A 56,447-nucleotide genomic window follows, 5' to 3' on the forward strand; every position below is an offset into this window, starting at 1 on the left:
GCCGAGGGCGATCGCCCCGAGCGCGACCACGGCGGCGACCAGGCCAGGCTCGAAGGCCACCCGGACCGGCATGCCGCTGGTGAACGCGGACAGGCCGAGCACCGGGTTGAGCAGCAGCGGCAGCACCGCCCCGACCAGCGCGCCGGTCAGCACCGACACCCCGACCAGCGGGGCCAGTTCGACCAGCAGCAGCCCTCGCCACTGCCCGCGGGACAGGCCGAGGGTCCGCAGCCGGGACAGCACCTGGCCCCTGGCCCGCGCGCCGGCCAGCACGATGAACGCGACGGCCAGCAGCCCGAGCACGGTGCCACCGACCGCGCCAGCCACGAACCCGAAGGCCAGCACCCCGTTCGCGCCGCCGTCACCCAACTTCCGTCGGACGTCCGACCGGGTGGAGACCGTCACACCGGTCGGCCGTTCCCGGGCTGTCACCGACCCTGTCTGCTGGTAGCGCAGTTGTCCCTGGTCACCGGCCTGACGCAGCACGTCCGCGTTCAACCGGTCCCCGGCGACCAGCACGCCGGTCGGCACGGGCGTGGTGTTCCGCGCGGGCAGCGCCTGCCAGGGCAGGATGACGAACCGGTTGGTGTCCGTCGGCAGCAGTGGGAAGCTCTCCGCGGTGTCGGCGACCCGGAACTCGTACCGCTGGCCCTGCACCGAAGCGAAGGCCGAGCCGTTCAGCCCGTCGCGGGCCAGGTCGGCGGCGACGGCCGGGGAGACGACCGCGGGCAGCGGCCCCGCTTCGGCCCGGGCGGTACGCAGCGCGGATGACACCGGCAGGTCCACGCCGGACTCCCGCGTCACCGTGACCAACCCCGGCGCGTCGACCACGAGCACGGTCACCTGAGCGACCTGTGCGTCGGTGCCGAACTCGTCGGTGGCCAGCCGATCAGCCGGCTCGTTCAGCAACCGGGTGGCGGCACGGACCCCGGGCAGGCGGCCCACCTCGTCGATCGTGTCCGGGGCCAACCGTTCACCCCGGATCAGGGCGTCGGCCGGGACCGCCTGCTCGGCGGCCCGGTTCCGGCTGGCGTCGACACCGGCGGCGACCACGGCGCAGAACGCCGCGGTACCGATCGCCAGCACCACGACGACCAGCGGGGCCGCGACGGCGGACCGGCCGGCCCGCGCCGTCCCGAGGAAGGTCACGCTGCCGCGGGTCCGCGCCGCCAGGCGACTGACCAGCAACAACGGCCAGGGGTACGCGCGCAGCGCGAGCACCGCCGCGGCGACCGCGAGCAGCACGGGCACCGACACCAGCAGCGGATCCACCTCACCGAGGGTGAGTCCGCGTCGACGGAGCAGCACCGTGGCGAGCCCGGCCAGCAGCAGCAGGAACACCTCCACGGTGAGTCGGCGGGCCGACGGGCGCACCCGGACCAGGTCACGGCGGGCATCCCCGCTGCCCGGCAGGGCCAGTGTGGCCAGCGGCAGCGCCAGGGTGACCAGCACGGTCGCCGCGATGGCGTACGGCGCGGTCGGGTCCGGCGCACCGGGGAACAGGGTGCCCAGCCACCAGCCAAGGACGGCGGCGACGGGTACCACCAGCAGCGACTCGGCGAGACTGCGCCGGGCGCCTGTGGTGGCCGCTCCCCCACGGGCGCGCAGCAGCGCGAACTCAGTGCGGCGCCGTCGGGCGGCGAGGATCGCCGCGAGCACGATCAGCCCGGCCAGGGTGGCCAGCACGCCCGCCGAGATCACCGCCAGCAGGGTCCGGGCCGAGTTCAGCTGGGCGGCGAACGCACGCAGCGGGACGTCGACGCCCTGGGTCAGTGTGAGCGGGGGCGTGACGTCGCGTTGCATCACCTGCAGGCCGTCGATCAGCTGATTCAGCTGGCGCGCATCGATCCGGTCGACGCCCAGCCGGTAACGCCAGTCGGATCGCACCGGCCAACCGGCCGCGGCCCGCTTGTCGATGGTGACGTTGGCGGTCACACCCACGGCAGTGAACGGCTCGCCGTCGCCCAGCGGTGCGACGACCCGCAGCAGTGGTGGCAGTCCGTCCCAGATGCCGTCCTCGCGGTCCACGGGGCGGAACAGCCCGACCACCACGACCGGGGCCGCCCTGGTGATGCCGGTCTGCGTGGCCTCGCCGATCTGCAGTCGGCTGCCGGTCCGCAGGTTGAGCTTGCGGGCCACGTCGGCGTCGAGCGCCACCTCGATCGGCCGGTCCGGGACGTACGTCTCGCTCGGCCACGACCCCTCGACGAGGGTGCTGGCCTCCTGGACGCCCGGCACGGCCCGCAGGCCCAGGTCGACGAGCAGGTTGCGCGCCTTCAGATCGGGGCCGACCAGTCGGGCCGACGGGGCTTCCACGCTGTACCACCGCTGGGCCACCGCCGAGCGCACCTTCGGCGGCATCTGCTCGGCCAAGGCGTCGAACTGCCCTCGGGCGCCGCCCATGGCCGACTTCCTGGACTCGATCACCATCACGCCGGAGGTGTACGAGAGGTCCCGGCGGGCGGCCGGCTCACTGTTGAGCTGCGCCCGCAGGCCCTGTTCGCCGAGCCGGTTGACCAGGCGGGGCACTCCGCTGACCAGCAGCATGACCACCAGTGTCAGCACCGCCAGGAGCAGGAACTGCCCGCCGTACGCCCGGACCCGCCGGACGGCCGCACCGATGCTCATCGGGTACTCCCCCGTCGTGCCCGGTCACCGGGTCGCACATCGCGCCCCCTCATCGTTCTCCCCCGATCCGCAGCTGCACCGCCGCCACCCGCTGCCGGATGCCGGTGGCGATGAACGCGCTGCTGGCGAGCGCCGCCAGCAGCAGACCGACCGCGGTCGCGCCGACCGGCACCCAGGGCAGCTCGAAGGTCGCCGGGGGCACCGGGCGGCCGGCGGCCGGGGTGAGCACGACCAGCGGGGCCATGGTGGCCCCCACCGCGGCCCCGAGCAGCAGCCCGACCCCCACGCCGATGCCCGCGAGGAACGTCTGTTCGGCGAGCAACGCCCGGGCCAGCAGCCGGGGCGTGGCACCGAGGGTGTGCAGCACCGCGAACTCACCCAGCCGGTGCCGGGCGGTGGCCCACACATCCACCAGAAGACCGACCAGGGCGAGCAGCACCGCACCGAGCGCCGCCGCGAGCATCCCGGTGCGGGAACCCTGCCAGTACGGGTCCTCTGCGGCCGACTCGATCACCGTCGCCCGCTCGAGCACGGTGACCCCGGGCAGTGCACTGGCCGACTGGGCTGCGGCCGCCGCGTCGTCGGTGCCGACCCACCACTCCGACACCGAGCGGACGGTGCCGCCGGCCTTGATCAGCGCGTCGACCGCGCCGGGCAGGTCCAGCAGAACGCCCTCCCCGGTGGTGGTCGGCACCGACGTCAGCTCTCCGACCAGCGTGACCGGCACCGACGCTCCCGAGAGTGCCAGCGTGGCGGTGTCGCCCGTACGCATGCTCAGCGCCTCGCGAACCCGAGGGGTCATCAGCACCGGGGCCGGCGCGACCTGCCCGCCCGGCACGATGGCGAACCGGGTCGACGGCTGGTAGGCGTACTGACCGCCTGGAATCAGCTCCATAGGCAGTTGGGCGGTGACCCCGGTGGGGCTCGACTCGGCCGGCCGGGATGGTTGCCCCGCTGTCCTCACCACCCAGTCACCGGTCAGCTCCGCCGGCCGGGCCGAACCGTCCGCGCCGACCACCGCCAGGCGATCCACCTGGAGGCGGTACGACGTGCCGGAGGCCGGCCCACCGTCGGCCTCGAACCCGGCCACCCGCAGCCGCGCCCCGCCCACGTCGGGCAGCTGCACGCTGAACGCCGTGGCCTGACCGTCGCTGGGAGCGTCGACCGCCGGCAGCCGGAAGGCGAGCCCGTCCGCGCTGGTCACCAGCAGTGTCACCGCGACCCGGTGCGGTCGGACGGCCCTGGTCACCGGGGTGCGGACCGTCCCGCTGACCGCACGACTGCCAGCGGGTAGTTCGAGGCCGGCGGGGGTGCCCCGGGCCGCGACCATTCGCCGATACTGGTCCGCCACTCCTCCGTCGCTGAGCCGGTCGGCGAGCCGGACGACACCGGCCGCGTTGGCGGGGTCGAGGCCGATCACCGTCACCGGCAGATCGCCCCGCCCGACCCGGACCTCGTCGCGCCACGCCGGCAACGCCCGGTGCACGCCCGGCAGCGCGGTGATCTGGGCGGCCCTGTTCGGCGGGGCGGAGCCGTTGCGCTCGGTGACCCGCAGGTCGGCGCCGACAGAGTGGTTGGCCTGCTCGACCTGGGACCGCTCCCCCGTGCTGATCAGCGACCAGGCCAGGGTGCTGCCGCCCACGGCGAGGGCGAGCAACAGCACCGGACCCGCGTGTGGACGTCGGCCGGCCTGCCACATCCCGAGCATGGTGGCCGTCCAGGGACGCCGGTCGACGAACCGCTCGGCGAACCGGGTGAGTGGCGGGAGCACCCGCAGTGCCACGACGGCGCCAGCCAGCACGCCGAGCGTCGGGGCGGCGACCAGCAGCGGGTCGATCCCGAGCCGGCCACCGGAGCCGGCCAGCGGAGAGGCGTACCGGCGCAGCTGCACCCAGGCGAGCAGTGCCAGCACCACCAGCACCAGGTCGATGCTGGTCCGCTGGACGCTCGCGGCCCGGTTCGGCCGGGACCGGGCGGCCATGTCGGCCACGTACGTGCCCGCGCCGCGCAGCGTCGGCGCGACCATGGCCACCAGGCAGCCGGCGGCGGTTGCCGCGGCCGCCGCCCAGATGAGCGTGGTGTTGCCACCGGCGGAGAGGTCGTCCGACCCGCCGGGCCGGACGTACCGCAGCGCCTCCGCGGCGATCACCGGGCCGAGCAGGGCGGCGGGGGCGACCACCAGGGTGGCTTCGCGGGCGGCCAGCCCGGCCAACTGTCTGCGGGCTGCGCCGCGGGCGCGCAACAGCGCGGTCTGCGGGCGGCGGTCCTCGTGCAGCAGGGCGGCGACCAGCACCAGCGCGTACCCGCCGAGCACCAGGATGAGCAGCAGCGGGGTGGCCAGCGCGGAGCGGCCCACCAGGTCGGCGCGGCCGATCCGGTCCAGCAGCCGTTCCATCTTCGTCGCCGTCTGCCCCGAGGTGCCCAGTTGGGCGACCTCGGGCACCGCCGCGGCGGCCGTTGTGATGGCCACTCGTACGGCGGGCAGGCGGGCGGCGTCGACGCTGGCGAGGTCCGGTTCGGCCAGCCAGGACGCGGACACCGCGCCGGGGAAGATGGTCGCGAAGTCGGCGGGGTCCAGAGCGAACGGCCCCAACGAGGTGTCGGAGCCGGCGCTGCCCGTGCCCACCCCGGGGGCCAGCAGCCAGTACGCGGCGTCGGGGTCGCGGGGCCGCCAGGTGCCGGAGAGCACCACCTCGCCGGCCCGCTCGGTGGATCGGTCGCGTAGGCGGATCCGTTCCCCGGTGGTCAGACCCAGTGCTGCGGCAACCCGCTCCGGCAGGGTCACCTGGACCGGATTCGCGCCGGAAATCGGCCACGCCCCGCTGGTCAGGTCGGCGTTCCCGGCCAGGTCGTCGAAGGTGGCCAGGTTCGCAAAGATCGGTTCGTCGCGGGTGCGGGGCACCGACCCGAGGTCGTCGGTCAACTCCCGGCCCGTGCCGTACCGGGCTGCGACGACGGTGACCGGAAGGCCGGCGAGGCCGCCGGCGAACTCGGCCCGGACCGCCCTGTCCCGCGTGACGAACTCGGCGGCGTCGCGCCCGCCGGAGCCGCTGACCAGTAGGCCGCGCTCCTCGGCCGGCGAGGCCGCCACCAGCGCCCGCTGCCCGGCGTCCACCGCCCGACGGTTGTAGTCGGACAGACCGGTGACCAGAGCGACGGCGACCAGAGCGGCGATCACCGCGGCTACCAGCAGACCCCGCGCCTCGCGGGCCCGCCTCCACACCAGCTTCATCCGACGCCTCCCCTGGCCCTGACGGGCCGACGACCTTCAAGACAGGTCACCCACCGGGAAAGGTTCGCGTCCGTTACTTGATCGTTACTCCCTCGTCGGCCAGCTCAACCCGGCTCGGTCGATCGCTGCCCGCAGCTGCACCGCGAACCGGGCGACGCTGCCGTCGAGCGCGGCCAACTCCGCCGGCCCCAGCACCGTCACCACGCCCCCGTCGGTCCGCGCCAGCACACACGGGGTACGGCCGTCGCTGGCAGCGCGGATATCGGGACCGCGCTCGTTGAGGTGCACCAGGTCGAACGGCACGTCGAGCTGCCCGGCCAGGGCCCGCCACTCGCGCTTGCGTCCCGCCGCGTGGTGGGTCACGTCGCAGAGGGCACACTCGGCGGTGCCCCGGGCCTTGCCGATGAGATACGCCAGCTCGCCCCGGAGGCCGCCGTCTGCGTGGTAGACACCGACGAGCCCTCGGATCACGGTGGTGGGGTCCATGTGAGCCAGTGTGCGCGACGGCATCTGCCACCGACCCCTCCCGGCCGTGGCCGTCGCACCGCTACCTGCCGCGCCGCACGAGCCGTACGCCGACAGCGACCGCGCCGATGACGAGCGCGGCGCCCAGGAATTGCAGGCCCGGCGAGTCGTCGGCCTCCCCGGCGACGACGCCGGCGACGCCGAGAGCGACGGCGAGGACGGCGACGGCCGCGAGGGCGTACCTCATAGGTTTTCTTCCTCGACCCACTCGAGCAGGTCGCCGGGCTGGCAGTCGAGCACCCGGCACATCGCTTCGAGGGTGCTGAAGCGGACGGCCTTGGCGCGGCCGTTCTTGAGCACCGCCACGTTGGCCGGCGTGAGCCCGACGCGCTCGGCGAACTCACCGACGCTCATCTTGCGTTTGGCCAACTCGACGTCGATGCGGACGACGATGGGCATCAGATCACCGCTTCCATGTCGGCGCGCAGCGTGGTGGCCTGCCGCAGCAGCGCCCGCATCACCACCATGAGGAGCCCCAACACGGTGACGCCCGTCAACATCAGGAACAGCAGGAGCGGTAGCCCCGGGTCGTCGGCGTTGAACCCGACGTAGAGGAAGACGCCCACGAGCACCACCCACGCGGCAGCGATGGCCCAGACGATCGCGTCCACCCACTTCAGTGACACATCGGTGAAGATGCGGTCGGCCTTGACCAGGCTGAGCAGTTTCCAGGTGGCCACGATCACCACCTGCACACACAGCACCCAGAACACCGTCACGATGGTCGCCGGCCACCGGAGGTAGGCGGAGTCCGGGGACCCCTCGGCCATGTGGGCAAACTGCCCGGGCAGCGAGAGAGTCTGGAACAGAACCAGGATCCCGAACAGCAACACGAGGAAGACCTTGAGAGCGGGCACCGCTCGACGTTCGACAGCCATGCATCGAGTCTCATTCACTACCTATCGAAAGTCAATCGGTTCGTCGAAGGCCTCGTACGCACGTTCTCGCGGCTGCCACCGCCCGGCACATCGATCGGAAACTCGACGCCTTCAACCGTGGGCTCACCGCGCCCGCTGGTCACCATCACCAGCGATGCGACGGCCGGCATGAGGTGTTGTTTCCACGAGAAGCTCCCCGTGAGACAGTCGGGTGATGTTGCGGGGACGGCTACTGACCGAGAGCCTGCGCGTTGGTGCCGACGTGCGCCTACCTTCGCTACGCGTCGTGAGGCTCGGCCGACAGGACGTATCGAGGTCAACGTCGGCTGACCAGCCGGATGTCTGGACCTTCCTGGATTTCGAGGCACCCGACGACCTGGCCGACGACCTGGCAGCGGCGCTGGCGGAATCCCTGGCCGGCGATCAAGGCTGGTACGCGGACTTCGAGGTCGGCGATGATCACGTCGTCGTCTTCCCCGGTCGCGTGTTCCGCTACACCAAAGGCGATCGCGCGGGGAGAGACGCCGCCGTGGAGTACGGCCGCACCCTCGGCGTGCCCAGCCACCAACTCGACTGGGGCGAATGAGCATCGCGACTGACTGATAGTCATCGATGGATTGGTAGAGGTACGACAGGCGGACGGAACGCGGCATAGCACTGCCGCCGGCACGACATTCACTGCCGTCAGCACGACATGCACTGCTTCGGCGACCATCCCGTCGCCCCGCCGAACCGTCGTCCCCCGCCATCCCGTCGCCCTCTGTCTGAAGGATCTGACCCGGTCGCCTGGAAATCTGCGTCGCGGAGGCGTCGCTGAGGATCTGCGTCGCGGAGGCGTCGCTGAGGATCTGCGTCGCGGAGGCGTCGCTGAGGATCTGCGTCGCACCGGCGTCGCTGGGGATCTGCGTCGCACCGGCGTCGCTGGGGATCTGCGTCGCACCGGCGTCGCTGGGGATCAGTTCCGCGGATCGTCGGTGACGACAAGGGGTCAGGGCGCCGGTGCCTACGTTCGCCGGTGGTAGTGGTTTCGGCGGGGGATCTGGGCGGGGTCGAGCCAGGCCGGCGGCACGAACTCCGGATGGCCGTCGCCGCCGAGCTGGACGGCCCAGTTCGCCAGGTGGATGTGCCGGTGGTGGTGGCCGCAGAGCAGCACGGCGTTGTCGAGGCTGGTCGAGCCGCCGTCAGCCCAGTGGCGGATGTGGTGGGCGGCGCACCATCGAGGTGGCCGATCGCAACCGGGAAAGGCGCAGCCGCCGTCACGCAGCACGAGGGCGCGACGGAGCGCGCCGGTGACGAGGCGACGTTGCCGACCCACGTCGAGGACCTGGCCGGCGCCGCCGAGCACAACGGGCAGCAGGGCAGCGTCGCAGGCAAGCTTGCGCACCGTTTCGGGAGTGAGCTCAAGACCGATGTCGAGGGCGCCGGCACCGAGCTGCCGCGTCAGCCCTTCGTAGCTGGTGGTGACGACAACCTGGGCGGGATCGCCGCCGTGCTCGGGCAGCTCACCGGCGCGCAGGGCGAGGCGGCACACGTCGCTGAGCGCGTCGTGACGGCGCTGCCCGGGGCTGCGGGTGTCGTCGGGCCCGGAAGGTGCGCTGAGCGGGTCGATGGCAGCGCGCAGCAGGGCGGCGGCTTCGGCGTCGAGGGTGCCGGTGAGCCGTAACCGCCCCTCGGTCTGCTCGGAGATGGTGACGTGTCGATCGCGCTCCGCTCGGGCGGCCTCGGCAGCGAGGGCCGCCGCAGCGGCGGCGTCGGCGAGGTCGGGGGCGACGTGGTCGAGGATCCGGGTGCCCATTCTGCGCAGCAGGGTGGGATCGAACTGCTCGGCCCACTCGACCAGCAGGCCAACGGCCTCGTCGGCGACGTCGGTGCCCGCGGACGCCGACACCGTGGCGGCCGTGTCGGCGATGACCCGTGCCTGCTCCGCGGTGACCGCCCCACTCGCCAGTGCGGCGCGCACCCCAGGCGGGGCCACGTCGAGCGAGGCAGCGAGGCCGAGTAGCCGACGAGCGGCGGCGACGTCGAGACGCAGGCGGTGGCGCAACCACACCGCAGTCGAGGACGCACCCTGCGCGATGGCGGTGCCGCGACCATCCAACTCGCGCACCGCCGCCACCTGCACCGCCGCCAGGCGCTGCTGAAGTCGGTGCGTGGCATCGAGCGCCGCGATCAAATCATGCTCGGAGAGGGCCCACGTGGCGGCGTCGGTGCAGGTCGCCACCGCACTCTCCGCTCGCGCCAACTCATCGATCACGCGTGAATCTTAGAACGCTTGTACGACAGGTTTCGTTGTCGACACTCGCGCCGGCTGGCCGGATACGACATGCACGAACATTTGTGCCTTGCAGCAGCCTCGACGGCATGGGCCGCCAAGGTCAGCCAGTAGCAGACTCCGGCCGATACTCTTTGATCCACGCCGCGACGTCCGACTTCCGCCAGACCTTTCCCATCGCCAGCACGGCGACGGGCTCCGGGAAGTTCCGTTGATTGGCGATCACCGAGGCGCGTTGCCGCGACACGTTTCCGAGCATCACCCGGATCTCCGCTACACCGACCAAGTCCACAAGTTGACGATGACAGCGGCGCTGTCCGCCCACTCCGACAACTGCGGACGTCGTTGACAGAGTCAACAATGAGGCGCACTATCGAGAGATGCCTTCGCCAGACGAGTCGCCGGTCCATCACCGCCAGCGGAGGGCAGTCTGCCCGTACATTCCGATGCGGCCGCTGTGGTTGTGCCGGGTGTGCGCGGCCGCCTGGCCATGCCCGCCGGCCCGGCTGCTACTGACGCTGGAGTACCGGCGGGACCGGGTGGCACTGTCGGTCTACCTGGCCAGCCAACTCTTCGACGCAACCGCTGATCTGATCAAGCTCAACCCGAACCCGGCGCTGACCCCGGTGGAACTCTTCGACAGATTCCTGGCCTGGACGGCTCCCAGGACCCAGTAAGACGCCGGCTCGGCCAGCCCTCAACCGTCATGCTCGGGCTCGAAGGTCAGGCGAGGTCGTCGCCCGGTGCGCGCTTGGCGCGGCTGGGTTGGACGCGCTTGGGTTCGCCGGGCATCTTCGGGTGGTCCGGCGGGTATGGCAGGTCACCCTGACCCGCGGCGGCGTCCCGCTCGGCCCACTCCAGCAGGGGGGTGATGTCCCACGGGGTCTCGTCGATGCCGGCGTGCGGGTCGCCCCGCTCGGCGAGCCGGGCCGGGACGGTACGCAGGTCGAAGTCGTCCGGGTCGACGTCGGGCAGCTCGTCCCAGGTGACCGGGGTGGAGACGGTGGCCCGCCCGTTGGCCCGCAGAGAGTACGCGCAGGCGATCGTCCGGTCACGGGCCATCTGGTTGTAGTCGACGAAGACCCGGCTGCCGCGCTCCTCCTTCCACCAGGCGGTGGTGACCAGGTCGGCGTGGCGGCGCTCGACCTCCCGGGCCAGCGCGATGGTGGCCCGACGCACCTCGGTGAACGTCCAGCGGGGCTGGATCCGCACGTAGACGTGCACGCCACGGCCGCCGGAGGTCTTCGGCCAGCCGGGAACGCCCAGCTCGTCGAGGACCGTGCGGACCTGCGCGGCGGCCCGCGCCGCGTCGGCGAAGTCGGTGCCGGGCTGCGGGTCCAGGTCGATGCGCAGCTCGTCGGGGCGGTCGACGTCGGCGGCGCGTACCGGCCACGGGTGGAACACGATGGTGCCCATCTGCGCAGCCCAGGCCACGTGCGCCAGGTCGACCGGGCAGAGCTCCGCGGCGCTCCGGCCGCTCGGAAAGGTGATCTCGGCGGTGGAGATCCAGGGCGGCACCCCTCGCGTGGGCACCCGCTTCTGGAAGAACATCTCGCCCTCGACACCCTCGGGAAAGCGTTGCAGCGTGGTGGGCCGGTCGCGCAGAGCGCGCACGATGCCGTCGCCGACCGCTAGGTAGTAGTGGAAGACGTCGGCCTTGGTGAAGCCCCGCTGCGGGAAGATCACCCGGTCGGGACTGCTCAGCCGGACGGTGTGCCCGGCCACCTCGACCTCGGCGACTGCTGCCTTGGTGCCACCCATCCCGCGACCTTATGCCACGCCCCTGACGTTGGACGTACCGTTGGGGGGTGAGTCTTGACGACAACGAACTGCCCCAGACCGAGGACGAGTGGCGCGTCCGGTTGACCCCCGAGGAATTCCACGTGCTTCGGGAGGCCGGCACCGAACGCCCGTGGACCGGCGAGTACGTGGACACCAAGACGGCCGGCGTCTACAACTGCCGCGCCTGCGGGCTCGAACTCTTCGCCAGCGACACGAAGTTCGACTCGCACTGCGGATGGCCGAGCTTCGACGACGCCATCCCGGGCCGGGTCAAGGAGATCGAGGACCGCAGCCTCGGCGCCGTCCGTACGGAGATCCGCTGCGCCCGCTGCGACAGCCACCTCGGGCACGTCTTCCACGGCGAGGGCTTCACCCCTAAGGACACCCGGCACTGCGTCAACTCCGTCTCCATCCGACTGGAACCCCGCTGACCTGAGCGGCCGCCACCGCACGACGGCGGGGCAACCCGGCCACCTCACGACGGCGGGGCAAACCGGCCACCGCACGGCGGCGGGGCAAACCGGCCACCGCACGGTGGCGGGGCAAACCGGCCACCGCACGGTGGCGGGGCAAACCGGCCACCGCACGGTGGCGGGGTACGCCAGCGGCGTACCCCGGTCACCTCGCGGTGGCCGGCGACCCGGTCAGCAGACCGACCTCGGCGGTCCGGGACTGCTCGATCCGCCGGGCCAGGTCACGGACCTGCCCGTTGCGGCCGACGTCGAGCTGGGCCCGGGCCAGGTCGGCCGCCGCCCGCTGGTGGTCGGCGAGCACCTCGCGCAGCACCCGGTCGACGTCGGTGTCCGGCGCGGCCCGCAACCGGTCGAGCGCGGCGTCATCCCCGTGCCCGGCATGGTGGTGGGTTGCCGCGCCGGCCCACGGCCCCGCCGTCGGCAGCCATCCGCGCATGGCGGCCAACTCGTCGGTCTCGGTCGCCTCGATGGCGGCGGCCAGGGTGCGCAACGCGTCGTCGCGTAACCGCTGCCGGGCCAGCCGGACGATCTGCAGGGTGCGCTCACTGTGCCCGACCATGGTGCTCAGGAACACCACGTCGATGCCGCTCATCGCGTCCCCGGCCGCCGCCGACCCGGCCGGGGACGCGACAGCCGGTTGCGGCACGGCCGGCGGGGCCGCCGCGGGCGGCCCGGCACAGGCGGCGGTGAGCAGCAACGCGACGAGCAGGGGTGCCATCAGGGTACGGCGGGTCATGCCGGTTGCTCCGTTTCAGCGAGGGTGGCGGCACGGGTGCGGCCGGAGCCGCACCCGTGCGGTCAGACCCGACTCCAGAGCGCCGGTACGTTCGGCGGCTCCCATCCGGGAATCGCCGTGTGCTCCTGCCGGCATCGGTACGACGCACCGCCGTAGGTCACCTGGTCGCCGACCTGGTAGGCCCGGCCGGCCGCCCAACTGCCGCCCGGCGCGGGCGGGGTGGTCGGGGTGGCGGTCGGGGTGGGCCGCGGGGTCGGGGTGGGGCTCGGGGTCGGGGTGGGGCTCGGCCCGGGACCGCCGCCCCCACCGATCTGCACGTCGATGCAGGAGTAGAAGGCGTTCGCGGTGTCGGAGATGTTCCACACCGCGAGGATCTTCTGCCGGCCCGAGAAGCCGCCGAGGCTGACGGTGTGCGAGACGGTGGCGCCCGGCTGCTGGCCGTTGCCGTTGACGACGCCGACCCTGGTGTCGCCGATCCAGTACTCCCAGTTGCTGGTGGCGTGCCGGGCGGTGTTGACCCAGGTGAACGTCAGCGAGCTGCCGACCGAGGTGGCCGGCCAGCCCCGGCTGTCGTCGTTGAGGACGGCGAACTGGGCGATCCCGGCGTTGCAGCTTCGGAGGCCCTTGGGCCCCTCGACGCTCTGCGGCTCGTACTTGATCTGCCCGCAGTCGGGCACCTTGCCCTGGGCGCAGAGTGCCTGGCGGCTCGGTGGGGCGGACACGTAGCCGTGCGCCTGGGCGGGCGCGGCGACGGTGAGGGTGGCGGCGACGGTGCCTGCCGCCACCAGCGGCACGGTGAATCTTCGACGCATGGGGCAGCTCCTTCTCCGATATCCGGTGGATGCCCCACAACTTAATTTAAACTTTGTTAACAGTAAAGACCCCCATCGATAAATACATCGACAGGGGCGAGTTTTTTCGTCAGAGCCGGAGCAGGCTGCCCCGGTCGTCGACCTGGTCGGCCGACTCGTCGTCCAGCCAGATCCCACCGGTGGCGAGGTAGCGGAAGCGGTACTCCCCCGGCCCGAGCCGTACGGTCACCGTCCGGGTGCCGTCGCGGCGGGTCGTCAGCTCGTGCCGGCCGGGCTCCCAACCGTTGAAACAGCCCACCACGCTGACCGGGCCGGGCGGGGTGTCCCGCGGCAGACAGAAGGTGACGCGGGTCTGGTTGCCGAAGAGTCTGTTGCGTTTGATCACTGCGATCCTCCGGGGTTGCGGCAGTTCACCCGGCCTAACGGACGACACACCGGAGCCGACACGCCGCTCCGGGCGGTCGATTGGCGGCATTCCGCCCACCGACATCCTGTGCTGGGGCACTCTGATGACACATGTCCTGATACGGGGGGTTCTTCGTGGCAACGTGCGAGGTCTGCGGCAACGACTACTGGATGGCGTTCGAGGTGCGTACGGTCAGCGGTGACGTCCACACCTTCGACTCGTTCGAGTGTGCGATCCACCGGATGGCACCGATCTGTGAGCACTGCCAAATCAAGATCGTCGGGCACGGCGTGGAGGTCAACGGCCGGTTCTTCTGCTGCGGGCACTGCGCCCGCTCGGTCGAGGGCGCCGAGGGCGCGCAGATCCGCGACGCCGTCGGGGCACGCCCCGTCTGACCGACCCGTCCAACCGGACGCCTACCATCGGTGCGTGCCCCAGCAGACCACCGATGTCCGGACGGCCCCGTTCGCCGACCTGGACGCCCGCACCTTCCACGACCTGCTCAAGCTACGCATCGACGTGTTCGTCGTGGAGCAGCACTGCCCGTACCCGGAACTCGACGGGCGGGACGTCGAGCCCGGCACCCGGCACGTCTGGGTGACCGACGGCGACGCGCCGCTGGCGTACCTGCGGATCCTGGCCGACCCGGACGGCGCCGCCCGGATCGGTCGGGTGGTGGTGGCCCCGACGGCACGCGGCGACGGCCACGCCGGTCGGTTGATGACCACGGCACTGGAGGTGGTGGGCGACCGGCCGAGCGTGCTGGAGGCCCAGTCGCACCTGGTCGCCTTCTACGCCCGGCACGGCTTCGCGGTCAGCGGCCCGGAGTACGTCGAGGACGGCATCCCGCACACCCCCATGCGCCGCGACGTCATTGACGCCTGACGATCGGTCTGGCATCGTGCCGGGGTAGAGCCATCGCGGGAGCCTGCGAGTGGGCACGGGAGCGGGCAACTCCCGGCGGTCCGGGTGTCGTCGTCCGACCTCATCCCCCCGAGGGCTCCATGTCCACTCTCGCCCGCTCATCACGCGTGCCCCGGCTGTCCGCCGTTGTGGCGACCGCCACGCTCCTGTTCACGACCGCACTGACCACCGTGCTGGTCAGCCCCGCCTCGGCGCACGGCTCGGTCGTCGACCCGGCCTCGCGCAACTACGGCTGCTGGCAACGCTGGGGCAGCGACTTCCAGAACCCTCGGATGGCCACCGAGGACCCGATGTGCTGGCAGGCCTGGCAGGCCGACCCCAACGCCATGTGGAACTGGAACGGCCTGTTCCGTGAGGGCGTGGCCGGCAACCACCAGGGTGCCGTTCCCGACGGTCAACAGTGCAGCGGCGGGCGCACGGCCAGCGGTCGCTACAACGCGCTGGACGCCGTCGGCGCCTGGAAGACCACCCCGGTGTCGAGCAACTTCCGGGTCCGCTTCTTCGACCAGGCCAGCCACGGCGCCGACTACATCCGGGTGTACGTGACGCGGCAGGGCTTCGACCCGCTGACCGAGCCGCTCGGCTGGGACGACCTGGAGTTGACCGGCCAGATCGGCAACACCCCGGCGTCACGGTGGAAGCAGGAGACCGGCGGCGTCTCGATCGAGATCCCGGCCAACGCGCCCGGACGCACCGGTCGGCACATCGTGTACACCATCTGGCAGGCCAGCCACCTGGACCAGTCGTACTACCTGTGCAGCGACGTCGACTTCTCCGGCGGACCGGGAACCCCGCCGCCCACGACGCCGCCGCCGACGACACCGCCGCCGCCGACCACCCCACCGCCCACGACACCGCCGCCCACCACCCCGCCGCCCACCACCCCGCCGCCGGCCGGCGGCTGCTCGGCGACGTACCAGGTGACCGGGCAGTGGATCGGGGGCTTCCAGGCCGAGGTGAAGGTGACCGCGGGGCCGAACTCGCCCACCCGGAGCTGGTCGGTGAGCTGGAACTACAGCACGACCGGTGGCCAACAGGTCACCTCGGCGTGGAACGCCACCGTCACCACCACCGGCACGGGAGTGGTCACCGCGCGCAACGTCGGCTACAACGGCACCCTCGCCGCCGGAGCGAGCACCACGTTCGGCTTCCTCGGCTCGTGGACCGGTAGCAATCAGATTCCGCTGGTCTCCTGCACGAAGACCAGTTGACCCCGCGTCCGGCGCCGCACCCGGGCGGGGATGCGGCGCCGGACCGGCGGGAAACCAGGTGCCCGTGCCACGGGCATCACTCCGCCATGATCGAGACACCCTGCCGCGAACAGGTCGTGCTCCGACCGGCACCCGCAAGGGTCAGACCAGGCAGTTGACGATCTCGGCGACCGAGCGGCGGCGGCCGGTGTAGAACGGAATCTCCTCCCGCACGTGCCGGCGCGCACCGGAGGCGCGCAGGTCACGCATGAGGTCGACGATCCGGTGCAGCTCGTCGGCCTCGAAGGCGAGCATCCACTCGTAGTCGCCGAGCGCGAACGAGGCCACCGTGTTGGCCCGTACGTCCGGGTAACCGCGGGCCTGCCGGCCGTGCTCGGCCAACAGCTCGCGCCGCTCGGCGTCGGGCAGCAGGTACCACTCGTAGGAGCGGACGAACGGGTACACGCTGAGATAGGGGCGGGCCTCCTCGCCGGCCAGGAACGCCGGGATGTGGCTCTTGTTGAACTCCGCCGGCCGGTGCAGCGCCATCTGCGACCAGACCGGGGTCAGCGCCCGACCGAGGGTGGTGCGGCGGAACCGCAGGTACGCGTCCTGCAGCGCGTCACTGGATGCCGAGTGCCACCAGATCATCACGTCCGCGTCGGCGCGCAGCCCGGCGACGTCGTACACGCCCCGGACCACCACGTCCTTGCCGGCCAACTCCTCGAAGAGGGACTCGACCTCACCTGTCACGTTGTCCCGCAGTGACGGCAGCGGGGCGCTGGCCCGGAACACCGACCACATCGTGTAGCGGATGCTGGCGTTCAGCTCCCGCAACCGGGCCGCGTTGGTCTGCTCGGTCATTCCGCCGATCCTCCCAGTGCTGTGATGATCTCGTCGGCCGCCGTCGCGCCGGAGCGTACGCAGACCGGGATGCCGACGCCGTCGTAGCCGGCGCCGGCGAGGACAAGGGTGGGGTACGCGGCCCGCAACGCCGTCCGCGCGGCGGCGACCCGGTCGGCGTGCCCCGGGGCGTACTGGGGCAGCGCACCACCCCAGCGCTGCACGTGCCCGTCGACCGGAGCGGGCAGCGGGGCGCCGAGCACCGCCGAGAGCTCCCGGTGCACGGTGGCCGCCAGGTCCGCGTCGGGGCGCTGGAGAGACGCCTCCTCGCCGTAGCGGCCCACCGAGGCCCGCACCAGCGCCAGCCCGTCCTGCCGGCGCAGATGCCCCCACTTCGTGGTGAAGAAGGTCGCCGCCTTGATCAGCAGGCCCTCGGTGCTGGGCACCAGGAAGCCGGACAGCTCGGGCAGCCGCGGCTGCGGCAACGCCAGGGTGACCAACGCGACGCTGGCGTAGTCCAACGTCCCGACGCCCGCGGCGACCGCCGGAGCCGGGCCGGCGAGCAGCCGGGCCGCCGGCCGGGCTGGTACCGCCAGCACCACGGCGTCCACGTCGACGAACTGCGGGTCGCGCGTCGGGCCGACCGTGAGCCGCCAACCCGAGGCGGTCGGGGTCAGCTCACGGACGGCGGCGTCCCGCCGGACCGTCGCGCCGCTGGCCGTCGCCGCCGCCTCGACGAGACTGCCCAGCCCGTTGACCAGGGTGCCGAAGACCGGGGCGCCGGGGGCACGCGGCGCGGCGGCCTGCGCCGCCCGGACCGCGCCCGCCAGGGTGTGCTCCACCCGGGCCGCGCGGGCCAGCGCCGGCATGGTGGTGACCAGGGAGAGATCGTCGGCGCGGCCCGCGTACACGCCGCCCAGCATCGGGTCGACCAGCCGGTCGACCACCTCGTCGCCGAAGCGGGCCCGGACCAGCGCGCCCACCGAGACGTCCGCGTCGGGCGCGACCAGCGGTCGGCCGCCGTCGGTGTCGGCGTCCGCGGTCGGGCGGGCCACCGTCGCCACCCGATCCAGATCCCCGGGTACGCCCACCAGCGTGCCGCCCGGGATCGGGCGCAGCCCGCCGTCGACGACCAGCGCGGCCTGCCCCACCGTCGGGTGCACGATCTCGTCGGCCAGACCGAGCCGACGGATCAGCGCCACCGCCGCGGATTCCGCACCGGTCGGGTCGCGCATCAGGAACGACTCGGCACCGAACTCCACCGACTGACCGGCCACCTCGGCGGTGCGCAGCTTGCCGCCCAGCGCGCCGGACTGCTCGTACACCGTGATCTCGGTGCCCTCCGGAGCACGGTCGCGCAACCGGACCGCGGCGGCCAGCCCGGCGATCCCGCCGCCGACCACCGCCACCCGCCAAGGTTGCCGCATCGCGCGTCTCAGCCCTGGTCGGCCCGGCGGCCGGAGATCTCGTGCACCAGCGCCACCACCCGGGTCAGCACGTCCGGATCGGTCTCCGGCAGCACCCCGTGGCCGAGGTTGAACACGTGCCCGGGAGCAGCCCTGCCCTGGTCCAGGATCCGGCGCACCTCGGCCTCCACCACCGGCCACGGCGCGAACAGCACGGTCGGGTCCAGGTTGCCCTGCACCGCCCGGTCCGGGCCGATCCGGCCGGTGGCCACGTCCAGCGGGGTACGCCAGTCGACGCCGACCACGTCGGCGCCGGCCTCGCCCATCGCGCCGAGCAGCTCGCCGGTGCCCACCCCGAAGTGGATCCGCGGCACCTTTGCCTCAACCAGCCCGCTCAGCACGGCCGTCGAGTGCGGCAGCACGTAGCGCCGGTAGTCGGCCTCGGAGAGCGCACCGGCCCACGAGTCGAACAGCTGCACGGCCGAGACGCCGGCCTCGACCTGCACCCGGAGGAAGGCCAACGTCACGTCGGCCAGCCGGCCGCACAGCGCGTGCCACAGCTCCTCGTCGCCGTACATCAGGGCCTTGGTCTTCGCGTGGGTGCGCGACGGACCGCCCTCGACCAGGTAGCTCGCCAGGGTGAACGGCGCGCCGGCGAAGCCGATCAGCGGGGTGTCGCCCAGCTCGGCCACCAACTGCCGGACGGCCTCATCCACGTACGAGACGTCGTCGCGGGTGATCAGGCGGATCCGCTCCACGTCGGCGGCGGTACGGATCGGCTCGGCGACCACCGGGCCGGTGCCCGGCACGATGTCCAGGTCGACCCCGGCAGCGGCGACCGGCACCACGATGTCGCTGAACAGGATGGCCGCGTCCACCCCGTGCCGGCGTACCGGCTGGAGGGTGATCTCGGTGACCAGATCCGGGCGACGGCAGGACTCCAGCATCGGCACGCTCGCCCGGATCTCCCGGTACTCCGGCAGTGAGCGGCCGGCCTGGCGCATGAACCAGACCGGGGTGTGCGGGCCGGGTCGGCGTCGGCACGCCCGGATGAAGGGCGAGTCGGCCGGTCCGCCGGGGCGCTGTTCTCCGTCTCGGGCGGCAGTGCCCGTGGTGTCCGTGGTCATCGCCGCAATCGTGCCACGACCTCCGACCCCTTCCCGCCGGGGGTGAAAGGAAGGAGAGCTGTTCCGCAGCTCCGGTCGAGCGGACACCCTCGGGCAACGGCTGTCCGAGCCGCCGGACGGGATCGGACGAAGGGCGCACAACCGAGTCCCGGTACGGGAACGGGCCGCCGGACAGGGCGTCGGCGCGCCGTCGAAGCGGGTGGGCGGGCGGCGGCATAGGCTGCCGGCATGGCCCCCCCGATCGCGCTCCCGGAGACCTTCGCCCGCGCGGTCGCCGGGCTGCGGGCGGCGGCGCCCCGGCCGGAGATCACGCTGGAGGAGGTCGGTGCTCCCCAGCGGCTGGCCCCGTACGCGTTCGCGCTCTCCGCGACGGTGCTGCGCGACGGCGACGAGGTGGCCACCGGCCGACTGATCCTGCTGCACGACCCGGTCGGGCACGAGGCGTGGCAGGGCACCCTGCGGCTGGTGACCTACGTGACCGCCGAGCTGGAAGTCGACCTGGCGGCCGACCCACTGCTGCCCGCTGTCGGCTGGACGTGGCTGACCGACGCACTGGACGCCCACGACGCCGACCACCGCGCGATCGGGGGGACGGTCACCCAGACCATGTCGACCCGGTTCGGCGACCTGGCCGGCCCGCCCACCGCCGGCGACATCGAGATCCGCGCCTCGTGGACGCCGGTCGACGACGACCTGGCCCCGCACCTGCTCGGCTGGTGCGCGTTGCTTGCCTCCACGGCGGGGCTCCCGCCGCCCGGGGTGACGGCCCTGTCCGATCGCCGTCCCGCCGGCGCGGCCTGAAGCTCTCCGGGGCGTCCTCAGGCGATCATGAGGTTGTGGTGGGCGGAATGCCAAGGCCCCAGGCATTCGTACGGCACCACAACTCCATGATCCACCAGAGCTGTCAGAGGTAGTTCTCGGCCTCGTCGCAGACCTTGTCCAGGCCCTTCATCGCCGACTCGTAGGCACCCTTGTTGCCGGCCGCCGCCGCCCCGAGCGCGGTGGTCAGTTTGTCCAGGCAGCTGGCGATGACCTTCTTCTGCCGGGCCTGCTCGTCGCGGTCGTTGCGGGTCCCGGTCAGGTCCTGCTCGGTGTTGTCGAGCTTGTCCTGCATGGTCTGCAGGTCGGTCTTGAGCTTCGCGATCTCCGTGGTGTTGGCCGCGATGGTGCCGTCACGCTCGCCGACCTGACCGGTGAGCCGCTTCTCCGTGCGGTTCAGCTCGCCGTTCTTGGTCACGTACAGACCGGTCATCACCCCACTCACCACGAAGAGCAGCGCAGCCACCAGGGCCAGCACCAGCACCGCACGACCCCGACCGCCCACCGGCCCACCGGCCGGCCCGTACGGCGGCACCATCCCCGGCGGCGCGGACATCGGCTGCCCGTACGCCGGACCGGAGACCGGCGGCGCGGACATCGGCTGCCCGTACGCCGGACCGGAGACCGGCGGCGCGGACATCGGCTGCCCGTACGCCGGACCGGAGACCGGCGGCGCGGAGACCTGTCCGGCGTACGGCGGGGCGCTCGCCGGATGACCGGGCGGAGCCGGCGGGGCGGCGTACTGCGGCGGCGTCGGCTGGGCCGCACCGTACTGCGGCGTGGCCTGGCCGGGGGCGTACTGCTGCGGCACGGGCTGGCCCGGCGCGTACTGCTGCTGCGGCGGCGCGGGCTGACCGGCTGGGTACCGCACGGTCTGGTCCGCGTCGGACGGCGACTGATTCGGGCCGGCCGGCGGGGAGTCCGTCGGCCCGGTCGGTGGCTGGGACATCGTTGTTCCTCCTGGTGAACTGGTCCCGCGCCGGTAGGCGCGACGGACCGGATGCGTCGGCAGGGTTCGCCCGGACCGAGGCCGAACGGATCGGGCACGGCCGGCGATGGCCGAGGGGCGGGAGCGGCACGGCGACGCCGTCGTGCCGGCGGTTCAGCAGATCTTGAAACCGTCGCAGGCGACCTTGATGGGTACGGCGAGCCCGATGCCCTCGGCGTCGCGAGCCTTGGCGGTGGCGATACCGACGACCTGCTTGCTGCCGTTGATCACCGGGCCGCCGGAGTTGCCCGGGTTGATCGGCGCATCGAACTGGATGGACGGGCCGGAGCTGCCCTGGGCGTCACGCAGGGCGCTCACCACACCGGTCGTGACGCTGTCCTCCAGACCGAGCGGAGCGCCGACGACGATGATCTGCTGGCCGGACTTCACCGCGGCGGACGCCGTGACCAGGCCGGCGAACTTGCCGGTGGTCCGCAACTGCGCCACGTCGTTGGTCTTGTCGACTTTGACGATGGTGGCCGGAAAGCGCTGGTCGGTGCGCTCCAGGAAGACCTGCCGTCCGCCACCGTCCCAGACCGCCTCGACGACGTGGAAGTTGGTGAACAGGTTCGTGCCGCCACCGGTCGCTGGCTTGCCGACCGCGAACGCGGTGCCGGTGAACTGACCAGCCCGCACCCGGAAGACGCTGGGTAGCACCGCGCTGGCCACCGCCTCCGGGTTGAACGCGGCACCGGCCTGCTTCTCCAGCGCCTCCGCGCGCTCCTCCAGGCCGTCAAGGCGGGTGCCGTCGCCGTCCTGGGCCTGCGCCAGACGCCGGTCGGTGTCGGTGAGCCGGTCGCCGAGCCGGTCGAGCTGGTACGCCTGCAGCCCGGCCACGGCGGCCAGCGCGACGACGGCCAGCGTGGCGAGTACGACCGGCCAGCGGCGGCGGCGGGGCCGGGCGGCCGACGACGCACCCTGCCATCCTGGCTGGGCGGGACCGCCCGGGTAACCCGGGCTGCCGAACGGCACAACACCGGCCGGATAGCTCGGCCCGGACGCCGGCGGATAGCCCGACCCGGACGCCGGCGGATAGCTCGGCCCGGACGCCGGCGGGTAGCCCGACCCGGACGCGGCCGGGTAGCTCGGCCCGGACGCCGGCGGATAGCTCGGCCCGGACGCAGGTGGGTAGCTCACCCCAACCGCCGGTGGGGAGCCGTGGGGCACGGCCGGGGCGGTGCCCTGGGGGGTCGGCGCGGAGCCCCACTGCCCGGTGTTGGGCGGGGCGGACCAGCCGGTACGGGGCGCCGGGACGGTCGAGGACGGATCGGTGCCGCCGGTCGGGGCTACGGAGAAGGCCGACCCGGCGCGGTGCTGCGGGTCGATGCGCGGTGGCAACGGTCCCGGCCGTTCGGTGCCGGGCGCCGTGGCGCCCGCGCCGTCAGGCTCGGCGCCCGCCGCTCGCTCGTCCCCCGGACCGAAGCCAGCAGTCATGATCGTGTTGCCTTTCCCTGGTCTCCCCGTGCCGCACAGACCCGTGTGTCACCCGATCGGGGGCCTTTGGCTCGATGGACCGTACCTGCACGAACGGCCTTTGTCTCCCCCGATGTCCGGCACCCGGAACGACACCTTGCGGACACCTGACCGACACGCACCGGACCGGCTGCACCCGCCGGATCACCGCGCGCACTAGGGTTGGCAGGTGACCGACGAACCACCCCTGCGCCGTCGGCCCGCCGAAGAACTTCCGGGAAACGCACCTGAGCACCCGCCGTCGGCCCAGCCGCAGCTGGCGGGCGAGGGGCCGGACCCGACCGACGGTGGGCCCGTTCCGCTGATCGCCCCGCGTGACGGCACCCCGGATCCGGTGGCCGCGCCGGCTGAGCTCGCCGAGGTCGTGGCCCGCTTCGCCGCGGGGACCGGCCCGGTCGCGCTGGATGCCGAACGTGCGTCCGGATACCGCTACAGCCAGCGTGCCTATCTGGTACAGCTGCGCCGGGCCGGCTCGGGTACGGCGCTGATCGACCCGCTGCCGCTGCCCGACCTCAGCGCGCTGGACGCGGTGATCGGCGAGGCCGAGTGGGTGCTCCACGCGGCCAGCCAGGATCTGCCCTGCCTGGCCGAGGTGGGGCTGCGCCCGCGTCGGCTGTTCGACACGGAACTGGCCGCCCGGCTGGCGGGGTTCGAGCGGGTCGGCCTGGCCGCGCTGACCGAGCAGCTACTCGGGTACACCCTGGAGAAGCACCATTCGGCGGCGGACTGGTCGAGTCGTCCACTGCCCGAGTCGTGGCTGACCTACGCCGCGCTCGACGTGGAACTCCTCACCGATCTGCGCGACGCGCTCGATGCCGAGCTGGCCCGGCAGGGCAAGTCGGGGTGGGCCGCGGAGGAGTTCGCCGCGCTGGTCCGCACGGGGGCGCGTCCACCCAGGGTCCGCGCCGAGCCGTGGCGACGCACCTCCGGCATCCACCGGGTGCGCGGGGCGCGGGCGCAGGCCCGGGTCCGCTCGATGTGGTACGCCCGGGATCAGATCGCGGCCCGGCGGGACGCCGCTCCCGGTCGGGTGCTGCCGGACTCGGCGATCATCGCCGCGGCCGAACTGGACCCGAAGGACGAGCAGACCCTGCTGACGTTGCCCGGTTTCGGCGGTCGATCGGTACGCCGGCTGGCCCGCACCTGGCTGAGCGCTCTGGACGACGCCCGGCACCTGCCGGACGACTCGCTGCCGGTCACCCCGGCGGTGGAGGGTCCGCCACCGCCGCATCGGTGGGCCGAGCGGGACCCGGTTGCCGCCGGCCGGCTGGCGCGTTCCCGTGAGGTCGTGATCCGCATCGCCGGCGAGCACAATCTGCCCGCGGAGAATCTGATCACCCCGGATTCGGTCCGTCGGCTGGCCTGGACCCCGCCGGAGGAGGTCACCGAGGACTCCGTGGCCGAGACCCTGCGGGGTTTCAACGCCCGTGAATGGCAGATCGCCCTGCTCCTTCAGCAGCTGACCGCCGCACTGGACCCGGGATCGCCCTGATCCGGTCGACCGGCTGCGGCTGGTTGGTGTGGGGTGGGCCACAGCGGGGGGTGGCCGCGAGGTTGGTTACTGACGAGTAGCATTCGGGCAACGTGCCCGTGTCGGCGACCGTCATTCGATCCGCAGTGCCGCCTGTCGGCGCGAAGGCCGAGTCATGGTCGAAAAGGAGGCTCCAGTGCCCCGTGAAGTTCGGGATGTCGTCTTCGTCGACGGCGTCCGTACCCCGTTCGGCAAGGCGGGTGGCATGTACGCCAACACCCGCGCCGACGATCTGGTGATCCGTTGCATCCGTGAGCTGCTGCGTCGAAACCCGCAGCTGCCTCCGGAGCGGGTCGAGGAGGTCGCCATCGCGGCCACCACCCAGATCGGTGACCAGGGCCTCACCATCGGCCGTACCGCCGCACTGCTGGCTGGTCTGCCCAAGACCGTTCCCGGGTTCGCCATCGACCGGATGTGCGCCGGCGCGATGACCGCGGTGACCACCGTGGCCAGCGGCATCGCCATGGGCGCGTACGACATCGCCATCGCCGGCGGCGTCGAGCATATGGGCCGCCACCCGATGGGTGAGGGCGTCGACCCCAACCCGCGCATCATCGCGGAGAAGCTGGTCGACCCGTCGGCGCTGGTCATGGGCGCCACCGCCGAGAACCTGCACGACCTGGTTCCGCACATCACCAAGGCGCGCACCGACGCGTTCGCGCTTGCCTCTCAGCAGAAGACCGCGAAGGCGTACGCCAACGGCAAGCTCCAGGACGACCTGGTGTCGGTGGCCACCCGTGACGCCGAGGGCGGCTGGGGTCTGGCCACTGTGGACGAGGCCCCCCGGGACACCTCGCTGGAGAAGCTCGGCACCCTGAAGACCCCGTTCCGTCCGCACGGCAAGGTCACCGCGGGCAACGCCGCCGGCCTGAACGACGGCGCCACCGCGAGTCTGCTCGCCTCCGAGACCGTCGCCCGCGAGCTGGGCCTGCCGGTCGCCATGCGACTGGTGTCGTTCGGTTTCGTCGGGGTGGAGCCCGAGGTGATGGGCGTCGGCCCGATCCCGTCGACCGAGAAGGCCCTGCGCATCGGCGGGCTCAGCATCGACGACATCGGCCTGTTCGAGCTGAACGAGGCCTTCGCCGTGCAGGTGCTGGCCTTCCTCGACCACTTCGGCATCGCCGACGACGACCCGCGGGTCAACCCGTGGGGTGGCGCCATCGCCATCGGTCACCCGCTGGCCTCCTCCGGCGTACGGCTGATGACCCAACTGGCCCGCCAGTTCGCCGAGCACCCCGAGGTCCGCTACGGCCTCACCGCCATGTGCATCGGCATCGGCATGGGCGGCACCGTGATCTGGGAGAACCCGCACTGGACGCAGGGAGCGGACAAGTGAGCGCGAGGAGTGAGCCGGGCCTGCGAGCCCCGCAGTCGCGAACCGAAGGTGGCACTGTGAGCGCACCGAACGAGGTCGTCACCAGGGCGTTGCTGCGCTCGGTGAACGTACCGGGGCTGGACCGACCCGCCGCCCTGATCACGCTGGACAACGGCTTCGACCACACCAAGCCGAACACCTTCGGCCCGGGCGGGTTGACGAGCCTGGACGAGGCCATCACCGCCGCGCTGGCGGCCGACCCGGCGTTTGTCGCGGTCACCGGCAAGCCGTACATCTTCTGCGTGGGCGCGGACATCGTCGGTCTGCCGCAGCTCGCCGACCGCGCGCAGGCGCTGGAGATCGGTCGGCTCGGTCACCGGGTCTTCGCCCGACTCAAGGACAGCACCGTCCCCACCTTCGCGTTCGTGAACGGCGCGGCGATGGGCGGCGGCCTGGAACTGGCGCTGCACTGCCACTACCGGACGCTCTCCGGTGGCGCGGCGGCGCTCGCCCTGCCCGAGGTCTCCCTCGGTCTGGTCCCCGGCTGGGGCGGCACCCAGCTTCTGCCGAACCTGATCGGAATCCCGGCCGCCACTCAGGTGATCATCCAGAACCCTCTCATGCAGAACAAGATGCTCAAGCCCAAGCAGGCTGCCGAGCTGGGCATCGCCGACGTGCTGCTGGAGCCGGCCGACTTCCTCGAGCGGTCGCTGGAGTGGGCCGCCGGCGTGGTGCGGGGCCAGGTCACCGTGACCCGACCCGAGGTCGACAGGGACATGTGGGCGGGCGTGCTCTACTTCGCCCGGGAGACGCTGAACCAGCGGCTGCACGGCGCGGTGCCGGCCGCGTACAAGGCGCTCGACCTGCTGGAGACGGCGAAGGACGCCGACTTCGCGGCCGGCACCGCGGCCGAGGACGAGGCCCTCGCGGACCTGGTGTTCTCCGAGGAGCTCCGCAGCGGTCTGTACGCCTTCGACCTGGTCCAGCGGCGGGCCAAGCGTCCGGCCGGCGCGCCGGACAAGGGGCTTGCCCGACCGGTGACCAAGGTCGGCATCGTGGGTGCCGGCCTGATGGCCAGCCAACTGGCGCTGCTGTTCGCCCGTCGACTCCAGGTGCCGGTCGTGCTGACCGACCTGGACCAGTCCCGTGTCGACAAGGGCGTCGGCTACGTGCACACCCAGATCGAGAAGGCCGTCACCAAGGGCCGGATGGACAAGGGCACCGCCGCCAAGCTGTACGGCCTGGTGAGCGGCACGGTCGACAAGAGTGCCTTCAGCGATGCCGACTTCGTCATCGAGGCGGTCTTCGAGGATCTGGGCGTCAAGAAGCAGGTCTGGGCCGAGCTCGAGAAGATCGTCTCCCCGGAGGCGGTGCTCGCCACCAACACCAGCTCGCTCTCGATCACCGAGATGGCCGCGGAGTTGGAGCACCCCGAGCGGCTGGTCGGGTTCCACTTCTTCAACCCGGTGGCGGTGCTGCCGCTGCTGGAGATCGTCCGTGGTGAGCGCACCGACGACGCCACCCTGGCCACCGCGTTCGCGGTGAGCAAGCAGCTGAAGAAGTCTTCGGTGCTGGTCAAGGACGCCCCCGCGTTCGTGGTGAACCGGCTGCTCACCCGTTTCCTGGGCACCGTATTCGCCGCCGTCGACGCGGGCACGCCGCTGGACGTGGCGAACAGCGCCCTGGACCCGCTGGGTCTGCCGATGCGCCCGCTCGCCCTGCTCCAGTTGGTCGGGCCGGCCGTGGCGTACCACGTGGGCGGCACCCTGCACACGGCGTACCCGGACCGGTTCGGCGTCAGCGAGAACCTCAAGCGGATCGCCGACTCGGGCCAGCCGATCGTGGTCGACGACCAGATCAACGCCGACGTCGCCGCGCTGCTCGTGGTCGGTGACCAGCCGTTGACCGCCGAGCAGGTACGGCAGAACGCGCTCGACGCGTTGGCGCAGGAGATCCGGCTCATGCTGGACGAGGGCGTGGTCGCCGAGGCGCAGGACATCGACCTGTGCATGATCCTCGGCGCCGGCTGGCCGTTCCACCTGGGCGGCGTCACGCCGTACCTGGATCGGACCGGCACCTCCGAGCGGGTCACCGGCCGTCGGTTCCTGCGGCGCGGGGTGGCGAGCCTGCCCGCCTGAGGAGATCTCAGCACCACCGTCGCGGTGGTCGGACCGCCCTTCGTGGGCGGCCGGCCACCGCGATCGTGTCCGAGCGAACGGACCAGCGCGCGACCCAGGAACGGACAGCGCCGGACCCGCCACCGGGTTAAGATCACCCGTTTTCCAACCCGATCTTGGAGCTGACTGATGTCCCAGCCGCCGGCCGACCCCTACGGCCCTGCGTCCGACTCCCACCCCCCGCAGCAGCAGCCCGGCCAGCCTGGGACACCGCAGCAGCCGGGCGGCCCCGCCCCACAACCGCCCGGTGGCTGGCCGCAGCAGCAGGGCTTCCCGCCCCCGCCGCCGGGTCAGTCGTACGGCGACCCGAGCCTGCCCGCCGGACCGCCGGCGCCCAAGAAGTCGAAGGTCGGCAAGATCGTGCTGATCGTGCTGTCCGTGGTGCTGGTGCTCTGCCTCGGCGGCGTGGCGATCACCTGGTTCCTGGTCAAGGACGAGGTGGGCGACGTCGTCGACGCCACCACCACCCGGCTGGTCGCGCCGACCACCCTCGCCGGTCGTCCGAAGATCAGCGACCCGAAGCTGCAGGCGATCTCCGACCAGTTGGTCACCGAGATGAAGGCTTCGGTGCAGAACGAGACGAGCACTGTCGGCGCCTTCTACGGCGACCCGGCCAAGCAGGATCTCATCATGATCGCCGGCGCGTCCGGGCTGATGACGGACCCGAAGAAGGAGTTGGACGACGCCGTTTCCGGGCTCTCCGGTCAACTGGGCGTGGCCACCATGGCGGCGGTCGAGCCCGGCCCGCTCGGTGGTGAGGCGCGCTGCGGCGACGGGAAGGCCGAGGAAATCCCGCTCGCCGTCTGCGTATGGGCCGACCGGGGCAGCCTGGGCATGATCGTGGTCTACTTCAAGACCTCCGCCGAGGTCAAGGCGGAGTTCGTCACCATCCGCGGGCAGATCGAGCAGCGTTCCTGAGCCGTACCGGCCAGGGCTCCGGCCACCCTCGGGTGGCCGGAGCCCGTGCCGATCATGGTTCAGATGCCACGTCGAGCGGCGTTCCGGATCGGGGTGCGAAGCCGCGAGATCTGCGCGACGTCGGGGAACCTGCTGCCTCGACCCGCTTTGAGGCGACAACATCCCCGTAGTTACGCAGAGCCAGGCTTCTCGTGACGACGACACGCGCCCCGGCCACCCGATGGGTGGCCGGGGCGCATGTCGTACCGACGGTCAGGCCGTTTGATCCTCTCCCGCGGCGGCCCGCGCAGCTGCCGCCGCCGCCCGCTCGGCCGCGTTGCCGAGCACGCAGAACTCGTTGCCCTCCGGGTCGGCGAGCACCACCCAACCCCCGCCGGTCGGCCCGACGTGATCGGCGACGTGCACCGCACCGATGCCGAGCAACCGCTCGACCTCCTCGGCGCGGCTGCGGTCAGTGGGCTGCAGATCCAGGTGCAGTCGGTTCTTCACCGTCTTGCCCTCGGGCACCGCTATGAACAGCACCTCCGGGCCACCCGGCGGCAGGAGCATCGCCTCCGGGTCGCCGGGGAAGTCGTCCGGCTGCCGGGGGCAGTCCAAGACCTGCGACCAGAAGCCGGCCAGCGCGTACGTGTCGGAACAGTCGATGCTGATGTTGTGGATCGTCGAACTCACGGTTGGCCCTCCACAGAGGTGGTGACACGCTCCCCGGCGCTGCGGACCACGCAGAACTCGTTGCCCTCCGGGTCCGCGAGCACCGCCCAGCCCGTACCGTCGGCGCGCCGACGGTCGGCGACCACGGTGGCTCCGAGGCCGAGCACCCGCTCGATCTCCTCGTCCCTGCTCCGGTCGACCGGTTCCAGGCAGATGTGCAGCCTGTTCTTGGTCACCTTGTCCTCCGGCACCGCCTGGAAGAACAGATTCGGGGTTGCCTCGTCCGATGGCAGCAGCACCGCCTCTGGATCACCCGGGAAGTCCTCAGGATGCCGGGCGTACCCGAGCACGGTCGACCAGAAGCCGGCCAGGGCGTACGTGTCATGACAGTCAAAGCTGATGTTGCGGATCCGTGGATACACGGGTGTTCCCTCCGTAAGGGATGGGACGCTCCGCCTCCGGGAGTCAGCCGAGAGAGACCCGGGGTGCGGAGCCAGGAATGACGGACATCGACGCACCCCCCTTCGATCTCGAGCTGACAACCGGATCTTGCCATCGGCCGGGCATCGCCCGCAACCCCGGTCAGCCGGCGGAGGGCACCGGACCGGTCACCGCCGGGGCGTCCGCCGAAGGCAGGGTGACCGTCACCTCCAGGCCACCGCCGGGCTGCGCGATCACCCGCACCGTGCCGCCGTGCGCGTTGCAGACCGCCCGGACGATGGACAGCCCCAGGCCGGAGCCCCGGGCTCCGGTCCGTTCCCGGCCGCCGCGCCGGAACGGCTCGAACAGCCCGGGCACGTCGGCCTGCTCCACCTCGAAACCGGTGTTGCCCACCACGAGCCAGGAGCGCTCACCATCGGTGCCGGTACGCACCCAGAGCCGGCCGTTCAGATGGTTGTAGCGGACCGCGTTCTCGATCAGGTTGCCGGCCAGCCGGTCGAGCAGCCCCGGGTCACCGACGACCGGCGCGGACTCCATCGAGGTCTGCACCCGCAGGCCGATCCGCTCCATCTCACGGCGCATCGCCGACAACGCGTTGACGGTGCCCGCGACGAGGTCACACTCCGTACGCCGGCCCAACCGCCCGCCGGCCTGCGCCTCACTGCGGGCCAGCACCAGCAGTGCGTCCACCAGACCGTTCGCCCGCTCCGAGGCGTCCCGGACCACGGTCGCCATCCGGCGGTACTCGCCGGCGTCCGCGTCATCGTCGCTGAGGGTCACGTCGATCTCGGTCCGCATCACCGCGAGCGGAGTACGCAGCTCGTGTGAGGCGTTCGCCACGAAACGCCTCTGCGCCTCGAACGCGGACGCGATCCGGTCCAGCATGGCGTCGAAGGTCTTGGCCAGCTCGGCCACCTCGTCGTCGGCACCGGAGTAGCCGATCCGCTGGTCCAGGGTCGCCTCGCCGAGCCGCTGCGCCGTCGCTGTGACCTGGTGCAGTGGGCGCAGCGCCCGACCGGCCACCGCGTACGCACCGGCCACGCCGACCACGCTGATCGCCAGCAGCGCGACAAAGCCCTTGGCCAGCAGCTCTGCCGAGGCGGCGTCGACGAGTTGGCGCTGCCACTGGCCGGCGTCCAGCGACCGGCCGTCGGCCAGCACCACCGTGGTGCCGGGCAGCAGCTCGTCGGTGGGCCGCAGCGCGTCGCGGACGAGCAGCCAGGCCAGCAGCACCAGGATCGCTCCCGCGCCGACCAGCAGCACACCGTTGAGCAGGGTCAGCCGCAGACGTAGGGTCGGCCGCAGCCGGCGACTCATGCCCCCGCCTCGGCGGTGCGGTAGCCCGCACCGACCACCGTCTCGATCAGCGCGGGATCGCCGAGCTTCTTGCGCAGCGTCATCACGGTGACCCGGACGATCGTGGTGAACGGGTCGGTGTTGGCGTCCCACACCCGTTCCAGCAGCTCCTCGCTGGACACCACCGCGCCGCGCGCCTTGAGCAGCTCGCTGAGCACCCCGAACTCCTTGTTGGTGAGGTCCACCGGCACGCCGGCGCGGGTGGCGACCCTGCGCGCCGGGTCGAGCACCAGGTCCGCCAGTTCGAGCACCGGTGGCGCGGCAGGGGTGGCCCGCCGGCCCAGCGCCTGCACCCGGGCGACCAACTCGTCGAAGGCGAACGGTTTGGGCAGGTAGTCGTCCGCCCCGAGTTGCAACCCCTCCACCCGGTCGGCCACCGTGCCGCTCGCGGTCAACATCAGCACCCGGGTCAGCGCGCCGGAGGCGGCCAGGTCGGCGCAGATCTGGTCGCCGTGCACGCCGGGCAGATCACGGTCCAGCACCACCACGTCGTACCGGGTGACGAACGCCGCCTCGTGGCCGGCGTCGCCGTCGTAGGCCACGTCGACCGCCATGCCACGTTTGCGCAACCCGCGCGCTATCGCGTCGGCGAGGTTGCGCTCGTCCTCCACCACCAGCACCCGCATCCCGGCCTCCTCGCAGCTGACCACCGACAACCTAGTGCCGGCGGGCAACCCATCGTCCCTCGCCGCCCGCGCCGGCCGGCGTTGCGACCCATCCCGGCGTACGCGATGCTTCCGGCACGCACAGCGACGGACGGACCTGTCATGACCACCGCGGCACCACCCAGCGGGCGCGACATCGCCTACCGGGGCTTCCACCTGCCATCCGACCAGGCGGACAGCACCGCCGACGGCCTGCGCACCACCGACCGGGGGCTGACCCTGGGCAGCGCCGACCCTACGGCGACGCGGGGCAGCTGGACGTCACCGCCGGTGCGGGTCGGCTTCGCGGTCGCCGAGGTCGTGCCGTCCTGGACCGCCGACACCCCGGACGGCTGCTGGATCGAGGTCGAGCTGCGCGGCTGGCACGGCGACGAGCCCAGCACCGGCTGGTACGTGCTGGCCCGCTGGGCGGCCGACGACCGGGCGGTGCAGCGCACGTCCGTGCCCGGGCAGCGCGACGGCGACGCCCGGGTGGACACCGACACGCTGATCGTGACCGGGGCGACGGTCACCGGCTGGCAGGCCCGGCTGACCCTGTTCCGGCCGGCCGGCAGCCCGACGGCGCCGGTGCTGCGCAGCATCGGTGCGGTCGCCACCGGCGCCGTGCCGCTGGGCGAGCCGGCGCTGGACGTCGACCGGGCGGCGGCCGCCGGCAGAGGACGGGTGCTGGACGTTCCCCGCTACTCGCAGCGGCTGCACGCCGGCCAGCATCCGCAGTGGGGTGGCGGTGGCGACTCGTGGTGCAGCCCCACCTGCACCTCCATGGTGCTCGCCTACTGGGGGGCCGAGCCGACGCCGGAGCACTACGCCTGGGTGGAGCCGCCCGGCCCGCGACCGGTGGTGGTGCACGCCGCCCGACACTGCTACGACCACGCGTACGACGGGGCCGGCAACTGGCCGTTCAACACCGCGTACGCGGGTCTGCACGGGGTGGACGCGTTCGTCACCCGGCTGCGGTCGCTGGCCGAGGCGGAGACGTTTCTCGCGGCAGGTATCCCCCTGATCGTCTCGGCCGCCTTCCGGGCCGGCGAGGTGCCCGGCCTGGCCTACGACACCGGGGGGCACCTGATGGTGCTGGTCGGCTTCACCGTCGACGGCGATCCGGTGCTCAACGACCCGTACGCGCCGGACGACGACGCGGTCCGTCGTACCGTGCCCCGGCAGCGGTTCGAGGCGGCCTGGCAGCGGGGCAGCGGCGGGGTGGCGTACGTGCTCCGGCCGCCGTCGGTGCCGCTGCCCCCGCCGCCCGCCCAGGCCAACTGGTGATTCAGTCGGGCAACCGCCACAGACCGTACGAGCCGTCCACCCGCCGGCACACCAGCCGGCCGACGTCTGCCTGGCACTCGCCGGTCGCGTCCCGCAGCACGTCGAGCATCCGCACCGTCCCGGCGCGGGCGTCCAGCTCGGCGACGAGCAGCCCGCCGTCGGGATGCCGGTGCACCCCGACCATCAGGCCGTCGGGGCCGAGCCCCACCAGCTCCCAACGGCCCAGGTCGGCCAGCGCCCGGCCGGTCAGCGGATCGACAACGGCGAGCGGCTCCATGGTGGAACCGGTGCTGCTCGACACGCTGGCCATCAGCCGGCCGCCGTACGGCCAGACCCACTTCCAGCGGTCGCTGCGCCACCGCACCTGACCGGTGGCGGGGTCGACCGCGCGCAGCTCGGCGGTGGGACCCTGGAAACAGATGACGGGGCCGCAGTCCAGGGCGAAGTCGAGCCGTTCGGCGCTGACCTGCCACCGCCGGTCCAGCCGGTCCAGCCCGTACGCCGTGACGGTGCCGAGATCCACGGCGAAGACCAGCAACACGTCGTTCACGACCTGCACGGTCAGGGGCACGTCGTCGCCGGGTGGGCTCAGGTCGGCGCGGGCCAGCACCCTGCCGGTGATCGCGTCCCGTACCTCGATCGGCCCGTCCACGTGGTTGAGCACCACCCGGTCCACCCCGTGCCCGGTGTCGCGCACAGTGGATTCGGCGGCAACGTTCATCAGCTGCCACCGCACGGACCCACAGCACAGGTCCACCGCGCGCTGCGAGGTCCGCTGGTCGCGGTCGGTTGATTCCAGCAGCAGGCTGCCGTCGGCCAGTGCCGCGGCGCTGCCCGGCTGCTGCCACCGGTACGCCCCGGTCTCCCGGTCGAGTGCCACGGTCAGTCGGTCCGGACCGGGCCGGTCGGTCTCGAGAGCGGTGACCAGCACCGTCTGGGCCAGCGGCGTGACCTCCCACCCGAGGCCCTCCACCGGCAACGGTGCCTGCCAGACCTCCGCACCCCCGGGCAGCCGGTAGGCGGTCAACCGCCGCTGTGTCCCCCGAGGGCCGATCGGGTCGATGAGGAGGAAGAGGTCGCCGGCGAGCACTGCTTCGCTGCTGGGCCGCCCCGGCAGCGTCAGCACGGATCGCCGGGGCAGGGGCGTGGCGGCGGCGAGAGTGGCCAGCACGAGCAGCACGACCAGCGCGCAGCGCGCCGGCCGACCGCTTGCCCGGGGCGGTCGGGGTGAGCGGGGCGGCGGGTCCGTGTCCGGCCCGTGCCGCAGCTCGCCGAGATCGATGACCGGGCCCGTCACGAGCGCAACCACCACAGCGCGGTCGAGCCGTCGACGCGCCGGCAGAGCAGGACCGGCAGGGCCGCCTGACAGCCGCCGAGCACGTCCGGCAGGACGTCCAGGATCCGCGGCCGACCAGCCACCAGGTCCAGCTCGGCGACGACCAGCCGGTCGTCGTCGGAGGACCGCACACCGATGAGGGGACGGCCCCTGCCCGGTGTCGGCACCAGGTCCCACTGGCCCAGCTCCGTCCGCGTCCGCCCGGTCGCCGCGTCCCGCACCGCGTACCGCTGCTCGGGCCCGGCCACCAGCAACCGGCCCTGCCGGACGTCGATCAGCCTGTCACGGCCCGGGTCCGACCAGCGCACCGCACCGGTCGCGGGGTCCAGGGTCTGGATGCCACCGGTCTGCTGCAGCGCACAGAGCAGGGCGCCGCAGCCGACCACATAGGACACCAACGGCACGTCGGCCGTCCACCGGTCCTCCAGCCGGGGCAGCCCGTAGCCGACCAGTCCGGTACTGCCGGGTGGAACGAGCAGCAGCAGGTCGCCTACGACCTGCACCCGCTGGAACGCCGCCCGGTCACCGGACAGTGTGTCGACACTGCGCAACAGACTGCCGGTGGCGCCGTCGTGCACCTGCAGCTCACCGGTCGGCTGGACCAGCACGAACTGGTCGACCCGGCCGTCGCTCACCCGGTACCCAGGGTTACCGGGCGGCGGGACGGGCACCGACCAGAGCACCCGGCCGGCGTCGGGAGTCACCCGGCTTATCGCGCCCGGCCCACCGGTCATCGTGTCCATCAGCAGCAGACCGCCGTCGACCGCCCACTCGGCGATCCCGGGATGCTGCCAACGCCGCTGGCCCGTCCCGGCGTCGAAGGCGGTGGTCTGGAACACGCCGTTCGCGGCGCTGGTCCCCATCATCAGCACCAGGCCCCGCTCGGCCCGGACGCCGAGGACGTCACCGGTGCGGGTCAGTGGCGCCTGCCACCGGCGTCGCACGCCGGCCCCCGGAACGGGCGACGGCTGGGCGTACGCGGTCAGGAACCGGTCCCCGACGGACGTGGACGGGTCGACGACGAAGACGCCGTCCTCGGCAAGGTACGCCGTCGCGCCCGGTGACGTCGGCACCAGGCTCACCTGGCGTACCGGTGCCGGCGTCGCGCCGGCCAGCACCACCAGGGCCAGCAGCAGCACCGCCGCGCAGCGCAGCGGGCGGCCGGCGGCACGCGGTCGGCGGACCGGCGGCGCCGAGGCCGGCTCGTCCCGCACCTCGCCCAGCTCGATGATCGACACCGACCGTCCTCCCATTTCCGGTACGACGAGCCAACGGTCGCGCCCGGCACACCGACCGCGGGCGCACCGGCCCGGCAAAAGCGACGCATGGTCGCCTGTACGATGGCCCGTCGTGGCTGTGCCGGTGGTAGACCCTTCGCTGAATCCCGTGACCGTCGTCGACCCGGCCGAGGCCGAACCGACACGACCGCCCCGACGCCGTCCGCGCCGCGCCGATTTCATGGCCCTCGGAGCCTATGTGCTGCTGGGCGTGTTCGTCTGCCTCAACTACTGGGGGGACGTGCAGGGCCGGGTCTCCTCCCACCTGCCCACCGACCACAGCTGGTTCGAGTGGCTGTTCGCGCACGGCGCGTACTCGGTGCGCCACCTGGAGAACCCGCTGTTCACGGCCCGTCAGAACGCCCCGGACGGGGTGAACATGATGGCCAACACCTCACTGCTCGGGGTGACCCTGCCGCTGGCTCCACTGACCATGCTGCTCGGCCCCCAGGTGATGTACGCGCTCTACCTGGGCGGGGCGTTGGCGGCCACCGCCGGCACCGGGTACTGGATGCTCTCCCGTCACCTGGTGCGCTCCCGCGCGGCGGCGTTCGTCGGCGGCGCCTTCCTCGGCTTCGCGCCGGGCATCGTCCACCACGCCAACGGCCAGCCCAACTTCGTGTCGAACTTCCTGTTGCCGCTGATCGTGGTGCGGGTGCTGCGGCTGGGCGAGCCGGGTCGGTGGCTGCGCAACGGGGTGGCGCTCGGCGTGCTGGTGACGTACCAGATCTTTCTCAACGAGGAGATGCTGCTGCTCACCGCGCTGGCCTGCCTGGTCGTCGTGCTGGCGTACGTCGTGCAGCGTCCGGCGGCGGCGCGGGCCGCGGCCGGGCCGTTCCTGGCCGCGCTCGGCGTCGGCGGAGGGCTTGCCCTGCTGCTCGCGGCGTACCCGATCTGGTTCCAGTTCAACGGTCCGCAGTCGTACCGGGGGCTACAGGGCGGTGTCTTCCACAACTGGGGCGAGGACCTGGTCGCCTTCGTCACCTTCGCCCGGGACACCTGGGCCGGGGACCCGGCCGTGGAGAAGACGATCGGGATGACCGAGCAGAACACCTGGTTCGGTTGGCCGCTGGTGCTCCTGTCGGTGGTGGCCCTGGTGCTGCTCGTACGCCGGTCGCTGGCCGCCCGGATCGTCGCGGTGCTGATCGTGGTCTTCACCGTGGCCGCGATCGGGCCGGTGGTGCGCTTCAACGGGGTCGAGACCGGTGTGCGCGGCCCGTGGTCGTACGTGTCGGACGACCTGCCGCTGGTCGAGATGATGATGCCGACCCGCCTGACCCTGGTGGTCGCCGCCGCGGTGGGTGTGCTGCTCGCGCTGACCTGGGACGCCGCGTCCCGCCAGGGCCGCCCGCTGGCCGGCCTGCCCCGGGTGCCGGCACCGCGCGCCGGTGAGCCGGGGCCGGCGGCGTCCGGCGGAGCGGACGTGCCCGCACCGGTCACGTCCCGCCGGCGGTGGCTGCGCCCGGTGGGGTACGCGGCCGTCGCCCTCGCCGTGCTGCCGCTCCTCCCCCGTCCGCTGCCGGCCCAGGCGGTGGAGCCGCCGCCGCACTTCATCACCGCCGGCGGGTGGCGGCCGTACGTGCCGGCGGGCCGGACCCTGGTGCCGGTGCCGATCCCCAGCAACGTGCACGGCCTGCCGACGCTGCGCTGGAGCGCGCTGACCGGGCAGGAGTTTCCCATCCCCGGCGGCTACTTCATCGGGCCGAACGAGGTCGGTGAGGGGGTGTTCGGGGCGCCGAACCGGCCGACCAGCAGCCTCGTCTACTCCACCATGGACGCTGGAGTGGTGCCGGTGCTCACCGATGAGAACCGCCGCCAGGCCGTCGAGGACCTGCGGTTCTGGCGGGCGTCGGTGGTGGTCCTCGGGGCGCACCCGCGTGAGGCGGTGCTGCGCGAGCTGGTCACCGGCCTGATCGGGCCACCGCAACGGGTCGACGACGTCTGGGTCTGGGACGTCCGCACGCTGGTGGGTTAGTCAGCAGCTGGTCAGCCGACCTGGCTCCGCACGTCCCACACCCAGCCACCGTCGACCGGTCGGCCCGGGCCGAGCAGATCGTCGACGGTCCGGCGGACCGGATCGCCGTGCGGCAGCCGACCGAGCACCACCAGCGCGGCCCGCCAGTGCCGCAGATCCTCCACGGCCTGCCGTCGATCGGCGTCGGTGAGCACCGGCGCCCTGCCGGTCTCGGCCACCCGACGCAGCAGCACGGCGGTGGGCCGGTCCGGCGCCCCCCACCGGGCCGCCGGATCGTCCGGGCCGCTCGGGCCGATGAAGTAGCCGCCGGGCGCGCGGAACGCCAGACCACTGCGGGCGGACCAGAGCATCACCGGGCTGAGCGCCGCACCGGTGACCGGGGGTACCGCGACGATGGTCCGCCCCTGCGGCACCAGCGGACGCCATCCGCCGTCGGCCACGAACGCCGGCACCGGCGCGACGGGCACCGCCCGGATCGGCGTCGGAACCAGGGGCAGCAGCGCGGCGGCCACGGCGCCGGTCCAGAGCAGCCGCACCGGCAGCCCCGGTGCGGCCGGTGGCCGGCGGGCCGCCCGGATCCGATCCAGGGACAGCGCCACCAGCACGCCCAGCACCGGTACGCAGACCAGCGCGAACCGGGCCGGCACCGCGAGGTCGAACAGCGGCAGTCCGGCGACCAGCCGGTACGGCAGGGGTATGCCGGTGGCCCTGCCGTCCACCCGCAGCTCGGTGCCGAGCGAGAGCAGGGCGAAGACCAGGCCGCAACCGGCCAGCCCACGGACCAGCGGTCGTCGCCACAGCCAGATCACGATGACCACGGCGAGCACCAGCAGACCGGGCCCGAAGAAGGAGTTCTCCTCGGTGGGATTCGGCGAGAGCAGGCCGGGCAGCAGGTCGTCGCCGAGCACGGTCTGCCGGGCCGACGCGGGAAACGACGCCGCGTCCAACTGGAAGCTGTGCGCCGCGAAGGCCATCCCCGAGTAGTGCTGCGGGCCGCGGAACTGGAACCACAGCGGGTACGCCAGCAGCACCGCCGCCACCACGGCCGCCACCGCGAGTCGGCCCAGCAGGGCCGGCGCGAGTCGCCGCGCCGCGGCCCGGTCGGCGAGGGCGTAGCCCAGCGCGAACACCCCGGCGGCGAGCGTCAGGAAGACCAGCAGTTCCTCACCGACAAAGACCTGCCAGGCGAGCAGCAGCCCGAGGCCGACGCCGGGCCGCCACACCCCGCCGGGACCGGGCCCGGGGCGGAACACCAGGGCGAGGATCGCCGGCACCAGGAACTGGGCGGCCATGTGCAGGTGCGCCCCGGCCTGGGCGATCATGCCCGGGGCGAAGCCGCAGACCAGCCCGCCGACCGCCGCCGCCGACCGGGCGCCGACCAGCCGACGGCGCAGCAGCGCGTACCACGCGGTGGCGGTGCCGGCCAGGCAGCAGACGACCGCCACACAGAACGCCGCCTGCGAGCCGAGCAGCAGGGTGACCGGGGTCAGCGGCACACCCAGGCCGAGCACCGAGGTGTTCGCCATCAGGTTGACCCCGTCCGGCGCGTTCAACGCGGTGCTGTAGAGCGGATTCTCCCCCTCGGTCACGGCGTGGGCCGCGTGGGCCAGCATCCACTCGAAGAGAACCTGGTCGCCCGCCTGGTGGAACAGCCGCCGCGGGTGGCTCCACTGCCCGCTGGTCAGCCCCACGGCCAGGGCCAGATAGCCGGCCACCACCAGCGCGTCCGGCAGCCACGCCGGTCGCGGTCGGTGTGGGGTCGCCGGGATCGTCGTCGCCGGGGACGCCGTCCCGGTCGTCATCACACCGAGCGGTCGGTCAGCGGTCGGACGTCCCACACCCAGACGTCCAGCTCCTGGCGGCCGGGACCGACCAGCTCCTCGACGGTACGCCGCAGCGGTTCGGCGTTCTGCTGCCGGACCGGCAGCACCAGGATCGCCGCCCGCCAGTGCCGCAGCTCGTCGGTGAAGCGGCGGCGCTGCCGGTCGTCCAGCGCGGGCGTACGGCCGGTGGTCGCCACCTCCTCCAGCACCTGACCCACCCCGCTGGGTCGGCCGCCGAACCGGCCCGGGTCACCGGTGTTGCCGTTGCGCGGGGCGAGGAAGTAACCGCCGGGGATCTTGAAGTCGAGGTTGGTGGCCGCCGCCCAGCGCATGCCGTTGGTGTTGCCCATGCTGGGCACCGGGATCGGCACCAGCGTCTGGTCCGGCGCGACGTACGCCCGCCAGCGGTCGGCGGTGATGAATGTCGGCACCGGCGGGCGGGAGACCATCGGCAGCGGCATCGGGGCGATCGGCAGCAGCGCGAACGCCAGACCGGCCACGGTCAGCTTCCGTACGGTGCGTCGATCGGCGGGGCGCAACGCCCAGGCCCGCTCGACGGCGAGCGCGAGCAGCAGACCGATCACCACGCTGGTGATCAGACCGAACCGGGTCGGCACCACGGCGTCCAGCAGTGGCAGGTGGACAAGCCACTGCCAGGGCCCGGTCACGAGTTCCCGGTCCCACCAGGAGACCCGTTCGCCGAGCGAGAGCACGGCGAAGAGAACGCCCGTCGCCGCGAGAGCGCGGACGATCCGGTTCCGTCGCAGCCAGACCACCACGCCGATGGCGAGCAGCGACAGGGTCCACCCGAAGAAGGCGTTCTCCTCCGAATAGTTCGGCGCCAGGTTGATGTTGGCCCGCTGGTTGCCGCCGAGGGTGGGTGAGCCGGGGGCGAAGAAGGCGGCGATGTCGTTGCCGTAGTCCTGGACCGCGTCGCTGAGCCCGTGGTACGCCATCGGCCCGGCGAACTGCACGTGCAGCGGGTACGCCAGCAGCGCCCCGGCCAGCAGCGCACAGGTCGCCAGACCGGCGGCCAGCGGTCGCCACGCCGCCCACCAGCGGGCCGGCTCCTGGGCGAGCACCGCCAGCAGGAACACCCCGCAGGCCATCGCCGTGAAGAGCAGGATCTCCTCGTTGATGAACGCCTGCGCGGTGACCAGCAGCGCCAGCAGCGCGCCGTCGCGTACCGGCCGGCGGGACCGGGTGAGCACCAGCACCCGCCACACGACGAACGGCAGCAGGAACTGACTGATGATGTTCGGGTGCCAACTGGCGTGCGAGAGCATGGCCGGGGAGAACCCGCAGAACCATCCGCCGACGGCCGCCGCGAGCGGGGTGCGCACCAGGTGCCGGGACAGCATGGCGTACCAGGCCAGCGCGGTGCCGGCGAGGCCGAGCGTCACCAGCACCACGAAGGACACCGCCGGCCCGAAGAGCACGGTCACCGGCACCATCGGGATGCCCAGCGCCAGCACCGCCGTGTTGGCCATCAGGTTGACGCCGTCGGGATAGTTGAACTGTTCGGTGTAGAACGGGTACTCGCCGTGCAGCACGACGCGTACCGAGTGCGCGAGGAAGAACTGCACCTGTGCGGGGTCGCCGGTGTAGAGCGACGCCGCCCGCCCGGCCGGGTCCAGCCAGATCCGGCTCGTCACCCACACGGCGGCGAGCAGGAACATCGCGCCGACGGCGAGGTCCTGCCGCCACCGGATCCACCGGCGCCGCCGTGTCCCGGCCGATGCCTCCACCGCGTCGTCCGTACCGGCCTGGTCCGTCCGGGCCTCGGCGGGCGCGGCGTCCGCGGGCGCGGCCTCGGCGGGCGCGGCGGTCGACGGGGTGGTTGGCGCGGCGGGGCCCGCGAGCGCGTGCTCGACGGTGGCGACGGAGCCCCTGGCCGACGTGGCGGAATCGGTGGGCCGCCCGGCCGGAGCGTGCTGGCCCGCTGCCAGGTCGGGGCCGGTCGCCGCCTCCGGGCGCGGCGCGGACAGGGCGCGGGACTCGGCAGGCGTCACAGTCGGCGGAGTCTACCCGAGCGCCGAAAAGGCACTTAAGCCCCGGTCGCGTCCATTGTGGTGGGTGTAGCGGCGGCCACTCGAGGCGTAGCGTCGGACATCTCGTACTATGGCGCTTTCCGACAGCGACTGCGAGGCGATCGGGGTGCGGATCAGGTGATGCCAGGCCGCCGGTTCGGCAGGACGTTCGCCGTCCTGTGTACTGCGCTGCTGGCCGGCACCGCGTGCGGTCCGGTCGCCGACCGCACGCCGCGGGACCTGCGGGTCGGCTACGACAGCCTGGACGGCTCGCTGGCGGTCTGGCCGCCCCGGGGCGACCTGGCCGCCGACACCACGGCGACGGCGGCGGTCAGCACCGCGGTACGCGACTGGCGGTCACCGGACGACGACCGGGCGCACCTGCCCTCGTCCGGCATCCTCTTCTCCGGCCTGATCGACGGCGCCCCGGTCGCCCTGGTCGCCGCCGACGTGCCCGGCGAGAGCGCCTCCTGGCTGCTGCAACTCACCCGCGACGGCGACCGGTACGCGGTCACCCGCGCCACCGAGTACACCGACCCCGGCTACCTGGTCTACTCCGACGTGCTGCCGGTGCAGACCCGCGGCGGCCGGCGCTACCTGGTCTCCGCCCGGGTGCAGACGCTGCTCGGGCCGCAGGGCCGGGCGCTGACCGTCGCCGACGGCCTCAGCGCGCCGGTCGCCGTGCCGTCCTGCACGGCGGTTCCGGTGACCGTCACCCTGCGGGCCACCGAGTCGCTGCCCCGGGGCCGGGCCGCCGACCGGCTGCTCGACCTGGGCACCGGCACCACCGATCCGCGCTATCCGCTGGTACGCGACGAGGCCGGCACCGGCCGCCGGGCGCTCACCGGCCTGGACACCTGCGTGCTGGCCGGTGATCGGGGCCCGTTCGGCAGCATTCCGCGCCGGATCGGCGATCGGGACGCGCCACGCTCGGTACCGACCTCCTGGCCGATGGCGAAGCTCTCGGTCCGCTCGCTCGGCGAGGTCGCCCTCGGCGGCGGCGAGGCTGCCGAGTTGCAGCAGCTCAGCTGGGACACCGACGCCGGTACGATGACCGCGGTGGTCTACCGCCCGGCGGACGGCGGCCCACCGGTGGTCTCTCCGGCCGACCGGGCGACGCCGTTGCAGACGTACCAACTGCCGGTGCCCGGCCAACCGCTGGTGGTGTTCAGTTGGCGGGCCACCCGGGACAGCTCACTGTCCGTTCCGCCGGGCACTCCGATGCTCGTCGAACGACCCGGCCTGGCGGTCGTTCCCGAACCGTCGCGCAGCCAGACCTTCAGCCTCACCGCCACCGACAAGACCCACTACCGCTCGGTCTCCCCGCGCTGATCGGGGGGTGGGCTGACGGGACGACGGGCGACCCCCCGAGAGGGAGCCGCCCGTCATCGGCGTACGAGTCTCGTCAGTTCTGTGCGGCCGCGTCGCTCGCGGTGAGGCGGTCCGGGGTGGCGTCCAGGCCGGAGATCCAGCCGGTGACGTCGCGGGCCACGTCCTGCGCGGTCAGGCGCAGGTCGGCGAGGATCTGGGCGCGGGTGCCGTGCGGGTGCCAGTCGGCCGGTACGCCCAGGTCCTTGAGCGGCACGCGGACGTCGGCGTCGCGCATCGCCTGGCCCAGCGCGTCGCCCACACCACCGACGCGGACGCCGTCCTCGACGCTGACCACGAGCCGGTGGCCGGCGGCCAGCTCGACCAGCTCGGCCGGGACCGGGCGGACCCACCGGGGGTCGACGACGGTGACCCCGTAGCCCTGCTCGGCGACCCGGGCGGCCACCTCCATGCCCAGCTGGCCGAACGAGCCGACCGCGACCAGCAGCACGTCGGTACGGGCCGACTCGGCCAGCACGTCGACCGGGCCGACCCGGCGCAGCGCCGGCAGGTCCGCGGCGACCGCACCGGTGGGGAAGCGCACCACGGTCGGGCCGTTGTCGACGGCCACCGCCTCGCGCAGCTCCTCACGCAGCGTGGCGGCGTCCCGGGGAGCGGCGATCCGCAGCCCGGGCACCACGCCAAAGACCGACATGTCCCAGATGCCGTAGTGGCTGGGGCCGTCCGGGCCGGTGATGCCGGCCCGGTCCAGCACGAAGGTCACCGGCAGCTTGTGCATCGCCACGTCCAGCAGAACCTGGTCGAAGGCACGGTTGAGGAAGGTGGCGTAGACCGCCACCACCGGGTGCAGGCCGCCCAGCGCCAGCCCGGCCGCCGAGGTGGCGGCGTGCTGCTCGGCGATGCCCACGTCGTACACCCGCTCGGGGTACTTGCGGGCGAGCTTGGCGATGCCGGTCGGCTCGGCCATCGCGGCGGTGATGCCCACCACGTCCGGCCGCTCGTCGGCGACGGCCAGCAGCTCGTCGGCGAAGACGTGGGTCCACTTCACCGAGGGGGCGGCCAGCAGCGCGCCGGTCTCCACGTCGAAGGCGCTGCTGGGACCGTGCAGGCAGTCCGCCTCGTCCTCCTCGGCCGGGCGGTAGCCGTAGCCCTTGCGGGTGACGGCGTGCACGATCACCGGGCCGCCGAAGTTCTTCGCCGACCGCAACGCCGACTCGACCGCCGCCACGTCGTGCCCGTCCACCGGGCCGACGTACTTGATGCCGAGGTCCTCGAACATGGCCTGCGGGGCGACCGCGTCCTTGATGCCCTTCTTGACGGCGTGCAGCACCTCGTACATCGGTCGGCCGACCAGCGGCGTGGAGCCGAGGGCGTCCTTCACCGTGTCGAGGACCCTCTCGTAGCCGGGGTTGAGTCGCAGCGAGGAGAGGTGGTCGGCCAGTCCGCCGATGGTCGGGGCGTACGAGCGACCGTTGTCGTTGACCACGATGACCAGCGGGTTGCCTGCGGTGGCGATGTTGTTCAGCGCCTCCCAGCACATGCCGCCGGTGAGCGCGCCGTCGCCGACCACGGCCACCACGCTGCGCGCCTCGCCCCGCAGGGCGTACGCCTTGGCCAGCCCGTCGGCGTAGGAGAGCGCGGTGGAGGCGTGCGAGTTCTCGATCAGGTCGTGTTCGCTCTCCGCCTGGCTGGGGTAGCCGGACAGGCCACCGCGCTGGCGCAGCTTGTCGAAGCCGGCCTGCCGACCGGTCACGATCTTGTGCACGTACGCCTGGTGGCCGGTGTCGAACAGGAGCCGGTCCCGGGGGGAGTCGAAGACGCGGTGCATGGCCAGCGTCAACTCGACCACACCGAGGTTGGGCCCGACGTGCCCGCCGGTGCGGGAGACCTTGGCGATCAGGAAGTCCCGGATCTCGGCGGCGAGGACGTCCAGTTCCTCGACGGACATCCGCTTGACGTCCTGCGGACCGCGCACCGTCCCCAGCAGCCGACCGTGGTTGGCCGTGTCCTCTTCAACGCTCATGACCGCAGAGTCTATCGGCCCTCCGGTACTCCGCAGCCTGGCCCGAGCCGGCGCGCCCGGCCCCGGCCACCGGCAGCCGGCTGAGCGCCTGGTCAGACCCCCGGTGAACCAGGTGTCACGACCGGCGACCGCACCGTGGTCGGGCCTGCTCAGGCCCGGATGCGCAGCCGGCGTGGCGGGGCGGCCGGGCTGCCGGGGTACGCCGGACCCGCGGGGGTCCACGAGCCGAGCACGGCGCCCCGGGTGGCGCCGGTCACCGACGAGATCGACCCGGGCAGGCCGTGCCAGGACAGCCAACCCAGCAGCGCGAAGGCGTACGCCTCCTTGGCCTGCGCGGGCACACCCAGCTCGTCGGAGCCCCGCAGCCGCCACCGGCCGGCACCCAGGGCGGCGAGCCGACCCAGCAGGGTGGGGTTGCGCACACCGCCACCGGCGGCGACCACCTCGGCCACCCGGTGCCGGTCGCACTCGGCGGCCACCACCCGAGCGGTCAGCTCCGTCAGCGTGGCCAGCAGGTCGTCCACCGGCACCGGCTCGCCGAGCGCGGCCAGCTGCCGATCGAGGTAGCCGGCTCCGAACAGCTCCTTGCCCGTAGACTTGGGCGGCGGCGCCGCGTAGTACGGCTCGGCCAGCAGCTCGGCGAGCAGGCCCGGGTGCACACGGCCGGCCGCCGCCCGTGCGCCGTCGAGGTCACACGGGCGGTCCAGGAAGCGCCGGGCCGCCGCGTCCAGCAGGGCGTTGGCCGGGCCCACGTCGTACCCGAGCACCGGCACCCCCGGCGCGACCACGGTGAGGTTGGCGATGCCGCCGAGGTTCAGCGCCGCGCGGGGCGCGGCGGCGCCGTCGGCCTCCCCCAGCAGCAACGCGTCGAACGCCGGCACCAGCGGCGCGCCCTGCCCGCCGGCGGCGATGTCCGCCGAGCGCAGGTCGCTGAGCACCGGTACGCCGACCCGGGCCGCCACCCGGGCGACCCCGCCCAGTTGCAGTGTGCCCCAAGCCACCCCGTCGGCGACCCAGTGGAAGACCGTCTGTCCGGGCGAGACCACCGCGTCGGCCCGCCCGCCGGCCAGCTGCACGCCAACGGCCGCCGCCTCGGCGAAGACCGCACCGAGGCGGTTGTCGAGCCGACAGACCGCCTCGATGGTGGTGGCCGCCGGCGGCAGCAGCGCGGCGATCTCGGCGCGTAGCCCCTCGTCGTAGTCCAGCCCCCGGTGGCCCAGCGGGCGCAGCCACAGGGTGTCGCCCTCGACGGTGAACTCCGCCGCCACCACGTCCACGCCGTCGTACGACGTCCCCGACATCAACCCGACGACAGTCATCGGGTCGAGGCAGCTAGCTCGCGTCGTGAGGTCGCTCATTGCGGCGGGAGCAGCAGCCCGACCAGCTCGACGTGCTGCGTCATCGGGAAGAGGTCGAAGCCGCGCAGTGCGCTCAGCCGCCAGCCGAGCTCGGTGAAGGTGCGCACGTCCCGGGCGAAGGCGGCCGGGTCGCAGGCCACGTACGCGATCGCGCGCGGACCGGCGGCGACCAGCGCACGGACCACCGGCGCGCCCGCCCCGGCGCGCGGGGGGTCGAGCACCACCACGTCGACCGGGCCGGTGATCCGTCGGCGGGCCAGCGCGGTCTCGACGCGGGCCGACACCACCTCGACCCGCGGCAGATCGGCCAGGTTCTCCCGGGCGGCGGCGACGCCCTGCGCCGCGGCCTCCACCAGGGTCACCCGTCCGGTCGCACCGACCCGGGCAGCCAACCCGGCGGCGAACAGCCCGGCACCGCCGTAGAGGTCCCACGCCACCTCACCGTCGCGCGGGTCGAGCAGCTCCAGCACGGCCGCGGACAGGGTGTCGGCCGCAGCCGGGTGCACCTGCCAGAAGGCGGACGCGGGCAGCGTCCAGTCCCGCCCGGCGGCCACCTCACGCACCACGGCCGGCCCGCTCACCGGGGCGGTCACCCCGTCACGGACCTCCGCGACGGTCACGTCCCCGCCGGTGCTGGCGACGGTCTCCACCGTCTCGGCCGCCGGCCAGGTCGCGCCGGTCGGGGTGAGCACCGGCAGCTGCTGGATGGCGGGGTGGGCGATGCGGCAGCGGTCGATCGGCACCACCTCGTGCGAGCGGTGCTTCAGCAGGCCGGCACGGTCTGCGGCGTCCACCGCGTAACGGACCCGGGAACGCCAGCCCAGCAGCCCGCCGGGCAGCGCCTCGACCCGCACGCCGAGCTGGTCCAGCTCGGCGTCGGTCAGCCCGCCGAGGCGGACCAACTGCTCCCGCACCACGGCGAGCTTCCAGGCGAGCTGCGCGTCCGGGGCGACGTGTTGCAGGTCACAGCCGCCGCAGGCACCCGGCTTGGCGTACGGGCAGGGCGGCTCGACCCGGTCCGCGGAGGCGTCCAGCACGGTCACCGCGTCGGCCCGGACGAACCCCCGGTGCACCTCGGTGACCTCGGCGATCACCCGCTCGCCGGGCAGCGCGTGCCGGACGAAGACCACCTGCCCGTCCACCCGGGCCACGCAGTGCCCGCCGGGGGCGACCGCGTCCACGGTCAGCTCGACCCGCTCCGCCTCGGCCAGCCCACGCTCCGGCGGCGGTGTCACGGCCCGTACGTCCGGCTCAGTCACGGCCGCTCCCGACCGGCCCGCTGTCGACCGGCCCGCTGTCGACCGGCGGCGCGGGGACCACCGCCGGTGGGGTGCCGCGCACAGCCGGTCGGGGCCCGCGCGCCGGCGTCCGGGACAGTGTGGCGTCCAACCGGTCCAGGTTCTTGTTGGCGGTCGAGGCGAGCTGCCACGGAACGCTGACCACCATCACCCCCGGCTCGAAGAGCAGACGACCCTTGAGGCGCAGCGCGCTCTGGTTGTGCAGCAGGTTCTCCCACCAGCGCCCCACCACGTACTCCGGAATGAAGACGGTGACCACGTCCCGGGGCGACTTGCGGCGGGTGGAGGCGACGAAGTCCAGGATCGGCCGGGTGATCTCCCGGTACGGCGAGTCGATCACGGTGAGCGGAATGGCCATGTCCCGCCGCTCCCAGCCGGCCTGCAGGTCCCGGGTGTCCTTGTCGTCCACGTTGACGGTCACCGCGGTCAGCGTGTCCGGGCGGGTGGCCCGGGCGTACGCGATGGCCCGCAGGGTCGGCTGGTGCAGCTTGCTGACCAGCACGATCGCGTGGTTGCGGGCGGGCAGCACGGCCCGACCCTCGTCCGGCGGGATCAACTCGGCGGCGACCCGGTCGTAGTGCCGGCGGATGGCCAGCATCAGCACGTAGATCACCGCCATCGCGGCGATCGCGATCCAGGCGCCGAGCAGGAACTTGGTGATCAGCACGATCACCAGCACCGTTCCGGTCAGGCCCATGCCGAACGTGTTGATGACCCGGGACCGGTGCATCCGGCGGCGGGCCTCCGGGTCCCGCTCGGTGCGCAGGTGCCGGTTCCAGTGCCGGATCATGCCGGCCTGGGAGACGGTGAACGAGACGAAGACCCCGACGATGTAGAGCTGGATGAGCCGGGTCACCTCGGCCTGGAAGCCGACGATCAGCACGATCGCGAAGACGGCGAGGGAGACGATGCCGTTGGAGAACGCCAGCCGGTCGCCCCGGGTGTGGAACTGCCGGGGCAGGTAGCGGTCCTGCGCGAGGATCGAGCCGAGCACCGGGAAGCCGTTGAAGGCGGTGTTCGCGGCCAGGAAGAGGATCAGGGCGGTCACCCCGGCCAGCACGTAGAGCAGGATCGACCCGGAGCCGAAGACCGTCTCGCCGAGCTGGGTCGTGACGGTCTTCTGCACGTACCCCTCGGGGCCGGAGACGATCTGGAGCGCCGGATCCTCGACGAACTGCAGGTGGGTCAGCCGGGCCAGCCAGATGATCCCCACCAGCATGCTCACCGAGATGGTGCCGAGCAGCAGCAGGGTGGTGGCGGCGTTGCGACTCTTCGGCGCCTTGAACGCCGGCACCCCGTTGGAGATCGCCTCGACGCCGGTGAGCGCCGCGGCGCCCGAGCTGAACGTTCGCAGCAGCAGGAAGACCAACGCGAAACCGGTCACGCTGTGCTCGGCCTGGATCACCAGGTCGGCGCTCGGCGCGCGGAGGTCGTCGCCCAGTACGAAGACTCGGAACAGCCCGGTGAGCAGCATCCCGAGCATCACGATCACGAAGCCGTAGGTGGGGATGGCGAACGCCGTGCCCGACTCGCGCAGCCCGCGCAGGTTGACCGCGGTCAGCAGCACCACCGCGAACACCGCGATCAGGACCTTGTGGGTGGCCACGAACGGCACCACCGAGCCGAGGTTGGCCACGCCGGAGGAGACCGACACCGCCACCGTGAGCACGTAGTCGACCAGCAGGGCACTTGCCACGCCCACGCCGAACTTCGGGCCCAGGTTGACCGTGGCGACCTCGTAGTCGCCGCCACCGGAGGGGTAGGCGTGCACGTTCTGCCGGTAGCTGGCCACCACCGTCAACATCACCACGACCACGGCCAGCGCGATCCACGGGGAGAACAGGAACGCCGAGGCTCCGGCGATGGAGAGGGTCAGGAGGATCTCGTCGGGCGCGTACGCGACGCTGGACAGCGCGTCGGAGGCGAACACGGGCAGCGCGATGCGCTTCGGCAACAGGGTGTGCTGCAGCCGGTCGGACCGGAACGGTCGACCGAGGAGGAGTCGCTTCAGCAGCGAGGTGGGACTGGCCACGAACGCCAAGGGTACGACCACCACGGCGCGGGTGCGGGGGTGGGCGATCACTGCCGGCCGGGGCGACGGGGTACGGTCGGTCCCCGCTGTCGACCCGGACGTGGCAGGCTCGCACTCGGAAGGCCACCGCGGGCGAAGCGGTACGCACCTTGGGAGGGACAGCGTGCACGTCGTGATCATGGGGTGTGGCCGGGTCGGGTCGACCCTCGCCCACAGCCTGGAGTCCCGGGGGCACTCGGTGGCGGTGATCGACCAGGACGCCGACGCGTTCCGCCGGCTCGGCCCCGACTTCGCCGGCATCACGGTGACCGGGGCCGGTTTTGACGGCGATGTGCTGCGGCAGGCCGGGATCGAGCGGGCGGACGCCTTCGCGGCCGTCTCCAGCGGCGACAACTCCAACATCATCTCCGCCCGACTCGCCCGGGAGACGTTCGGTGTGTCCCGGGTCGCGGCACGCATCTACGACCAGCGCCGCGCGCAGGTCTACGAGCGGCTGGGCATTCCCACCGTCGCGACGGTGCGCTGGACGGCCGACCGGATGATGCGACACCTGGTGCCGGAGGGCAACGTGGAGATCTTCCGCGACCCCACGAGCACCGTGTCGATCGTCGAGGTCCCGGTGCACAAGGACTGGATCGGCCGACCGGTGCGCGCGCTGGAGGATTCGACCGGGGCGCGGGTGGCCTACCTGATCCGCTTCGGCATCGGCACCCTGCCCACCGCCTCCAGCGTCGTACAGGAGGGTGACCAGGTGTTCATGCTGGTCAGCGACGACATCGTGGCGACGGTCACGTCGGTGGCGGCGACGCCGCCGGAAGGGGGGCACTGAGCCATGCGGATCGCCATCGCGGGCGCCGGCAACGTGGGCCGCTCGATCGCCCAGGAGCTGATCGAGAACGGCCACCAGGTGATGCTCATCGAGCGCCAGCCGAAGATGCTGCGCCCGGAGCGGGTGCCGGCCGCCGAGTGGGTGCTCGCCGACGCCTGCGAGCTGGCCAGCCTGGAGGAGGCCAACGTCGCCGGCTGCGACGTGGTCGTCGCGGCGACCGGCGACGACAAGGTCAACCTGGTGGTGTCACTGCTGGCCAAGACCGAGTTCGCGGTGCCCCGCGTGGTCGCCCGGGTCAACCGGGCCGAGAACGAGTGGCTGTTCACCGAGCAGTGGGGCGTGGACGTCGCGGTGAGCAAGCCGCGGGTGATGGCCGCGCTGGTCGAGGAGGCGGTCACCGTCGGCGACCTGGTCCGGTTGATGACCTTCCGGCAGGGTGAGGCGAACCTGGTCGAGATCACGCTGCCGCCGACCGCGCCGTACGTCGGCCAACCGATCCACGCCGTGCCGCTGCCCCGCGACTCGGCTCTCGTGGCGATCCTGCGTGGCAAGCGGGTTCTGGTGCCCAGCCCGGACGACCCGATCGAGGCCGGCGACGAACTGATCTTCGTCTGCACCGCCGAGGTGGAGGACCAGGTACGCGCGGTGATCCTCGGCCCGGACAGCGTCGAACGGACCCGCGGCTCGCGCTGAGACCCGGCGGGGCGCTCAGGCGCCGGGCAGCGGGGTGGGTTGCGACTCCCGGGTGACCCGGCGCACCGTCCAGACCGTGATCAGCAGCAGCAGCGCGTACGGCGGGTAGCCCAGCGCCAGCCGGGCCACGCCCAGCGCGGTGTCCTGGTGGGCCAGGTACAGCCCGGCCTGCACGCCCACCTTGGCCAACCAGACCACGCCCCAGAGCACGGTCAGCTGGGTGAAGGTGCGCACCAGCTTCGGGTCGTCCCGCCACTGGGCGCGGCCCTTGGCCACCAACACCGACCAGATCCAGCCGACCAGCGGCTGCCGGATGGCCGCCGAGATCAGCAGGGCGATGCCGTAGCCGATGCCGTAGAGGATGCCGGGTAGGTAGAAGTCCCGCTCGTCGCCGGTACGCCACGCGATGGCGGCACCGATGCCGACGCCGAAGAGCCCGTTCATGGCGTGCCGGATCGGCCGGCGCTGGGCCAACCGCAGCCCGGCGATCAGCAGTGCGACGGCCACCGAGGCGATCACCGCCGGCCGCAGCTCACCGATGACGTTGGCGATCACGAAGACCACCACCGGGATGCTGGACTCCACCAGCCCCCGCCAACCGCCGAGCTGGTCGGCCATCTGCTCGGCGATCGTCGGCAGTTGCTCGTCGTCTCCGGAGCCGGTCTCCGGCTGCGCCGCCCGGTCCTGTCCCGTCGTCATCGCCGGCCTTTCGTCCGCAGCGCCGTCACTTCGGCGAGTCCAGCTCGTAGTACGGGTTGTAGATGACCTTGCGGTCGTCGCGCATCGCCACCCGGCCGCGCGCCGTCAGGTGCCGCCCCGGCTCGATCCCGGCGATGTGCCGCCGACCCAGCCAGACCAGGGTGACCACGTCCGTGCCGTCGTACAGGTCGGCCTCGAGGGTGGGCAGGTTGGTCCGCGGCGTGTAGACCACCGTGCGCAGCCGCCCGGCGACCGAGACCACCTGGCCCCGCGAGCACTGCTGGGCCGGGACACCGCCGCACTCGGCGCTCTCCCGACGTAGCTCCTGCGCGTCGATCTCGGCCTCGCTGGCGGTGAACCGCTCCAGGAACCGCCGCAGCGACACCCGGCTCTCGTCGGTCGTCATGACCTCCGCGTCACCCTCTCCACGCCCACCGGCCTCGGCCACCCCGGCGACGCCGGAACCGTGCCGCCAGCGTACGCCGACGGGGCCGATTCCGGCGCGCCGGTGCGCCCGGGTCAGACCTGGCGCGGTTGGGCGGCGGACGCGTCCCCGGCCTCGGCAGCGGCCTGGTCGGCGACCTCCTTGGGCAGCCTCAGCGGCAGCGGCTCCCGGACCGGCTTGGCCTCCTGACCCCGGTCGACCACCAGACCGTCCAGGCACTCGGCCAGCGGCCCGGCGCTGGTCGGGTCGGTGGCCACCGGCCCCTGGAACACGCCGCGAACCATCCAGCGCGGCCCGTCGACGCCGACGAACCGCAGATTCGTCGGGCCGTCCTGGGTACGCACCTGGGCGTGCAGCTCGGGGCCGTACTCGCCGTCGACCTCCTGCGCGGTGGCACCGTCGCTGAGCAGCGACTGGCGGATCTCGTCGCGCACCTCGTCCCAGATGCCCTCGGAGCGGGGGGCGGCGAAGACGCCGAGCTGCAGCGCGTTCTCGCCGTGCACCAGCACCACCTGCTGGACAACGCCCTGCGGGTCGGCCTGCACCCGCACCTCCACCTCGGCGATCGCCGGGATGTGCAGGCTGCCCAGGTCGAGCCGCTGCACGTCGTCGTTGACCTCGGAGATGTCGTACGGGCCGCGTTCCAGCGCGGGCGTCGACTCCTCGACGCTGGTGCCGCCGACCTCGGTGGGCCGCTCGTCACGGGCCTGCCGTCCGGCGTCGGCCCGCTTCCGGGAGAAGATCACTGCGCCCACCCTCCGCTGTTCACACTCACCCTGCCACCTCTTCCGTCCACCCTCGGCCCGACTCGCCCCGCCGCTGCTCGACCCGGTCCTGGCCCGTCGGCGACGGCACCAGTCCGGCGTGTCCGCCGGTGGAGCCGTGCCCGCCGGTTCCACGGTGGGACCCGGGCAGCTCGACCACCGGTTCGAACCGGGCCCGTGCGACCCGCTGGACGACGAGCTGCGCGATCCGGTCGCCACGGGAGATCATCGCCGGCTTCTCCCGATCATGGTTGATCAGGTTGACCAGAATCTCACCCCGGTAGCCGGCGTCGACCGTACCGGGCGCGTTGAGCACCGTCACGCCGAGCCTGGCCGCCAGACCGGAGCGGGGATGGACCAGTCCCACGTACCCCTCCGGCAGCGCGATGGCCACGCCGGTGGGCACCAGGGCCCGGCCGCCGGGCGGCAGCTCCACGTCCGCGGCCGCCACCAGGTCGGCCCCGGCGTCGCCGGGATGGGAGTACGCGGGCAGCGGCAGCTCGGCATCGAGCAGGCGTACGGGCACGGGTACGACGTCCGTCACAGGTCCCCTCTTCCGTCCGGTTGCATCGGGGTGACCCTGCCATCCTGCCGGTTGCCCGGGCCGCCGTGCGCCGTACCCTCGCAGGAGTGAGCATGTCGCCCTCCCCGTCCGCCGGTCAGCCGCCGGTCGCGGCGCGCCCGGCGTACGCCGAACGGCTGAATCTGCCCTGGTGGTTGTGGCTGGCCGGGTTGGTGGCCGCCGCGCTGCTGGCCGTCGAGATCTGGATGGGCGCCTCCGGCGTCCGCGCCTGGCTGCCGTTCGCGGTGCTGCTGCCGCTCACCGCGGCCGGGTTGTGGTGGCTCGGCCGGATCCGTGTCGCGGTCGCCGAGGTCGAGTTGCGGGTGGACGACGCCCGGGTGCCGGCGCGGTTCGTGGCCGACGTGGTGCCACTGGACGCGGCCGGCCGCCGCGAGGTGCTCGGGGTGGGCGCGCACCCGCTCGCCTTCGTGGTGCAGCGGCCGTGGATCGGCGGCGCCGTGCAGGTGGTGCTCGACGACCCGGCCGATCCGACTCCGTTCTGGGTGGTGAGCACCAGGCATCCGGTCGAGCTGGCCGAGGCGCTACTGGCCGCCCGGGACGCCCCACCGCTCGCCGACCGTACGGCCGGCGAGCGAGGCTGAACCGCGGCCGCCTCAGGTGCCGGTCGGTGGGCCGGGTAGGGCCGGCGGGGGCGCCGGCCGGGCGATTCCGCGCCGGCGCAGGTCCACCTGGAGCTGGTCGGCCATCGACCGGGTGGCCCGGCGGTTGAGGAAGCTGGCCACCGCCGCGCCGGTGAGGAACGGCCCGAGCGTGGTGAGGTTGCGCCCGAAGCGCCGCAGGAGGGTGTCCCGCAGCTCCTTGCGGGCGGCCGTGCCGAGCACCGCGCCCACCCCCACACCGGGCACCATCGGGTTGATTCCGCGCTGGGTGGCCCAGGAGTGCATCAGGGCGACAGCTCGTTGGCTGCCCCCGGGCGGCAGCTCCACGCCGTGCACCTCGTGCAACTCGCCGATCAGCTTGAGCTCCACGGCCACCACGGCGACCGTCTCGGCGGCGAGCAGCACCGGTGCCGAGAGCAGGGTGGGTGCGACCGTCCATTCGACGGCGGCGACTCCCCCGCCGGCCGCGCCGATCCCGGCGGTGGTCCGGGCCGCATTGCGGATCAACCGCTCGGCCAGGGCGTCGTCGTCCAGCCCGGGGAAGTGTCCGCGCAGGGTGGCGAGGTCCCGTACCGGCACGTGCGGAGCGATCTCGGCGACGGTGTCGACCATCCAGCGGACGGCGGCGCGCGGCTTGAACAGGTCGGCGAGCCCACGGACGCGGGCCTGCCCGACCAGACGGGTGAGCAGTTGACGACGGCGGGCCGGCTCGATGTCGTCCGCGGTCAACGCCGCGACGGTGGCACCGAGCTCGTCCGCGCCGCCGCCGGTGGTGTCGCCTCGTTCGCTCATGGATCGGACCTCCCGGTGCTGTGGCTACCCGCTACGAGTCAAGCAGGTACCCACCCGTGCCGCATGGCTACACCGGCAGCGGCGGCCCCGATCAGGAGGCCGCCGCTGGTGTCGCGAGTGTCAGACGCACTCGCGGCAGATCAGCTCGCCGTTACGCTCGACCGCCAGCTGGCTGCGGTGGTGCACCAGGAAGCAGCGGGCGCACCGGAACTCGTCCTGCTGCATCGGTAGTACCTTGACCGTGAGCTCCTCGTCGGCCAGATCGGCACCGGGCAGCTCAAAGCTCTCGGCCACCTCGGCCTCGTCGACATCCACCGCGGCCGACTGTGAGTCGACGCGCCGGGCCTTGAGCTCTTCCAGGCTGTCCTCGCCGAGGTCGACCTCGTCGCGACGCGGGGCGTCGTAGTCGGTGGCCATCGGTTTTCACTCTCCCATATCGATGTTGTCGCTTCCGGTTGTAACGCCGGACGACGCTGTTTCGGTTCCGTTGGCCGGCCACCACTTGTGTCGGGCACCCGACCCGGGGACCGAACGGGTCGAGACCGCTGGGGCGACTCCCCTGCGAGCGCGGAACCTTACCCCCAGTTGGGCGAGGCATGTATACCGCCCTCGCGGCTGAGATGTACGCCCCCGCACGCGAAGTTGTTCCCAATGTGACTCAGGCGACACGAAGATAGGGGTAGTAGTACCCGGTTCGCGGTCGGCGCGCCGGCATGTCGGGCTGTTTCCACGCGACGGCCGGACAACCGTTAACCTCAGCGGCGTATTCGACGGCCGGCGGTCCGCGCGACCGCTGCCACCAACCTCTGGTCCGGGAGCGCAGATGAGTTTTGCGCGAGTGCGAGCACTCGTCGTCGTCGGCCTGCTGGCGGTGCTGGCCCTGACCTTCGTCGTCCTCGCGATGGTCCGCGACACCCAGGGCGACACGGGCACCGCCAAGGGCTGCCCGGACGGCTGGCCGTTGGCCGACGTCACCCTGCACGAGACCAAGGACGTCAAGATCAACGTCCTGAACGCGACCGACGAGGCCGGCCGGGCCGGCAGCGTCGCCGACGACTTCCGTAACCGGAAGTTCCAGGTCGTGAAGGTCGGCAACGCCAAGGCGATCGACGACGTGGCCGTGCTGCGGTACGGGCCCAAGGGCGTCGGCTCGGCCCACCTGCTGCGCGCGTACTTCCTCAACGAGGCCAAACCCGACTACGACCCCAAGCGCACCGACGACACCGTGGACGTCGTGCTGGGCAGCGCCTTCCAACAGCTGGCCACCACGACCGAGGTCAACCAGTCCCTCGGCGACCTGGGCGCGCCGCAGGCACCCAAGGGCACCTGCCCGGCCCCGGTCAAGAAGTGACCGGCGCGAGCTGACTCATCCCGCCTCCTCGTCGGAGCGCCGGTCAGGGGCCACCGGCCGCGTCCAGGGCGGCCAGCCGGTCATGCAGCGGCGCGAAGAGCGCGGGCGGGGCCGCGATCACCAGGTCCGGGCCGGCCGCGTCGCCGCCCAGGCCGGCGACCCGCGCGCCCGCCTCGGCCGCCACCAGCCCTCCGGCGGCCAGGTCCCAGGCGGCCAGACCCTTCTCGAAGTACGCGTCCAACCGCCCCTCCGCGACCAGGCAGAGGTCCAGCGCGGCGGCACCGAGCCGCCGGATGTCCCGCACGTGTGCGATCAGCCCGGCGACCACCCGCGCCTGGTGCGCCCGGCGGCGGGCGTCGTAGCCGAAGCCGGTGCCG

General features: G+C 72.8%; 54 protein-coding genes (2 of these 54 cut by a window edge). 18 read left to right on the forward strand and 36 right to left on the reverse strand.

Annotated elements, in window-relative coordinates; genetic code table 11:
• The 6 genes from ACLJN9_RS17190 to ACLJN9_RS17215 all read right to left on the reverse strand — a co-directional run.
• Window positions 1-2,628: the 5' portion of a hypothetical protein gene (locus ACLJN9_RS17190; protein ID WP_410812357.1), read on the reverse strand. Its footprint begins 78 nt before the window's first position; the window shows 2,628 of its 2,706 coding nt (coding positions 1-2,628); the start codon lies at window positions 2,626-2,628; its stop codon lies off the left edge, out of view.
• A 49-nt stretch (window positions 2,629-2,677) separates the two neighbouring features.
• Entirely contained in the window at window positions 2,678-5,860 is a 3,183-nt protein-coding gene (locus ACLJN9_RS17195; RefSeq protein ID WP_410812358.1) for an FtsX-like permease family protein, read from the reverse strand.
• An 84-nt stretch (window positions 5,861-5,944) separates the two neighbouring features.
• Entirely contained in the window at window positions 5,945-6,346 is a 402-nt protein-coding gene (locus tag ACLJN9_RS17200) for a hypothetical protein (RefSeq protein ID WP_410812359.1), read from the reverse strand.
• 61 nt (window positions 6,347-6,407) lie between these two features.
• The gene (locus ACLJN9_RS17205) at window positions 6,408-6,572 is read right to left on the reverse strand and encodes a hypothetical protein (protein WP_410812360.1); all 165 of its coding nucleotides are present in this window, start codon (window positions 6,570-6,572) and stop codon (window positions 6,408-6,410) included.
• The gene (locus ACLJN9_RS17210; protein WP_410812361.1) at window positions 6,569-6,784 is read right to left on the reverse strand and encodes a helix-turn-helix domain-containing protein; all 216 of its coding nucleotides are present in this window, start codon (window positions 6,782-6,784) and stop codon (window positions 6,569-6,571) included. Before ACLJN9_RS17210 ends, ACLJN9_RS17205 begins: the two co-directional genes overlap by 4 nt.
• Window positions 6,784-7,263, reverse strand: coding sequence for a DUF2975 domain-containing protein (locus ACLJN9_RS17215; RefSeq protein ID WP_410812363.1), 480 nt, complete (start codon window positions 7,261-7,263; stop codon window positions 6,784-6,786). Before ACLJN9_RS17215 ends, ACLJN9_RS17210 begins: the two co-directional genes overlap by 1 nt.
• A gap of 214 nt (window positions 7,264-7,477) precedes the next feature.
• Here ACLJN9_RS17215 and ACLJN9_RS17220 point away from each other — a divergent pair, with 214 nt between their 5' ends.
• On the forward strand, window positions 7,478-7,849 hold the full coding sequence (locus ACLJN9_RS17220; RefSeq protein ID WP_410812364.1) for a hypothetical protein: 372 nt from the start codon (window positions 7,478-7,480) through the stop codon (window positions 7,847-7,849).
• Between the two features lie 417 nt (window positions 7,850-8,266).
• On the opposite strand, the gene ACLJN9_RS17225 is transcribed toward ACLJN9_RS17220, so the two are convergent.
• On the reverse strand, window positions 8,267-9,517 hold the full coding sequence (locus ACLJN9_RS17225; protein ID WP_410812366.1) for a DUF222 domain-containing protein: 1,251 nt from the start codon (window positions 9,515-9,517) through the stop codon (window positions 8,267-8,269).
• Window positions 9,518-9,638: 121 nt separating this feature from the next.
• Complete coding sequence (locus tag ACLJN9_RS17230) at window positions 9,639-9,827, reverse strand: hypothetical protein (protein WP_410812368.1); 189 nt, start codon at window positions 9,825-9,827, stop codon at window positions 9,639-9,641.
• Between the two features lie 88 nt (window positions 9,828-9,915).
• On the opposite strand from ACLJN9_RS17230, the gene ACLJN9_RS17235 reads away from it, so the two are divergent.
• Window positions 9,916-10,212, forward strand: coding sequence for a hypothetical protein (locus tag ACLJN9_RS17235; RefSeq protein WP_410812370.1), 297 nt, complete (start codon window positions 9,916-9,918; stop codon window positions 10,210-10,212).
• Window positions 10,213-10,258: 46 nt separating this feature from the next.
• On the opposite strand, the gene ligD is transcribed toward ACLJN9_RS17235, so the two are convergent.
• Entirely contained in the window at window positions 10,259-11,296 is a 1,038-nt protein-coding gene (ligD, locus tag ACLJN9_RS17240) for a non-homologous end-joining DNA ligase (protein WP_410812372.1), read from the reverse strand.
• Window positions 11,297-11,343: 47 nt separating this feature from the next.
• Here ligD and msrB point away from each other — a divergent pair, with 47 nt between their 5' ends.
• Window positions 11,344-11,748 (forward strand): peptide-methionine (R)-S-oxide reductase MsrB, encoded by a 405-nt coding sequence (gene msrB / locus ACLJN9_RS17245; RefSeq protein WP_410812374.1) that lies wholly within the window; start codon window positions 11,344-11,346, stop codon window positions 11,746-11,748.
• Between the two features lie 187 nt (window positions 11,749-11,935).
• Here the strand turns inward: msrB and ACLJN9_RS17250 are convergent, their stop codons facing one another.
• The 3 genes from ACLJN9_RS17250 to ACLJN9_RS17260 form a co-directional block, all read right to left on the reverse strand.
• Window positions 11,936-12,526, reverse strand: a complete 591-nt coding sequence (locus ACLJN9_RS17250; RefSeq protein WP_410812375.1) for a DUF305 domain-containing protein — start codon at window positions 12,524-12,526, stop codon at window positions 11,936-11,938.
• Between the two features lie 62 nt (window positions 12,527-12,588).
• Window positions 12,589-13,338 (reverse strand): lytic polysaccharide monooxygenase, encoded by a 750-nt coding sequence (locus tag ACLJN9_RS17255; RefSeq protein WP_410812376.1) that lies wholly within the window; start codon window positions 13,336-13,338, stop codon window positions 12,589-12,591.
• 109 nt (window positions 13,339-13,447) lie between these two features.
• Complete coding sequence (locus ACLJN9_RS17260; protein ID WP_410812378.1) at window positions 13,448-13,723, reverse strand: isoamylase early set domain-containing protein; 276 nt, start codon at window positions 13,721-13,723, stop codon at window positions 13,448-13,450.
• Window positions 13,724-13,878: 155 nt separating this feature from the next.
• Here ACLJN9_RS17260 and ACLJN9_RS17265 point away from each other — a divergent pair, with 155 nt between their 5' ends.
• The 3 genes from ACLJN9_RS17265 (at window position 13,879) to ACLJN9_RS17275 (ending at window position 15,879) form a co-directional block, all read left to right on the forward strand.
• Window positions 13,879-14,139 carry a Prokaryotic metallothionein gene (locus ACLJN9_RS17265; protein WP_410812380.1) on the forward strand — a complete coding sequence of 87 codons (261 nt, stop codon included), beginning with the start codon at window positions 13,879-13,881 and terminating at the stop codon, window positions 14,137-14,139.
• Between the two features lie 34 nt (window positions 14,140-14,173).
• Entirely contained in the window at window positions 14,174-14,629 is a 456-nt protein-coding gene (locus ACLJN9_RS17270; protein ID WP_410812382.1) for a GNAT family N-acetyltransferase, read from the forward strand.
• Window positions 14,630-14,748: 119 nt separating this feature from the next.
• Window positions 14,749-15,879 carry a lytic polysaccharide monooxygenase gene (locus ACLJN9_RS17275; protein WP_410812384.1) on the forward strand — a complete coding sequence of 377 codons (1,131 nt, stop codon included), beginning with the start codon at window positions 14,749-14,751 and terminating at the stop codon, window positions 15,877-15,879.
• A gap of 141 nt (window positions 15,880-16,020) precedes the next feature.
• Here the strand turns inward: ACLJN9_RS17275 and hemQ are convergent, their stop codons facing one another.
• Genes hemQ through hemE form a run of 3 tightly spaced genes read right to left on the reverse strand, consistent with a single transcriptional unit; the run spans window position 16,021 to window position 19,234 of the window.
• A complete protein-coding gene (gene hemQ, locus ACLJN9_RS17280; protein ID WP_410812386.1) occupies window positions 16,021-16,722 on the reverse strand; it encodes a hydrogen peroxide-dependent heme synthase in 702 nt (233 codons plus the stop codon).
• A complete protein-coding gene (gene hemG, locus ACLJN9_RS17285) occupies window positions 16,719-18,128 on the reverse strand; it encodes a protoporphyrinogen oxidase (RefSeq protein WP_410812388.1) in 1,410 nt (469 codons plus the stop codon). Before hemG ends, hemQ begins: the two co-directional genes overlap by 4 nt.
• Window positions 18,129-18,136: 8 nt before the next feature.
• Window positions 18,137-19,234: a uroporphyrinogen decarboxylase gene (hemE, locus tag ACLJN9_RS17290; protein WP_410812389.1), complete on the reverse strand. Its 1,098-nt coding sequence runs from the start codon at window positions 19,232-19,234 to the stop codon at window positions 18,137-18,139.
• Between the two features lie 228 nt (window positions 19,235-19,462).
• Here hemE and ACLJN9_RS17295 point away from each other — a divergent pair, with 228 nt between their 5' ends.
• Entirely contained in the window at window positions 19,463-20,035 is a 573-nt protein-coding gene (locus tag ACLJN9_RS17295; protein ID WP_410812390.1) for a DUF3000 domain-containing protein, read from the forward strand.
• Between the two features lie 103 nt (window positions 20,036-20,138).
• Here ACLJN9_RS17295 and ACLJN9_RS17300 read toward each other — a convergent pair whose 3' ends face one another.
• On the reverse strand, window positions 20,139-21,002 hold the full coding sequence (locus tag ACLJN9_RS17300; RefSeq protein ID WP_410812391.1) for a hypothetical protein: 864 nt from the start codon (window positions 21,000-21,002) through the stop codon (window positions 20,139-20,141).
• A gap of 153 nt (window positions 21,003-21,155) precedes the next feature.
• The gene (locus ACLJN9_RS17305; RefSeq protein ID WP_410812392.1) at window positions 21,156-22,475 is read right to left on the reverse strand and encodes a trypsin-like peptidase domain-containing protein; all 1,320 of its coding nucleotides are present in this window, start codon (window positions 22,473-22,475) and stop codon (window positions 21,156-21,158) included.
• A gap of 208 nt (window positions 22,476-22,683) precedes the next feature.
• Here ACLJN9_RS17305 and ACLJN9_RS17310 point away from each other — a divergent pair, with 208 nt between their 5' ends.
• The 4 genes from ACLJN9_RS17310 to ACLJN9_RS17325 all read left to right on the forward strand — a co-directional run bounded on the left by ACLJN9_RS17310 (window position 22,684) and on the right by ACLJN9_RS17325 (window position 28,455).
• A complete protein-coding gene (locus ACLJN9_RS17310; protein WP_410812393.1) occupies window positions 22,684-24,006 on the forward strand; it encodes a ribonuclease D in 1,323 nt (440 codons plus the stop codon).
• 175 nt (window positions 24,007-24,181) lie between these two features.
• Window positions 24,182-25,381: a thiolase family protein gene (locus ACLJN9_RS17315; protein WP_410812394.1), complete on the forward strand. Its 1,200-nt coding sequence runs from the start codon at window positions 24,182-24,184 to the stop codon at window positions 25,379-25,381.
• A 20-nt stretch (window positions 25,382-25,401) separates the two neighbouring features.
• On the forward strand, window positions 25,402-27,498 hold the full coding sequence (locus ACLJN9_RS17320) for a 3-hydroxyacyl-CoA dehydrogenase NAD-binding domain-containing protein (protein WP_410812488.1): 2,097 nt from the start codon (window positions 25,402-25,404) through the stop codon (window positions 27,496-27,498).
• A 168-nt stretch (window positions 27,499-27,666) separates the two neighbouring features.
• Window positions 27,667-28,455 carry a hypothetical protein gene (locus ACLJN9_RS17325; protein WP_410812395.1) on the forward strand — a complete coding sequence of 263 codons (789 nt, stop codon included), beginning with the start codon at window positions 27,667-27,669 and terminating at the stop codon, window positions 28,453-28,455.
• Between the two features lie 252 nt (window positions 28,456-28,707).
• On the opposite strand, the gene ACLJN9_RS17330 is transcribed toward ACLJN9_RS17325, so the two are convergent.
• From ACLJN9_RS17330 to ACLJN9_RS17345, 4 genes are all read right to left on the reverse strand, one after another.
• Entirely contained in the window at window positions 28,708-29,127 is a 420-nt protein-coding gene (locus ACLJN9_RS17330; RefSeq protein ID WP_410812396.1) for a VOC family protein, read from the reverse strand.
• Window positions 29,124-29,528 carry a VOC family protein gene (locus ACLJN9_RS17335; RefSeq protein WP_410812397.1) on the reverse strand — a complete coding sequence of 135 codons (405 nt, stop codon included), beginning with the start codon at window positions 29,526-29,528 and terminating at the stop codon, window positions 29,124-29,126. The genes ACLJN9_RS17330 and ACLJN9_RS17335 overlap by 4 nt, the downstream gene beginning before the upstream one ends.
• 160 nt (window positions 29,529-29,688) lie before the next feature.
• Window positions 29,689-30,864: a sensor histidine kinase gene (locus tag ACLJN9_RS17340; RefSeq protein WP_410812398.1), complete on the reverse strand. Its 1,176-nt coding sequence runs from the start codon at window positions 30,862-30,864 to the stop codon at window positions 29,689-29,691.
• Window positions 30,861-31,529, reverse strand: coding sequence for a response regulator transcription factor (locus ACLJN9_RS17345; protein WP_410812400.1), 669 nt, complete (start codon window positions 31,527-31,529; stop codon window positions 30,861-30,863). Before ACLJN9_RS17345 ends, ACLJN9_RS17340 begins: the two co-directional genes overlap by 4 nt.
• 141 nt (window positions 31,530-31,670) lie before the next feature.
• On the opposite strand from ACLJN9_RS17345, the gene ACLJN9_RS17350 reads away from it, so the two are divergent.
• Entirely contained in the window at window positions 31,671-32,834 is a 1,164-nt protein-coding gene (locus ACLJN9_RS17350; RefSeq protein ID WP_410812401.1) for a peptidase C39 family protein, read from the forward strand.
• A gap of 1 nt (window position 32,835) precedes the next feature.
• Here the strand turns inward: ACLJN9_RS17350 and ACLJN9_RS17355 are convergent, their stop codons facing one another.
• A complete protein-coding gene (locus ACLJN9_RS17355) occupies window positions 32,836-34,131 on the reverse strand; it encodes a PQQ-binding-like beta-propeller repeat protein (protein WP_410812402.1) in 1,296 nt (431 codons plus the stop codon).
• Complete coding sequence (locus tag ACLJN9_RS17360; RefSeq protein WP_410812403.1) at window positions 34,128-35,408, reverse strand: PQQ-binding-like beta-propeller repeat protein; 1,281 nt, start codon at window positions 35,406-35,408, stop codon at window positions 34,128-34,130. Before ACLJN9_RS17360 ends, ACLJN9_RS17355 begins: the two co-directional genes overlap by 4 nt.
• 124 nt (window positions 35,409-35,532) lie before the next feature.
• Between ACLJN9_RS17360 and ACLJN9_RS17365 the strand changes: the two genes are divergently transcribed.
• Window positions 35,533-37,422: a hypothetical protein gene (locus ACLJN9_RS17365; RefSeq protein WP_410812489.1), complete on the forward strand. Its 1,890-nt coding sequence runs from the start codon at window positions 35,533-35,535 to the stop codon at window positions 37,420-37,422.
• Between the two features lie 11 nt (window positions 37,423-37,433).
• Here the strand turns inward: ACLJN9_RS17365 and ACLJN9_RS17370 are convergent, their stop codons facing one another.
• Both ACLJN9_RS17370 and ACLJN9_RS17375 read right to left on the reverse strand, forming a co-directional pair.
• Complete coding sequence (locus tag ACLJN9_RS17370) at window positions 37,434-39,224, reverse strand: hypothetical protein (RefSeq protein ID WP_410812404.1); 1,791 nt, start codon at window positions 39,222-39,224, stop codon at window positions 37,434-37,436.
• A complete protein-coding gene (locus ACLJN9_RS17375; RefSeq protein ID WP_410812490.1) occupies window positions 39,224-40,993 on the reverse strand; it encodes a hypothetical protein in 1,770 nt (589 codons plus the stop codon). Before ACLJN9_RS17375 ends, ACLJN9_RS17370 begins: the two co-directional genes overlap by 1 nt.
• A 420-nt stretch (window positions 40,994-41,413) precedes the next feature.
• On the opposite strand from ACLJN9_RS17375, the gene ACLJN9_RS17380 reads away from it, so the two are divergent.
• Window positions 41,414-42,607, forward strand: a complete 1,194-nt coding sequence (locus ACLJN9_RS17380) for a hypothetical protein (RefSeq protein WP_410812405.1) — start codon at window positions 41,414-41,416, stop codon at window positions 42,605-42,607.
• Between the two features lie 73 nt (window positions 42,608-42,680).
• Here ACLJN9_RS17380 and dxs read toward each other — a convergent pair whose 3' ends face one another.
• The 4 genes from dxs to ACLJN9_RS17400 all read right to left on the reverse strand — a co-directional run bounded on the left by dxs (window position 42,681) and on the right by ACLJN9_RS17400 (window position 49,315).
• Window positions 42,681-44,627 carry a 1-deoxy-D-xylulose-5-phosphate synthase gene (gene dxs / locus ACLJN9_RS17385; RefSeq protein ID WP_410812406.1) on the reverse strand — a complete coding sequence of 649 codons (1,947 nt, stop codon included), beginning with the start codon at window positions 44,625-44,627 and terminating at the stop codon, window positions 42,681-42,683.
• A gap of 149 nt (window positions 44,628-44,776) precedes the next feature.
• Window positions 44,777-45,946 carry an anhydro-N-acetylmuramic acid kinase gene (locus ACLJN9_RS17390; protein WP_410812407.1) on the reverse strand — a complete coding sequence of 390 codons (1,170 nt, stop codon included), beginning with the start codon at window positions 45,944-45,946 and terminating at the stop codon, window positions 44,777-44,779.
• Window positions 45,947-45,981: 35 nt separating this feature from the next.
• Entirely contained in the window at window positions 45,982-47,244 is a 1,263-nt protein-coding gene (locus ACLJN9_RS17395) for a class I SAM-dependent RNA methyltransferase (protein WP_410812408.1), read from the reverse strand.
• Complete coding sequence (locus tag ACLJN9_RS17400; RefSeq protein WP_410812409.1) at window positions 47,237-49,315, reverse strand: APC family permease; 2,079 nt, start codon at window positions 49,313-49,315, stop codon at window positions 47,237-47,239. The genes ACLJN9_RS17395 and ACLJN9_RS17400 overlap by 8 nt, the downstream gene beginning before the upstream one ends.
• A 163-nt stretch (window positions 49,316-49,478) precedes the next feature.
• Here ACLJN9_RS17400 and ACLJN9_RS17405 point away from each other — a divergent pair, with 163 nt between their 5' ends.
• Together ACLJN9_RS17405 and ACLJN9_RS17410 are read left to right on the forward strand one after the other, a co-directional pair.
• Window positions 49,479-50,144, forward strand: a complete 666-nt coding sequence (locus ACLJN9_RS17405; protein ID WP_410812410.1) for a potassium channel family protein — start codon at window positions 49,479-49,481, stop codon at window positions 50,142-50,144.
• A gap of 3 nt (window positions 50,145-50,147) precedes the next feature.
• Window positions 50,148-50,837, forward strand: a complete 690-nt coding sequence (locus ACLJN9_RS17410) for a potassium channel family protein (RefSeq protein WP_410812411.1) — start codon at window positions 50,148-50,150, stop codon at window positions 50,835-50,837.
• A gap of 15 nt (window positions 50,838-50,852) precedes the next feature.
• On the opposite strand, the gene ACLJN9_RS17415 is transcribed toward ACLJN9_RS17410, so the two are convergent.
• The 4 genes from ACLJN9_RS17415 to dut form a co-directional block, all read right to left on the reverse strand.
• A complete protein-coding gene (locus tag ACLJN9_RS17415) occupies window positions 50,853-51,536 on the reverse strand; it encodes a DUF3159 domain-containing protein (protein WP_410812412.1) in 684 nt (227 codons plus the stop codon).
• Window positions 51,537-51,561: 25 nt separating this feature from the next.
• Window positions 51,562-51,942 (reverse strand): OB-fold nucleic acid binding domain-containing protein, encoded by a 381-nt coding sequence (locus tag ACLJN9_RS17420; RefSeq protein WP_410812414.1) that lies wholly within the window; start codon window positions 51,940-51,942, stop codon window positions 51,562-51,564.
• Window positions 51,943-52,055: 113 nt separating this feature from the next.
• Complete coding sequence (locus ACLJN9_RS17425; RefSeq protein WP_410812415.1) at window positions 52,056-52,727, reverse strand: DUF3710 domain-containing protein; 672 nt, start codon at window positions 52,725-52,727, stop codon at window positions 52,056-52,058.
• A gap of 25 nt (window positions 52,728-52,752) precedes the next feature.
• On the reverse strand, window positions 52,753-53,289 hold the full coding sequence (gene dut / locus ACLJN9_RS17430; RefSeq protein WP_410812417.1) for a dUTP diphosphatase: 537 nt from the start codon (window positions 53,287-53,289) through the stop codon (window positions 52,753-52,755).
• Between the two features lie 92 nt (window positions 53,290-53,381).
• Here dut and ACLJN9_RS17435 point away from each other — a divergent pair, with 92 nt between their 5' ends.
• Window positions 53,382-53,909 carry a DUF3093 domain-containing protein gene (locus ACLJN9_RS17435; RefSeq protein WP_410812492.1) on the forward strand — a complete coding sequence of 176 codons (528 nt, stop codon included), beginning with the start codon at window positions 53,382-53,384 and terminating at the stop codon, window positions 53,907-53,909.
• 12 nt (window positions 53,910-53,921) lie between these two features.
• Here the strand turns inward: ACLJN9_RS17435 and ACLJN9_RS17440 are convergent, their stop codons facing one another.
• On the reverse strand, window positions 53,922-54,719 hold the full coding sequence (locus ACLJN9_RS17440) for a hypothetical protein (RefSeq protein ID WP_410812418.1): 798 nt from the start codon (window positions 54,717-54,719) through the stop codon (window positions 53,922-53,924).
• 120 nt (window positions 54,720-54,839) lie between these two features.
• Complete coding sequence (locus tag ACLJN9_RS17445; RefSeq protein ID WP_210907470.1) at window positions 54,840-55,136, reverse strand: DUF4193 domain-containing protein; 297 nt, start codon at window positions 55,134-55,136, stop codon at window positions 54,840-54,842.
• 421 nt (window positions 55,137-55,557) lie between these two features.
• Here ACLJN9_RS17445 and ACLJN9_RS17450 point away from each other — a divergent pair, with 421 nt between their 5' ends.
• Window positions 55,558-56,070: a LytR C-terminal domain-containing protein gene (locus ACLJN9_RS17450; protein WP_410812494.1), complete on the forward strand. Its 513-nt coding sequence runs from the start codon at window positions 55,558-55,560 to the stop codon at window positions 56,068-56,070.
• A 43-nt stretch (window positions 56,071-56,113) separates the two neighbouring features.
• Here the strand turns inward: ACLJN9_RS17450 and ACLJN9_RS17455 are convergent, their stop codons facing one another.
• On the reverse strand, window positions 56,114-56,447 hold the 3' end of the coding sequence (locus ACLJN9_RS17455) for an inositol monophosphatase family protein (protein WP_410812419.1). 488 nt of this gene lie beyond the right edge of the window; the window shows 334 of its 822 coding nt (coding positions 489-822); its start codon lies beyond the right edge, outside the window; its stop codon occupies window positions 56,114-56,116.

Origin of the sequence: Micromonospora sp. 067-2 (genome assembly GCF_046549295.1) — a bacterium.
Classification (GTDB): Bacteria; Actinomycetota; Actinomycetes; order Mycobacteriales; family Micromonosporaceae; genus Micromonospora.

Excerpts from the sequence above, each read along its gene's own strand:
- ACLJN9_RS17195 (WP_410812358.1), bottom strand. The coding sequence starts at position 5,860 with ATGAAGCTGGTGTGGAGGCGGGCCCGCGAGGCGCGGGGTCTGCTGGTA.
- ACLJN9_RS17200 (WP_410812359.1), bottom strand. The coding sequence starts at position 6,346 with ATGGACCCCACCACCGTGATCCGAGGGCTCGTCGGTGTCTACCACGCA.
- ACLJN9_RS17205 (WP_410812360.1), bottom strand. The coding sequence starts at position 6,572 with ATGAGGTACGCCCTCGCGGCCGTCGCCGTCCTCGCCGTCGCTCTCGGC.
- ACLJN9_RS17210 (WP_410812361.1), bottom strand. The coding sequence starts at position 6,784 with ATGCCCATCGTCGTCCGCATCGACGTCGAGTTGGCCAAACGCAAGATG.
- ACLJN9_RS17215 (WP_410812363.1), bottom strand. The coding sequence starts at position 7,263 with ATGGCTGTCGAACGTCGAGCGGTGCCCGCTCTCAAGGTCTTCCTCGTG.
- ACLJN9_RS17220 (WP_410812364.1), top strand. The coding sequence starts at position 7,478 with ATGTTGCGGGGACGGCTACTGACCGAGAGCCTGCGCGTTGGTGCCGAC.
- ACLJN9_RS17235 (WP_410812370.1), top strand. The coding sequence starts at position 9,916 with ATGCCTTCGCCAGACGAGTCGCCGGTCCATCACCGCCAGCGGAGGGCA.
- ligD (WP_410812372.1), bottom strand. The coding sequence starts at position 11,296 with ATGGGTGGCACCAAGGCAGCAGTCGCCGAGGTCGAGGTGGCCGGGCAC.
- ACLJN9_RS17250 (WP_410812375.1), bottom strand. The coding sequence starts at position 12,526 with ATGACCCGCCGTACCCTGATGGCACCCCTGCTCGTCGCGTTGCTGCTC.
- ACLJN9_RS17255 (WP_410812376.1), bottom strand. The coding sequence starts at position 13,338 with ATGCGTCGAAGATTCACCGTGCCGCTGGTGGCGGCAGGCACCGTCGCC.
- ACLJN9_RS17275 (WP_410812384.1), top strand. The coding sequence starts at position 14,749 with ATGTCCACTCTCGCCCGCTCATCACGCGTGCCCCGGCTGTCCGCCGTT.
- hemQ (WP_410812386.1), bottom strand. The coding sequence starts at position 16,722 with ATGACCGAGCAGACCAACGCGGCCCGGTTGCGGGAGCTGAACGCCAGC.
- hemG (WP_410812388.1), bottom strand. The coding sequence starts at position 18,128 with ATGCGGCAACCTTGGCGGGTGGCGGTGGTCGGCGGCGGGATCGCCGGG.
- hemE (WP_410812389.1), bottom strand. The coding sequence starts at position 19,234 with ATGACCACGGACACCACGGGCACTGCCGCCCGAGACGGAGAACAGCGC.
- ACLJN9_RS17295 (WP_410812390.1), top strand. The coding sequence starts at position 19,463 with ATGGCCCCCCCGATCGCGCTCCCGGAGACCTTCGCCCGCGCGGTCGCC.
- ACLJN9_RS17300 (WP_410812391.1), bottom strand. The coding sequence starts at position 21,002 with ATGTCCCAGCCACCGACCGGGCCGACGGACTCCCCGCCGGCCGGCCCG.
- ACLJN9_RS17305 (WP_410812392.1), bottom strand. The coding sequence starts at position 22,475 with ATGACTGCTGGCTTCGGTCCGGGGGACGAGCGAGCGGCGGGCGCCGAG.
- ACLJN9_RS17325 (WP_410812395.1), top strand. The coding sequence starts at position 27,667 with ATGTCCCAGCCGCCGGCCGACCCCTACGGCCCTGCGTCCGACTCCCAC.
- ACLJN9_RS17340 (WP_410812398.1), bottom strand. The coding sequence starts at position 30,864 with ATGAGTCGCCGGCTGCGGCCGACCCTACGTCTGCGGCTGACCCTGCTC.
- ACLJN9_RS17345 (WP_410812400.1), bottom strand. The coding sequence starts at position 31,529 with ATGCGGGTGCTGGTGGTGGAGGACGAGCGCAACCTCGCCGACGCGATA.
- ACLJN9_RS17350 (WP_410812401.1), top strand. The coding sequence starts at position 31,671 with ATGACCACCGCGGCACCACCCAGCGGGCGCGACATCGCCTACCGGGGC.
- ACLJN9_RS17370 (WP_410812404.1), bottom strand. The coding sequence starts at position 39,224 with ATGACGACCGGGACGGCGTCCCCGGCGACGACGATCCCGGCGACCCCA.
- dxs (WP_410812406.1), bottom strand. The coding sequence starts at position 44,627 with ATGAGCGTTGAAGAGGACACGGCCAACCACGGTCGGCTGCTGGGGACG.
- ACLJN9_RS17390 (WP_410812407.1), bottom strand. The coding sequence starts at position 45,946 with ATGACTGTCGTCGGGTTGATGTCGGGGACGTCGTACGACGGCGTGGAC.
- ACLJN9_RS17410 (WP_410812411.1), top strand. The coding sequence starts at position 50,148 with ATGCGGATCGCCATCGCGGGCGCCGGCAACGTGGGCCGCTCGATCGCC.
- ACLJN9_RS17415 (WP_410812412.1), bottom strand. The coding sequence starts at position 51,536 with ATGACGACGGGACAGGACCGGGCGGCGCAGCCGGAGACCGGCTCCGGA.
- ACLJN9_RS17420 (WP_410812414.1), bottom strand. The coding sequence starts at position 51,942 with ATGACGACCGACGAGAGCCGGGTGTCGCTGCGGCGGTTCCTGGAGCGG.
- ACLJN9_RS17435 (WP_410812492.1), top strand. The coding sequence starts at position 53,382 with ATGTCGCCCTCCCCGTCCGCCGGTCAGCCGCCGGTCGCGGCGCGCCCG.
- ACLJN9_RS17440 (WP_410812418.1), bottom strand. The coding sequence starts at position 54,719 with ATGAGCGAACGAGGCGACACCACCGGCGGCGGCGCGGACGAGCTCGGT.
- ACLJN9_RS17445 (WP_210907470.1), bottom strand. The coding sequence starts at position 55,136 with ATGGCCACCGACTACGACGCCCCGCGTCGCGACGAGGTCGACCTCGGC.